The sequence below is a fragment of the Nitrospirillum guanabarense genome, from assembly GCF_034653355.1.
Lineage (GTDB): Bacteria > Pseudomonadota > Alphaproteobacteria > Azospirillales > Azospirillaceae > Nitrospirillum.
This window is the reverse complement of the sequence record NZ_JAYEER010000003.1, coordinates 733,235-790,905: the sequence shown is the minus strand read 5'-3', so window position 1 is coordinate 790,905 and position 57,671 is coordinate 733,235. Positions and strand designations below refer to the sequence as shown.

Below are 57,671 nucleotides of genomic sequence, written 5' to 3'. Positions count from 1 at the left end.
AGGGCGGCGCGGAACGCGGCCTCCGCCGCGGACGTCCGGCCCAGCGCCGCCCGCAGGCGTCCCAGGTTGGTGAGGATTTCCGCATCCGGTCGCAGGGCGGCGGCACGCGCCACCAATCCCTCACCCGCCGCCGGATCCCCTTGCTGGCCGCGCAGCACGCCCAGCAGGTGCAGGGCATCGGCCTGATGCGGTTCCGCCGCCAGCACCTGGGCGTAAAGATCCGCCGCCTCGTCCAAGGCGCCCGCCTGATGGCGGGCCACCGCCTGATGCAACGGCGTCATGGTGGCGGGGTGGCCAGCCAGGCGCCCAGCCGGGCGGTCAGGCGGGACAGCGGCGCGCGCCAATCCCCCATCTCTTCCTGCCGCAGCTGTACCAGGCTGGGATACCAGGGGCTGTCCACCCGCCCCTTCTGCCAGCGCCAGCAACCATCATAACGGTTCAGCAGCCAGACGGGGCGGCCCAGCGCCCCGGCCAGATGGGTGATGGAGGTGTCGACGGTGACGACCAGGTCCAGGTTCGCCGCCAGGGCGGCGGTGTCGGCGTAGTCCGCCAGCTCCGCCGTCCAGTCGATAAGTCCCAAGGCCGCGGGTGCGGCGGGGCCGCCCTTCTGCAGGCTGACGAAGGCCGCCTGGTCATGGAAGCGCGCCAACGGGCCCAGCAGCGCCGGATCCAGGCTGCGCCTGGGGTCGACCGGGTTGCCCGGCGCGCCCGCCCAGCACAGGCCGACGGTCCGCCGCCCAGCCGCGATGTTGTTCAAGCGCGCACGAAACGTCGCCACCTGGGCAGGATCCGGCGTGAGGTAGGGCCCGGCCGGCGCCAATTCCGCGGCGCTGGTCAAACCCAGGCGGCCTGGCAGGCTGAGCAAAGGGCAGTAAAAGTCATAGGTGGGCAGCGAGGGAGCCGCCGTCGACACCGCCTGAGCCACGCCCGGGGCCGTGGCCAGCAGGCGCACCAGTTCCGGCTGGCAGGCCAGCACAACCCTGGCGCCCCGGGCCGCCAGGGGGGCGATGAAACGGGCGAACTGCAGGCTGTCGCCCCGGCCCTGTTCGCTGTGCACCAGGATGGTGCGGCCGGCGGGATCGGAACCGTTCCACTCGGCGCCGGGCGGGCGGGCCAGGACGTGGCCGGCACGGTCCCGGCGCGCCTCGAACTGGGGCCAGCCGGCGGCATAATCGCCAGCCATCAGCAGGGCGACCGCCAGATCCCAGCGCGCCTCGCCCCCCCGTTCGCCCAAGGGCTGGCCGGGAGCGGGCGCGGTCACCTCCACCGCGCGGCGCAGCAGGCTGAGGGCGCGGGGCAGCTGGCCCCGGTCGGTCAGGGCCACGCCCAGGTTGATCAGGGTGACGGCATGGTCGGGCGCCAGGGGCAGCGCCCGTTCCAGGCAGGCGATGGCGGCGGCCAACCGGCCGGTGGCGTGCAGCACCCCGCCCAGGTTGGCCATGGCGTCGACATGACCAGGATCAATGGCAAGCGCCTGGCGATAGGCTTCTTCTGCCAGATCGAATCGGCCCTGCGCCTTCAGCGCCGTGCCCAAATTGCTGCGGTAGGTGGGATTGTCCGGAACGATGGCCGCCGCCAGGGTCATGCTTTCGGTGGCGCCGTCCAGGTCGCCCTGCTGGATGCGGGCGAGGCCCAACAGGTGCAGGGCCGCGTGGTTGCGGGGTTCGGCGTCGAGAATGCGGCCATAGAGCGTCACCGCCGCGTCCAGCCGGCCGGCGACGTGATGCTCATAGGCAGCGGAGAGGGCTTCGGTCACACTGGCCATGGCGGCAGAATGGGGTTTCCCGGGCGCCGGGACAAGGCCGGTTTGGCGTGGATGTTCAAGGTGGTGGCGGCATGACGGACAGGTTGGACGCGATGCGTGCGGCGGTGGGGCCGCAAGACTACGGCGCCACCAGCGCGGCGGCGGAGACACAGGCGCTGTTCGCCCGCCTGTGGCACTTCGTCGGTTTCAGGGATGAGCTGGCCGCGCCCGATGGCTATCTGGTGCGCACCATCGCGGGCGTGCCGGTGGTGGTGCAGCGCTTCGACGACGACATCCGCGCCTTCCGCGACGTCTGTTCCCACCGCCATGCCCGCCTGCACAGGGCGGAGTGCGGCCATGGCCCCCTGCGCTGCCCCTATCACGGCTGGACCTACAATCGCGAGGGTGTGCCGGTGGGCATTCCCGGCAACGACCCCTGCTTCCAGCTGGACAGGACGGACAAGACCGCCCTGGCGCTGACCGGGTACGAGGTGGCGTCGCGGGGCCGTTTCGTTTTCGTCCGTCTCACCCCCGGCGGCCCTGGTCTCGACACCTGGCTGGGCCCGCTGGGTAAGTGGCTGGACGCCGTGTCCGACGGCTTCGCCGCCCCCTTCGACCAGGCGCCGCTGGACTGGCGGGCGGACTGGAAGGTGGGCATGGAAAACGTGCTGGAGGTCTATCACGTCGATGCCGTGCACCCCGAAACCTTCCGCACGGTGACGGAAGGGGCGTGGGTCTGCGCCGAGCACGGCCGCCACAGCACCGGCACCATCGGCCTGACGGCCGAAACCCGCCGCTGGTGGGAGGGCGTGGCCAAGCGGCTGAAGCTGACGCCGCTGACCGCCTTCACCGACTATGACCACGCCATCATCTTCCCCAACCTGGCCATCGGCCTGACCGCCGGCCTGATGGCCAGCGTACAGACGTACGAGCCGGTGTATGCGCCGGATGGCGCGGTGCAGCCCGGCCGCTGCCGTCTGCGCTATCGCCTGTCGCTGGCCCGGCGGCAACCGGGCGCCAGCGCCGCCGCGCGCCAGGGCGTGGAAGGGCACCTGGCCGATTTCAACCGCCGCCTGCTGGCGGAGGACCAGTCGGTGGCGGAGGCCGCTTGGGCCGGCGGCCAGCAGGCCGACCGACCCGCCCTGCTGGGTCATAACGAGGGGCGCATCCGCGCCTTTCACGCCGCCTGGCTAAAGGAGATGGGGCGTTAGTCCCTAACGCCGCTGCGCCGCGATCCAGTCGGTCACCTGGTCCTCCAGCAGATCCAGGGGCAGGGAGCCTGAGAGCAGCACGGCGTCGTGGAAGGCGCGCTCGTTGAAGCGCCCGCCCAGCGTGTCCTGCGCCCGCTGGCGCAGCTCCAGCAGCTTCAGTTCGCCGATCTTGTAGGCCAGCGCCTGGCCTGGCCAGCCGATGTAGCGCCGCAACTCCGTCTCTATATTATGCGGCGCCAGGGCCGTGTTGTCGGCGAAGCAGGCGCGGGCCTGATCCAGGGTCCAGCGCTTCCAATGGATGCCGGTGTCGGCCACCAGGCGGCAGGCCCGCCACATGTCGAAGGACAGGCGCCCGAACCGTTCATAATCATCGCGGTAGATGCCCATCTCCTCCCCCAACTGTTCGGAGTAGAGTCCCCAGCCCTCGCCATAGGCGTTGAAATAGGCGCGGCGGCGGAAGGGCGGCAAATCCTCCAGCTCGCCGGCCAGAGAGGTCTGCAGGTGATGGCCCGGCACCGCCTCATGCAGGGCCAGGGCCGGCAACTCATAGAGGGGGCGCTGGTCCAGTTTGCCGGTGTTGACCATGAAACCGCCGGCGATGCCCTTGGCGGCGTCACCGGGGAAATAACGGCCGGTGGTGTACGTGTCCTCGATATCGCGCGGCACCTCGCGTACACCATAGGTCAGGCGTGGCAGGCGGCCGAAATGGGCCGGCAACTGGTCATCGATGCGCTTCACGATCTCCGACGCCTTTTCCAGCAAGGCCTGGCGCGTGGTGACATAGAAGCGCGGGTCGGTACGCAGGAAGGCGAGGAAGCCCTTGAAGTCACCGCTGAAGCCGGTGCGGCGGATCAGTGCCTCCATCTCACCCTTGATGCGTGCCACCTCCTTCAGGCCGATGTCGTGCACGGCATCGGGCGTCAGGGGGGTGGTGGTATGGTGGCGCACGGCCCAGGTGTAATAAGCCTCCCCATTCGGTAGATCACGCGCCGCCAGGCTTTCGGGCGCCGCCGGACGGTATTCCCGTTCCAGGAAGGCGACGAAGGCGTGTTGGGCCGGGCGCACCTTGTCGGCCAGCAACTGGCGCGCCCGCGCCCGCCAGGCCGGGGCTTGGTCGCCGGCACCGGCGAAGAGCGACAGCAGACCATCCTCGTCCAGGGGCATGTCCGCCTGCTTGCGCGCGATCTCCAGCACGGCGTCCACGATCAGGCGCGGCTGGACAAAACCGGTGGCGATGCCGCGCCGGGCGTTGGCGATGTTGGCGGCGTAATAGTCGGGGGCGGCGTCCAGGCAGGCCAGCCAGGCCTCGGCCTCCGCTTGGGTGTGGACGTGGGTGCGGTTGGCGGCATAGGTCAGGGTGGCGTAGAAGCCGCTGTCGCTGTTGAAGGGCATGCGGTCCTGGTCGAAGGCCATGCCCGCCAGCCGGTCCTCCGCATCCCAGCGCATGAAGCGATAGGTCAAGCGGTCGGCTGGCGCCAAGCCGGCGGGATCGACCGCGCCCAGTCGCTGGACGAAAGCCGCCATGCGCCGGCGCCTTTCCTCCGCCGCCTCAGGCCTGACGTCGGGCAGGCAGCGCCCATCCTCTTTCCGGCCCTGGAGCAGCGCGTCATAATCGGCGACCAAGGGCCCCAAGGGGGCTGAACGCGCCTGGGCCGTCAGCGGCGCCAGCACCGCCATCGATATCAGAAGAAAAACCGCCGCCTTGCCCATGCACCATCCCCTCCCGCCTTCCCATCAGCAAAGGCGAAGCGGTCGCGTCGGGCAAGCCTGACGATGGGCACGTGGGCCGGAGCTAAACGGCCACAGGCGCCTGGGCGCCGGTCAGCTGGGCGTACAGCGCCCCCACCTTGGCCATCTGCACCTCGGGCCGGAAGCGGGTGAGGTCCACGGCCGGGGCGATGACCCGGCCGTTCAGCGCCGCCAGCAGCGTCTCGGCCATGGCGGGCGCATCCTCGGGCGGGCACAGGAAGGGATAGTCGGCACCCAGGATTTCCAGCGGCCCGCCAGTGCGGGTGGCCACCAGGGTCACGCCGGCGTCCGCGTATTCCAGCAACGTCAGGCCGAAAGGTTCGTGACGGGAAGCGACGACGCCCAGATCGAGGGCGGAGAGATAGCGCCGCACATCGGGGCGGAAACCCGCGAACACCACATGATCGCCCAGGGCCAGCCGCGCCACCTGCTCACGCAGGGCCGCCATCTCCGTCCCCTGGCCGAACAACACCAGGCGGGCATCGGGCCGGTGGGTGCGCAGGCGGGCGTAGGCCGCCACCAGCACGTCGAACCCCTTGCCCAGTTCCAGCCGGCCCATGCCGCCGATGACCGGCACGTCCTGCGGCAGGCCCAGGGCCCGGCGCGCCGCCGCCCGGCTCAGCGCCCCGCTTTGCGGCAGCACCCAGTTATGCACGGTGACGGAGCGGTCGCGCGCCCCCGCCGGCATCATGTGGCCCTGGTAATCGGCGATGCGGATGATGCCGTCGAAGCGATCGTGCAGGCCGGCGCGGAAACCGTTGTGCAGGGTGACGACACGGGGGCAGCCCGGCCGGCACCGCAGCACCCGGCGGGCCGCGGTGTTGAGGTGGGCATGGACGATATCGGGGCACAGGGCCAGCAGTTTCCAGAACAGCGCGGCGGTGCGCATGCGCGCCGGCAGCCATACGACCGATACGCGCGGATCCAGCGACTCCGCCAAATGGCGGGCGCCGACCCCGCCATCCTCACCCGGTCCCAGGATGACCATCACCTGATGGTCGTCCGCCTGGAACTCCGCCAGCTCCATCACATGCTTTTCCGCCCCGCCGAACCCGTGGGGGATGATGACATGGGCGATGCTGGTCACAGCCGCCGCCAGGGGCGGGATCAGGCGCCGGGCCGCGCCACGACCGGCGGGAGCATCTGACAGGGCGATGGAGGACATGCCGGCGCACTTCTCCCCTACGGGTTGGAAAAGTTCTGCGGCTGGCGGGACAGGCGATCGAAGCGGCGGTGCCGGTCTGCCCCCGGGTACCGCCAAGATGCTTGTTTGTTGCTTCGGCGCGCCCCACCCGTCGCCCACAGAACGGCAACTGTTCCGTTATACGCCGGGGAAGGTGCTAACCTGTCGCAGGGCTGTAATATAGAGGCCCAGAAGGGGTATGCGACGAGAACCCCCCTTCGCGCCGCTGCTCATGGCCGATCAGTTGTCCGCGACAACATGCCAGGCGCCGTCCGGCTGCTGGCACGCGGTGCCGTAAGCCTGCTGCGTCTGGCCGCCTATGGTCACGTTCTGCTGGAACTCCCGGCAGTACTGGCCCTCGGCGGTGTGGCCGTCACGCAGCGTCGTGACACTGCCGCTGGCGGGGCCGTCGTTCCACATGATGGGCTGGCCCACCGGCGCCATGGTGGCGCGAATCTGGGCGTCCTCCAACGCCCGTTGCTGCTGTTCCGCCAGGCTGTCCAGCAGCGTCAGGGTGATGGCGGTCAGGCCCAGCCAGCGGTAGGCCTCTTCATCCCGGTAATAATGACCATAGCCGGCGTAATAGACGCCGAAAGGCCGCAGCACGACCACGTCGCGATACACGTGGCGGCGGTATTCCGGAACGATGACCGGCCCCCGGCCATAGATGAAGACGTCATGCTCCCGGAAGTGGCCGTAGTGCGGCGCCCAGGGGCCACCGCGATGGCCGTCCCCCCGATGGTCGTCCCAACGGTGATGGTCATCCCAGCGCTCCTGGCCCAGGGCGGGGATGGCGGCGGTGAAAGCTATGGTGGCCGCCAAGGCCAGGGAACCGAGGGCGTGGAACGGAAGACGTCGCATATGGGAATTCCTGTTCATCGAAAACAGCATGGCCCCTGCGGGGGCCGTCACAGCCAAACGGCCAGGCGGGTTGATAGAAGACTGCCACTGCGTCCGATTTATGGCCGGTCGCGGGCGGGATCAAGCGGCAAGCCGTTGTGTGGGGTGAGTGTAAACGTCGCGTGCGGCGCCGGTTCAATCGCTTCCAATAGTGTTCCAATTATGGAACGCGGAATGCCGACAAGCCCAACTACCGCCAAAATCGTTCCAGAAATATAGTTCAGACATCAAGCACGACAGGAACCCGGCCCCGAGCCCCCGCAGCCCCGCCGCTAGGACCCGACGCCAGGAAAGGAGACCGATGATGACCACGCTTTGCCTCGATTGCGCCACCCGTCCGGTTCCGGCCCTGCCCAGCCGCGCCGCCATGGTCGATACCCTCGGCCGCCGCGCCCGTACCCTGCTGCCCGCCCTGCTGGCCCTGACCGGGTTGTCCTTCGACCAGATGGTCGTGCTGCGCGCCGGCCTGGACATGGTGCTGCAAACCACCCGCAACGGCCGCTTCCACTGAACCCTGCGCGACCGGGCATCTTTCCCCGAGTTGCGACTTCGGCGTCGCACCGGCGAAGCGGCTTGATCGTTTATCCAATATCCATCGCCATTCCCAGGCGATCCGCGGCTTTCAGCCCACCCCTTCCCGCAAATCCTGCCTAAAGAATCCGCTGTCTGCCGCCGTGATGGGCGCTAGCCGGAAGGACAGGGCATGACCTGACCATATGGTCAGTTTTTTTCTTTGTCCGTCCCCCGGACTGTCACACAGTGATCATCAAGATTTCCTATGACCGCACGAATATCCAACCGGCCTGATGGGGGCTTGGGAGGGCGGTGTCTGCGGTCAGGGGAACGGGACGGGGACGAACCCCGCCCGGTGTATGGGGGAATGACGCGCCCAGGCCTCTACCAACCGCATCTGGAAGGGACGGAGCCATGGTCGCCGTGACGACAATGCCTACAATCATGCGGAATACCGGCATGCGGAACACTGGCATGCGAAACGCCGGCCACACCCGGCGGAGCAAGCGGCGGCTGGGCTTGGCCGCGCGCCTGGGCTTGGCCTTTGGCGCCATCATCCTGGCCATGCTGGTCATCACCGGCCAAAGCTGGCTGACCTATGCCCGCGTGGACAGCACGCTGAACGGCATCGTGGACGTCACCCTGCCCCGGCTGGACACGCTGGACGCCCTGACCCGCGCGGCCGAGGGACTGGCCGGCACCTCCATGGACGCCTCCATCGCCACCACGCATGAGGAAGCGCAGGCCACCCGCAAGGCGCTGACCGTCGCGGAAAAGGCTTTCAACGACGCCCTGCGCCAAGCCAACGCCCAGCTGGGCCAGACGCCGCAGCTGGATCAGCTGCGCGTGCTGGGTGGTCGCTTTTCCGCCCTGCTGCAGGTGCTGAACGGCGCGGAAGACGCCCGCTGGCGCCTGCGCCAGGCCGTGGCCGATCAGGAAAAGACGGCGGCCGAGGCCGATGCCCAGGCGCAAGGCGCGCTGATGACGTCCTTGGGCCGCGGCCCCAGCCCGGCGGTCCTATCCGCCCTGGCCGAAGTGCGGGCCTTCGGTGGCCTGCTGGCGGCGCCGGCCACGGCGGGTGAAGACCCGGCGGCGGCCAAGGCGGCCCTCGCCGCCGCCCTGCGGCACTTGCGTGCCACCGTGGCCGGCCTGCCGGCGGACACGCGCGCCATCGTGACCGCCAGCCTGGACGTGCTGACGCGCGCGGCCTTGGGCGACCCCGCGCCCGCCATCCCGGGTTTCGGTGAGGTCACCGCCGGCGGTCTGGCCGTGACGAAAAGCCGCCTGGCCGACGCGCAGGACCAGAGCACCAGCCTGCTGCACCAGAGTGCCGCCATCGCCGCGCAGGTGCAGAAGCTGGGCGCGGAACTGGGCGCCCAGACCCAGGCCGAGGTGCGCACCAAGGCCAAGGCGCTGGAGGATGTGGTGTCCCTCGCCCGCGGCCTGCTGGTGGCCTCGGGCCTGGCCGGCGTCGCCATCGCCGTGGGCGTGGCCGTGTTCTATGTCGGCCGCAGCATCGCTGTCCGCGTCGCCAACCTGTCGCGCAGCATGCTGGCGTTGGCCGGAGGCGACCTGGATGTGGAAATCGATACCCGCGGCAGCGATGAGATCGCGGAGATGGCGCGCACCGTCACCGTCTTCCGCGCCAACGCCGTGCAGGTACGCGAGCATGAGGCCCAGCTGGCCGCCGAGCGACGGGAGGCGGCGGAGAAGCGCCAGGCCGCCATGTCGGCCATGGCCGACGGTTTCGAACAGTCGGTCGGCGGCATCATCGCCGCCCTGGTGGACGCGGCGGCGCAGATGACCGCCCTGTCGCAGAGCATGGGCCAGTCGGCCGACGCCACCGCCGAGCAAGCCAACACCGTGGCCATGTCCAGCGAGGCGGCGTCACGCAACACCCAGACCGTGGCCGGCGCCACCGAGCAGCTGTCCCTGTCGGTGCAGGAAATCAGCGGCCAGTTGCAACAGGCCATCAGCATCTCGCAACGCGCCAATGAGGAGGCCGGCGGCGCCGCCGACATGGTGGAGCGCCTGACCGGTGCCGCCGAGCGCATCGGCAGCGTCACCCGTCTGATCGACGACATCGCCGGCCAGACCAACCTGCTGGCGCTGAACGCCACCATCGAAGCCGCCCGGGCCGCCGCCGCCGGCAAGGGTTTCGCCGTCGTGGCCAGCGAGGTGAAGAGCCTGGCGGGGCAGACATCCAAAGCCACGGGCGACATCGCCGGCGAAGTCGCCGCCGTGCGCAGCGCCGTGGGGGCCGTGGTCGACTCCATCCGGCAGATCGGCGGCACCATCGTGCAGCTGAGCCAGGTGTCCAGCACCATCGCCGCGGCGGTGGAGGAGCAGAACGCCGCCACCGCCGAGATCAGCCGTTCCATCAGCGAGGCGGCCCTGGGCGTGGAAGAGGTCAACAGCACCATCGGCCGGGTGCACACCGCCGCCCTGTCCACCGGCGAATCGGCCGGCCAGGTGCGTGCCAGCGCGCAGGGGCTGGCCGACCAGGCGGCCCGCCTGGATGAGGCCGTGCGCCGCTTCCTGGGGCAGGTCCGCGCCACCGAAGCCGCCGCGTGAGGAGAGACACCATGGTTCGTATCGCCCTTGCGGCCGCCCTGTTCGCCAGCACCGCCAGCATCGCTGGCGCCGCCCCCTTCAAACCCTGCGTGATTTATACCGAGGCCGGAAAGTTCGATAAGAGTTTCAACGAGATGGCCTATGACGGTAGCCAGACCTTCGCTCAGAAGACTGGTGTGGCTGTCGCCGAGTTCGAGCCATCGGGCGAGGATGCCTACCCTGGCGCCCTGCAATCCGCCGTCACCGCCGGCTGCACCGACGTGGCGCTGATCGGCTTCCGTTTCCAGACGGCGCTGACCGCCTTCGCACCCCAGCATACGGACGTACGCTTCACCCTGTTCGACGGCGTGGTGCCAGGCGCGAACGTGTCATCGGTCCTGTTCGCGGAGAATGAGGGCTCCTATCTCGTCGGCGTGGCGGCGGCCCTGGCCAGCAGGAGCGGCACGGTGGGTTTCATCGGCGGCATGCCTGCGGCCGTGATCGAACGTTTCGAAAAAGGCTATGCCCAGGGCGTTAAGGATACCCGGCCCGATGCCACGGTGATGACCGGCCTGGTGGCGGCCGACCCCAAGGGCTTCTCCGACCCCTTCGCCGCGTCGGAGATCGCGCGCGACATGCTGCGCCATGGCGCGGACGTTCTGTTCCCCGCCGCCGGCGTTTCAGGCCTGGGCGCCTTGGACATCGGCCACGCCAAGGGCGCCTTGGGCGTCGGTGTCGACAGCAACCAGAACTATCTCTACCCCGGCCACATGCTGACCTCGATGGTCAAGCGCCTGGACGTGGCCATCGCCCGCGCCTTCGAGGACGGCCGCAACCAGACCTTCAAGTCCGGCATCACCCGCCTGGGCCTGAAGGAGGGCGGGGTGGACGTGGTGGTGGACGCCGACAATCGCGCCGTCTGGACCCCGGCCATCGTCGAGGCCGTGGCCCGCGCGCGCCAGGCCATCGTCAGCGGCCAGGTGAAGGTGGCGAGTCCCAGTTAGGTTGCCCTGCGGGCGCGGGCACCCACCCCTTGCCATCCTCGATTTCCAGTCCGCCAACGCTCCCCAGAAATCCCCGGGGCCGGCGGTCGCCGGCCTGGGCGCCCTATATTATAGGACGCGACCGCGTCCGCCGGATGCCGAGCCCCGCAGGGCACGGCGAGGATAGCCAAGGCTGCGGATGCAACCGCCGGCGCCTGAGGAAACATCAAACGGCATCATGGAAGATGATGCCCAGGGTGTGGCGCTGGCCGGTACGCAGGCGGCTGACGCCGTGGCGCAGGTTGACGCGATAGGTGCCCCGCGTCCCCGAGACCGGCCGGTGGTGGACGGCGAAGACGACGCCGTCGCCCTGGCGCAGGGACACCACTTCAGCCCGCGACTGCATGCGCGGCCGCTGCTCCGTGATCACGAACTCCCCGCCCGTGAAGTCCCGGCCCGGCTCCGACAGCAGGACGGCGACCTGCAGGGGGAACACCCGGTCGCCATACAGATCCTGGTGCAGGCAATTGTAGTCACCGGGGCCGTACTGCAACAGCAGGGGCGTGGGCCGCACCTGGCCCGCCTGGTGGCATAGCGCCAGGAACTCGGCATGGGTGTCGGGATATCGCGCGCCTTCCCCCAGCCGCTGGTTCCACCGGTTGGCCAAGGGCGCCAGCCGGGGATAGAGCCCGGTGCGCAAAGCCTGTACTGGGGTCGGCAAGGGGTAGGCCCAATACTTGTACTCCCCCATGCCGAAGCCGTGCCGCCCCATGACCACCCGGCTGCGGAAACCCTGCTCTCTCGCGTATAGCGAAGAGAGATCCCGGCACGCCTCGGGCGTCAGCAGGCCGGGCAGTACGGCGCACCCGTACGCGTCCAGTTCCTTGGAAACCGTCGCCCAGTCATAGCCATCGATGCTGGCGATGCGGTCAACGCCAGCATCGTCAAGTCCCACGCCGACCATCACGCCCGCTCCCGCGCCAACAGGGCGCGCTTGCGCTCCACCCCCCAGCGGTAGCCGGATAGGCCGCCGTCGGTCCGCACCACGCGGTGGCAGGGAATGGCGATGGCGATCGCGTTGGTGGCGCAGGCCTGGGCCACCGCCCGCACCGCCTTGGGCGCGCCAATGCCGGCCGCCACTTGCGCGTAGCTGGCCGTCTCCCCCGGCGGAATGGCACGCAAGGCCTGCCACACCCGCTGCTGGAAGGCGGTGCCGCGCACGTCCAGCGGCAGGTCCAGCCCCAGGCGCGGCGCCTCGACGAAGCCCACCACCCGGGCGACCAGGGCATCGAAATCCGGATCGTCACCCATCAGGCGGGCCTTGGGGAAACGGTCCTGCAGCTCACGCACCAGCGCGTCCGGGTCATCGCCCAGGGTGATGGCGCAGATGCCGCGCCCGCTGCGGGCCACCAGGATGGCGCCCAGACTGCACTGGGCCACGGCGAAACGAATGTCGGAATTGGCGCCGCCGTCGCGGTAGTCGCCAGGCCGCATGCCCAGCATCCCGTCCGCCGCCTCATAGAAGCGGCTGCTGGCGTTGAAGCCGGCGTCGTAAAGGGCGGTGGTGACGGTGGCGCCAGGGCGGGTCAGCTCATCCCGCACCCGGCGGGCGCGGTGGGCCGTGGCGTACGCCTTGGGCGTCAGGCCGGTGATGGCCTTGAACACGCGGTGGAAATGGTAGGGACTGAGACCGGCCTGCGCCGCCAACTCCTCCAGGCCCGGCGCCTCTTCCGCCGTCTCGATGGCGCGGCAGGCTTCCGCCACCAGCCGGGCCTGGCGCTGGGCCGTCCCCTGCTGGTCGGGCTTGCAGCGTTTGCAGGCGCGGAACCCCTCGCGCTCCGCCGCCGCACAGCTGTCGTGGAAGGCCACGTTCCGAGGCTTGGCCAAGCGGGAGGGGCAGGAGGGCCGGCAATAGACGCCGGTGGTCTTCACCGAGTAGACGAAGCGTCCATCCTGGCTGGCATCCCGATCCAAAAGCGCCTGCCAGCGGGGGTCGGCGTCGGCGGCAAGGGAGGCGATGGTCGAGGTGGATGTCATCGGGAGGGGACGCGATGGGGAAGCGGACATGGTCGTTATCCTGATATGGGGTCGTTCCTGCCCCTGATGTACCCCGCGGCCCTCACCCCAACATCCCGGCTCTTGCGGTCAAATCCGCCTACCGGTCCCTGTCGTCCGCGGCTGTGGCCGGCCGCTCCACAGCGCCTCACGGGTGATTTGACTTGACCCCCCTGGGGGAATAGGAGTCAAGGCATGACCCACGCGACCACACCCGACATCCTGAACCGCCTGAAACGGGCGCAAGGCCATTTCGCCAAGATCGTGCAGATGGTGGAGGAGGGACGCGACGCCCTGACCATCGCCCAACAGCTTCAGGCCGTGGTCAAGGCCGTGGACAAGGCGAAGATCGCTCTGGTGCTGCACCATATCGAGCATCATCTGGAAGAGGCTACCGGCCCGCTGCCCACCCAGACCCGGGCCCGTCTGTCCGAGATGGCGGAAATCACCAAATATCTGTAGAGCCAAGCCGCCCGGCGGGGCGGTTCGGGATGAGGAAAGTTAAAGCCTTAATAGCTTGCTTTCCGCCCCGTACGTATCCAATGTTTCCGCACATTGCGGACGGGGGAATATCATGAGTGAAGACTGGTGGGATGTGCCGGGAAACCCCTATGCCCCGGCAAAAACCCCGTCTCCAGCTTCCCTTGAGCCCGCTTCTCCCCCTCCCCTGCCTCCGCAGGAGGACGACCTTTGCCGGTCCTACGCCACAGCCGAACTGATGGCGTCGGAGGCCGCCACCGCGGCCCTGGTGCGATTGGATTGCGGCTTGGCTGGCAGCAGCCCCGCCGTGGCCGCCGGCTGGGTGAATCGCATGGCCATTGAGGAAGCCGCGGCCTCGGCCCGGCTGAACGGTGTCCTGGTCGATACGGCCGACCTGCGCCTGCTGGCTTGGGATAGTCTTGACCGAGCCCCTGACCCCGACCTGGCCCAGGCCCTGCCCCTGTATGATCTGGTGCGCCGCATCGCCGCCCGCCATCCCCGACATCTCTATACCCCCCGCCGCCTGGCAGCGCTGGACCGCACCCGCCACACCCGGGCCACCGGCTTCTCTCTGTGGAACGGGGCGGTGGAGGATGTGGACGCGGAGGAGCGGTGGGGGGTGTTGCAGGCCGCCCTCGCACCCGACGCCCTGGCCCACTTTCGGGCGGCTCCCGCCCTCATCGGCGCCGCCGCCTTCTTGGCTCACTGGCATCAGGTGCGCGCCGACCGTAGCGCCGGGGCAGCCCTGGGCCGTTTGCTGGCGGCATGGTGGCCTGCCCGTCAGGGACTGGTGCTGGCCCGTCACGGCGGTTTGCATAATCCAGCATTCGAGGGTTTGGATACCTTCGCCAGTCCCACGCATCCCGCCTTCGCCGGCGGCCCGGTGCTGATGCCATCCATCGGTTTTCTGGGCTACGCCATGGAGTATCGGCCGAACCGGCGCGAGGGCTGGCTGCTGGCTTTTCTTGAGGCTGCCGCCCGCGGTCTGGCGCGGGGGAACATGTTGCTGCGCCGCCTGCGGCTGGCTAAGTCCCGGTTGGCGGAGGCCTTGCGGCCCAAGCGGTCCACCTCCCGCGGCCCCCAGATGGCCGCCTTTCTGTTGGCGCAGCCAGTGGTCACCTCTGGTCGCCTGGCCCATGCCCTGGATATGAGCGGCACCGCCGCCCGTGCCCTGCTGGACGGCCTGCACCGCGACCGGCTGGTACTGGAGATTTCCGGCCGTGACGCCTACCGTGCCTACGTGGTGGAGTGAAGCCCGCCCATCCCACCCTGGCCCCCGGGCGTCGGTTTTTCTGAAAAAACCGCGGTAACTGTTTCCTTGAGGCGGTAGCCGCCTCACCTTCAGGCAAAGAAAAAGCCCCGCCACAGGGACGGGGCCGTTTCCGAGGTTTTTTCAGAAAAACCTGCTGCCGAGCCGGTACCTTTATCGGTCAGTCCGGCACATCCAGGCCGCAGCGCCGCAACGTCTCTGGCAACTGGGCGAATAGGGCGTCCAGCGCCTGCGGCGGTAAACCAGCCGCCAGGCGCAGGATGGGCCGGCCTTCATGCAGCGACAGGCGCACCAGCACCTGGCCGGTGCGGGACCGGATGACCCGCTCCCCCGTCGTCTCCGGCTGCGCCACCTTCTCGCCCTGGGCTGCCGCCATCAGGGCGCGGAGCCGGGTGGTGAAGCTCAGCCCGTCGTCGGCGCCCTTGGCCCGCAGTTCAGTGGCCGCCGCTTCAACCCGGGTGGAAGCCTCCTCATTCTCGGCCATCAGGCGGGCCAGCTTGGCACCGTCGCTGATCTTCAGGGGACGCGGGTCATCCAGGGCGGCGACCACCGTGGCCGGCAGCTCCGCGAACTTCAGCAGGTTGGACAGGTGCCCCTTGCTGAAGTCCAAGCGTTCCATCAACTCGGCCCGGCTCATCAGCCCGGTGTCCAGCACGGTCTTAAGCTGCACCGCCCGCTCATAGGCGGAAATGTCGGCGCGGGCTTCGTTCTCCTGCACCATCTTGATCAGCAGGTCGCGGTCGTCCGCCTGCATCACCCGCGCCACCACCTTGCGGCCCAGCTGGCGGCAGGCGGCCGTGCGGCGATGGCCGGCGATCAGCTCATAGCCGTCGCCATCCGCCGCTGGTCGCACCAGCACCGGGGCCAGTTGGCCGTGGCGCAGGATGTCCTGCACCAGGGTGGCGAAGGCGGCGTCGGCGAAGGCGGCTGTGTGCCTGTCTTGATACTGGGTGCTGTGGATATCGGCCGGATCCAGTTCCAGCAACACGCGGCCGCTGTCACGCAATGTCTCCAGCTCTTTGGCGCTATCCTGGAAGACGCTCTCGATCTGGTTGACGATCGGGATGGCGGATCGGGGCGCGGCCGGCCGCGCCGCCCGCGTGGCGGTCAGGTCACCGATGGCATTGTCCAGTTCGGCCATTCTGTCCTTGCGGCTCATCGCGTCCCCTCCCGCGCCGGCGTGCGCTTCCAGATGTCCCAGACCACGCGTTCGATCTCGGCATTCACATTGTTCAGATATTCCAGACCGCGTTCATAGGTTCGGCGGTTCACGTCGCTGGCTTCCAGCTCGTAATAGCTCTGCTTCAGGTTGCCGGCGCTATCCAGGCCCGTGGTCAGCGCCATGCGGTTCTCCAGCAGTGTGTCGGCGAAGATGCTGCCCATCCACTTCACCAGTTGGCTCTGGTTGCCGTCGGCCGTCTGGTATTTGGAGACCAACAGGCGCACGGCGTCGAAGGTCTTCACCCGACCGCCCTCGGCTTGCGCCAAGGTGGACAGGGTCTCATAGACCATGCGGAAGAACCGGCCGGCGGAGCTGAAGTCCAGCATGCTGGGTGGGATGGGGATCAGCAGGAAGTTCGCGGCCATGACGGCGTTGATCGACAGATAGCTCAACGACGGCGGACAGTCGCAGACGATGATGTCGTAGTCCTGGTCGATACTGGGCAAGGCGTCCTGCAGGATGCGCCAGAAGCGCAGCTCCCGCTGGCGCATCTGCCGCACCGGCACCTCGAACTCCGTGGAGTACAGGCCCAGATTGGCGGGGATGACGTCCAGCCCATCCCAGTAGGTCTTCTGGATCAGCGGCCGCAGGTCGTTGATGCGCTGGCTGTCGTCCAGGGTGAACAGGCGGTACAGTGTGTCCAGCCGGTCGAACTGCTCATCCGGCACGAAGCCGAACAGCGAAGTGGCGCTGGCCTGGCTGTCGAGGTCGATCATCAGCACCCGGTAGCCCTGCAAGGCCAGGTACTGCGCCAGGTGGACGGAGTGGGTGGTCTTGGCTGCCCCGCCCTTGAAGTTGGCGACGGTGATAACGGACAGCTTCTCCCCGGCCTCACGATCGCGTCCCACGCGATAGCGTACGTCACCAGTCTGCTGGAACAGCTGGCGGCGAATCTGATTCACCTCCGCCAGGGTGAAGCCGCGGCGGTTGTTGCCGCCGATGACGGTGCCCTGGGGAAACTGCTCATTCTTCAGCAGGGCGCGCAGATGGCTTTCCGAGATGCGGATCAGCCGCGCCGCTTCCGACGTGGGGAACAGGCGCAGGCTCTTGGCGTGGCCGGGGTAGGCCTGCACCTCGATGATCTTGCGCTGGATGGCGTCACAGCCCTCCGAGTGGTCCAGGAAAATTTGCAGGGGGTCGTCGCCGGCCGGGATGGTGCTATCGGCGGGCGCGCTGACATCGGTGGTCATTGGTGTATCCGAAGGGCTGCCAGAGATGGGCGGATAATGCCCAACCGCGATCCGGGCGCCAACCGCGATCTTTGGCCAAATATGCGGATAACTGACTCACTGTCGATTTTTTTGCGATTAGGCGGAAAAATCCGCTGATGGGATTTGAACAACTGACTGAGTTGGCGCTGTCGGTAACTGTAACCTTGAAGGCGGGGCGATCGTGACTGGAAATCCTATCGATCTTCTTTTTGGCGGCATCCGATCTTCAAGGGAACGGATACCAATTCCCGCCGTGGCTTGCTGACCTCCGAAAAGGGCGGATTTCCTGGGGTTTTCCCCCTCACGAATGCGCTACGATCGGAGGATGAGCTTTAGGTGAAAGCTTGCTCTGGAACCCGCCAAGCTTGATCCCGGTCCCGCTCTCTCACCTGCGGAAAGCCTGGCCTGTGGATGGTTTCTTCAAAAGGATTCAGGGTTAAACGGATATAGGGTTTAACTGTTACGGCGCTGAAAAACGTCGCTTTTCCAGATAGTTAACGTGAGGTTTGGTAACCATTCCCCCGACTCTGGGTAACCGAACCCTGGAGTTCTGGACTCTGAACCCTGGGGCCTCGGGTCGCCGAACCCTTGGCGAAAGGTAACCGAACCCTGGTGCAGGAAAAGTCGGTATCCGAACCCTTGAATGGAAAAGAGACGAGTTGGCCGGAGTTGGTTGCCATAGCCTTGAACTTGGTTGCCGTTCCCTCAATTCTGGTTGCCGTTCCCTTGAGGTTGGGGGATCCGGTATGCCGGTTTCGGATTCTGATACCGCGATCCAACTCACCCTGGCCCCGAGTCCGCCTGATTCCGCGCGGCCGGGATGGGGGGAGTCCGAGTTGAACTCAAGGGATCGGTTACCCAAGGTCACGGGTTCGGATACCGGCGCCAGGGTCAACTCGAAGCCGACACTAGATTTTGGGGGTAGGCCCGCCAGAATCTCAAGGGATCGGCAACCAGGCGCGTTTTTGCCATTGGCGATGCCGATTGGCCGCGTTCATCATCCGGAGTCCGAATGCCCGGTCCATGGTGGATGGGCCTGCTGCGTGTGAAGGGTGGCGACAATGGCGGGGACGACGACACGGGCTGCGGATACGGTCTCCGCGCCGGCCATGGTGGAAGCCCCGATGGCTGGCGGCCAGCTGGCCCTGGCGCTGGACAGCCCCCTGATCGGCAAGGTGAAGAACGACCGCCTGGTCATGGTCTTCAACTTCTTCGCCCTCAGCAAGGAGACGGTGACGGAACTGCCGGTCTATGACGACGGCACTGGCCGCATCGAAGTCACCGGCACCAAGCATGGTGTGGCCAACATCTGGGACAAGGAGGTGCTGATCTACCTCGTGTCCCTGATCCAGGACAAACTGAACCGGGGGGAGCCGGTCAGCCCGCGCCTGACCTTCACCGGTCACGACTTCTTCCGCGTGGTCGGCATCCACGCCACCAACACCGCCTACCAGCGGCTGGAGGACGCGCTGAAGCGCCTGCAGTCCACCCAGGTGCTGACCAACCTGGAGACGGGGGGCGAGGGTGAGACGGGCGCCTTCTCCTGGGTGCTGGACTACCGCATCAACTATCGGCGGGACAAGGACGGCGGCAAGACCATGAAGTCGCTGACCGTGCAGCTCTGCGACTGGCTGTATCGCGCGGTGGTCAAGGACCGCAAAATCCTCACCTACCATCCCGACTACTTCAAGCTGTCGCCCACGGAAAAGCGGCTATACGAGATCGCCCGCGCCCATTGCGGCAACCAGGGCGCCTTCAAGATGAACATCGAGAAGCTGCGCCTGCGCGTGGGCGCCGAAAGCGACCTCAAGGTGTTCAAGGCGCGCCTGGTGGCGCTGGCCAAGAAGCGTCAGGCCCTGCCGGAATACGGCCTGACGGTGGTGGACCCGCGCCGCTGGGGCCGCGACCGCAACGCCCCACCGCCGCCCGGCCGCACGCCGCTGAAAAGCCATATGGTCTATTTCTTCCGCACCGACAGCCTGTCGGCCATGGCGCCCTTCGACCAGGCGCCGGAGTTCCCGGACGCGCTGCCCGACATGATGATGGGCGACATGGCGGCCTGAGGCCGGGCAGTAGCAGGCGGCGTCAGTCTTGCGATCCAAAGGCAAGGATCGGGGGGGACCCAATAACGCCCCCGGCTGGTGGCCTGGATGGCCTGTGGGCCTTCCCCTATGCGTGGATGTCCCGGCTGGGTACACCAAATGCCGCATCCGAACGGCCGTCAGGTAAAGGCCACAATCCCGTATTATAGGTGAAGGATGGTTCGGCGCGCTTCCGGCAGCGGTAGGCCCGCCCGTGTGAAAGAGGATGATCATGCAGCGCGTGTTCAAGGCTCCGTTCCTGGTGATGATGTCGCTGGTGGTGGCCTTGCTGGCGTTGGCTGGCAGCGCCCCGGCAAGCGCCCGCACCTTCGTCAGCGTGGGCATTGGCGTCGGTCCCTATTGGCGACCGGCTGGATATTATGGCCCCTACTGGCACGATCCCTATTGGCGCTGGCGCAGCCCTTACTGGGCGCCCTATCCCGTGGTTTACGCGCCCTATTACGCCCCGCCCGCCTATGTTGAGGCGCCGCCTGCCTACGTGGCTCCGGCTCCGGCCCCGGCCGTGGTGCAGGCGCCGCCCCCGCCCGTCCAGGCCGGGGCGGCGAAGCCAGCCTATGACCAGGCCAACTGCCGCGAATACACGTCCACCATCACCGTGGCGGGGCGCCCCAGCCAGCAAGTGGGCACCGCCTGCCAGCAGCCGGACGGATCCTGGCGCATCGTCAACTGAGCGCCTGATCCCGGCTCTATTCGTCGGAATAGGCTTCACGCGGGCCCCAGGGATTTCCCTGGGGTTTTCGCGTTCTGGGCCTGCGACATTTGCACTTCCGTTACAAAATCCCGTCCCGCGCCGGTTCGGCTTGGGGGTATGCTCCTGGACTGTATCGCCCGGCGGGGAGGCCGGGGGCGAGAGGTACAGACGGGCATTCAAGGGACGGGGACTATGCGTACGGGGCTTATGGCGGCTGCGGTGGGCGGCTGCTTGTCTATGCTTTTCGCCTCTATGCCGTTCACCGGGGCCCGCGCGGATGAAGGACTGTGGACCTTCAACCACTTTCCCAGCGCCAAAGTCCAGGAGACCTATGGGTTCGAACCCAGCGCCCAATGGCTGGACCATCTCCGCATGGCGTCCCTGCGCCTGCCCCGGGGGTGCTCCGCTTCCTTTGTATCCCCCACCGGCCTGGTGCAGACCAACCATCACTGCGCGCGCGATTGCCTGCAGCAACTGTCCTCCTCCACCCGCAACCTGGTTGAAGAAGGCTTCTATGCCACCAGGCTGGAGGACGAGGTGAAATGCCCGGATGTGGAGGCCAACCAGCTGGTCGGCATCACCGACGTCACCCCCCAGGTCAGGGAGGCGGTGGCGGGTCGCGAAGGGCAGGACTATGGCCGGGCCCTGCGGGAGGCGCTGGCCAAGCTGCAGCGCGACTGCGCCGGCGGGGATGAGGCCATCCGCTGCGACGTGGTGGAGCTGTACCGGGGCAGCGTCTACGACGTGTATAAATACCGCCGCTACCAGGACGTCCGCCTGGTATTCTCCCCCGAGGAGGACATCGCCTTCTTCGGTGGCGATCCGGACAATTTCGAATTCCCCCGCTACGACCTGGATGTGACCTTCCTGCGTGTTTATGACGAGCACGGCGCGCCGCTGAACACCCAGGCCAGCTATTTCGCCTACGCCCCCAGCGACGCGCAGGAGGGCGACCTGGTCTTCACCTCCGGCAACCCCGGCACGACCGAGCGCCTGGACACGGTGGCGGAGCTGGAATACGACCGCGACGTCGTCCTGCCGGAATGCCTGGTCTATCTGGCCGAGCTGCGTGGCCTGCTGCTGCAATTCTCCGCCGAGGGGACGGAGCACGCGCGCGTGGCCTTCGCCAAGCTGTTTGCGGTGGAGAACGCCTACAAGGCGCGTCTGGGCCAGTTCCGCGCCCTGGTCAATCCCGGCCTGATCGAGAGCCGGCGGCGGGCGGAGAATGAGCTGCGGACCAAGGTGGCCGCCGACCCGCAGTTCCAGCAGCGCTTTGGCGATCCCTGGGCCGCCATCGCCCAGGCCGTGACCCATTACCGCGCCGTCGCCGACCGCATGGAAGTGGTGGAGGAGGGGCGCGGGCCCCAGTCCGATCTGTTCGCCTATGCCCGCCTGCTGGTGCGCGCGGCGGAACAGCGCCAGCTGCCTGACATCCGGCGCTTCCAGGAATTCACGGAGGCCGGCTTCCCCTTCACCCGCCAGCGCCTGCTGGCCAACGCCCCCATTTCCACCGACCTGGAAAAACTGCTGCTGCGCGCCTGGCTGGTGCAGCTGCGCCGGGTGCTGGGGCCGGAGGATCCCCTGGTGCGCAACGTGCTGGGCGCGCAAACGGCGGACAAGATGGCCAACGACCTGGTGGATGGCACCCGCCTGGCCGATCCCAACGAACGCAGGCGCCTGCTGACGGGCGGCATCGAGGCCATCAAGAACAGCCACGACCCCCTGATCCGCTTCGCGCAGGAAGTGGACAAGCAGGCACTGGCCATCCGCCGCGACGTGGAGGTCAATGTCGAGGCGGTGGAGCGGCGCAACGCCGGCGTCATCGCCCAGGTCATTTTCGCCGCCAAGGGCACCGGCGCCTACCCGGACGCCACCTTCAGCCCCCGCGTGTCCTATGGCACGGTGAAGGGCTATGACGAAAATGGGCGCCACGTGCGCTACTACACCACCATGGGCGAGGCCTACGGCCGCGCCACGGGGGCGGAACCGCTGGCCCTGCCGCGCTCCTGGTTGCGCGCCCGTGGCGACGTGGACTTCAGCCGCAAGCTGAACATCGTCAGCACCAACGACATCGTGCGCGGCAATTCCGGCTCGCCCGTGGTCAACACCGACGGTCAGGTGGTGGGCATGATCTTCGACGGCAACAGCCAGTCGCTGGGTGGCGACTTCGGTTTCGACGACAGCTCCAACCGCGCCGTCTGGGTGTCGGTGGGCGCGGTGAAGGAAGCGCTGACCAAGATCTACGGCACCACCCGCCTGAACCGCGAGCTGGGCATTTAGGACCTTCGTTGGCGGTCTGTGATCCGCGCGGCAGACAGTGACGCCTGGCTGCGGCCCACACCGGGTCGCCATCGCATGAAGCGGCATGAATCCCGAGGTTTTGGACCGAAGCGCGCAGTGCACGCGCAAGCCGGCATTTTTGCCGCTTGCCGCATTTCAGATCTGCGCCATCCTCATTAGGTGCGTTTCAGGACAATAAGCAATAACTTGCTTGCAAGCAGTTTCCGCGCCGCAGCATCTGGCGGCACCTTCCATACATCCGCTTTCCTTGGAACCGGCCGGGCCGGGCCCAAGGCGTTCGTGCCCTCCGGGGAATCAAGCCCAATTCGGCCTTCAACGATCAGGGACCAAAGGACCATCATGACCAGCGCGCCCACCACCCTCCCGCCCAAGCGTTCCCCCCTGCCGCGCATCATCGGTTTCGGCGTGCTGGCCGTCGTCGTGGTGGGCGGCGTCGTCCTCTGGCTCAGTGGCCGGGGCAAGGAATCCACCGACGACGCCTTCACCGAGGGCCGGGTGGTGACGGTGGCGCCCAAGGTTTCAGGCCTGGTGGTGGAACTGGCGGTGCAGGATAACCAGAAGGTGAAGGCCGGCGACCTGCTGTTCCGCATCGATCCCCGCGACTATCAGAACACCCGCGATCGCGATGCCGCCCAGCTGCAGCTGGCGCAGGCGCAGCTGGCGCAGGCCCAGACCAACCTGGACATCGCCCAGGTCACCTACCCGGCGCAGCTGGACCAGGCCCGCGCCGCCCGCGCCCAGGCGGAGGCCACGCTGGTCCGGGCCAAGGCCGACCTGGCGCGCCAGACCGAGATCGACGTCCGCGCCACCACCAAGTCGCAGATCGACGCCGCCCAGGCCAGTTTCCGCACCGCCCAGGCCCAGCTGGCCGACACCGACGCCAAGCTGCGCACGGCGGAACAGGCGCCGCGCAACATCGAGGTCGCCGCGTCCCAGGTGAAACAGCTGGAGGCCCAGGTGGCCGCGGCCCAGGCCGAACTGGCCCAGGCGGAACTGAACCTGTCCTACACCACCGTGGTGGCGCCGCAGGACGGCTGGGTCACCAAGCGCGCCGTGGAAAAGGGCAACTACCTGCAGGTGTCGCAGTCGGCGATGACGCTGGTGACGCCCGAGGTGTGGGTGGTGGCCAACTTCAAGGAAAACCAGCTGAAGCGCATGCGCGTGGGCCAGCCGGTGGACATCGAGGTCGACGCCTTCCCCGACCTGAAGCTGACCGGCGCCGTCGACAGCTTCCAGATGGGCACGGGCTCGCGCTTCACCGCTTTTCCGGCGGAAAACGCCACCGGCAACTTCGTGAAGATCGTTCAGCGCCTGCCGGTCAAGATCAAGGTGACGGGCGGCCTGCCCGCCGACCATCCCCTGCCCCTGGGCCTGTCGGTCGAACCCACTGTCAACCTGAATTGAGGGGACGGCGGTGAGCGAAGGACTTCCCCCACCCGAGGCCGATCACGGGGCGTCGACCTGGCGTCCCAAGCACAACCCCTACCTTGTCGCCATGGTGGTGACCGTCGCCACTTTCATGGAGGTGCTGGACACCACCATCATCAACGTGGCCCTGCCGCACATCGCCGGCAGCCTGTCGGTGGGCACGGACGAAAGCACCTGGACGCTGACCTCCTACCTGGTGGCCAACGGCATCGTGCTGCCCGTGTCCGGCTGGCTGGGCCGCATGATGGGGCGCAAGAACTACTTCCTGCTGTCCATCATCATGTTCACGGTGTCGTCGCTGCTGTGCGGCCTGTCGACCTCGCTGCCGGAACTGATCATCTTCCGCCTGATGCAGGGCTTCTTCGGCGGCGGCCTGCAGCCCAACCAGCAGTCCATCCTGCTGGACACGTTCGAGCCGGCCAAGCGCGCCACCGCCTTCGGCGTCACCGCCGTCGCCATCATCGCCGCCCCCATCATGGGGCCGACGCTGGGCGGCTGGATCACGGACAATTTCAGCTGGCGCTGGGTGTTCCTGATCAACGTGCCGGTGGGCATCATCGCCACCTTCGCCATCTCGGCGGTGGTGGAGGATCCGCCCTGGGCCAAGGCCGGCGCCGGCAAGGGCAAGCGCAACATCGACGTGGTCGGCCTGTCGCTGATCGCCGCCGGCTTCGCGTGCCTGCAGATCGTGCTGGACCGGGGCGAGCAGGAGGACTGGTTCTCCAGCGGCTTCATCCAGGCCTTCGGCGTGGGCGCCGTGCTGGGCCTGGTGGGCGCCGTCGTCTGGCTGCTGGACCGGCCCGATCCCATCGTCAACCTACGGGTCTGGAAGAACAAGGACTTCGCCATCGGCACCCTGTTCATCAGCATCATGGCCGCCACCCTGTACGGCAGCGCCGTGCTGATCCCGCAGTTGGCGCAGTCGCAGCTGGGCTACACCGCCACCTGGTCAGGCATGATCCTGTCGCCTGGCGGCTTCATGATCCTGTTCATGATCCCCATCATCACCCGTGTGCTGCTGAAGAAGTTCCAGGCCCAATTCATCGTGGCCACCGGCTTCTTCCTGCTGGGCGTCGCCATGTTCTACACGGGCACCATCACGCCCCAGGTCAGCTTCCTGAACCTGATGAGCATGCGCCTGGCCCAGACCTTCGGCACGGCGCTGCTGATGATCCCTATCAGCACGGTGGCCTTCGCCTCCGTCCCGCGGGAGATGAACGGCGACGCCGCCGCCTTGTACGCCATGTCGCGCAACCTGGGCGGCAGTATCGGCATCGCGCTGGTCACGGCCTACCTGACGCAACGGTCGCAGGTGCACCAGGCCTACCTGGTCGAACATCTGTCGGACCTGAACATGGGCTATCAGATGACCAAGCAGGCCTGGATGAACGGCCTGGCCGGCCACGGGCTGACGCCGTCGCAGATGGACTCCTCGGCCCTGGGCGGCATCTACCGCACCCTGGTGCGCCAAGCGGCCATCCTGGGCTACGTCGATGTCTTCCGCATAACCGGCGTGATCGCCTTCTGCGTCGTGCCCCTGGCCTTTTTCATGAAATCCACCAAGGCGGCGCCCAAGCCCGCCGCCGCGGAGTGACCCTGATGTCCGCTTCCTCGCCCTTTTCCCCGCTTCCGCGCCGGGCCCGACTGTTGGCCGCCACGGCGGCCCTGGCCTTGACGGCCGCCTGCACCCTGGGTCCTGACTACCAGCCGCCGGCGGCCGACGCGCCCGCGGCGTGGAGCGCCACGACGACCCAGGCGACCGTGAAGACCCAGGTCAGCACCGACGCCACCGTGCTGGCCCACTGGTGGACGGAATTCCGCGACCCCACCCTGGACAAGCTGGTGGCCGACGTGGTCGCCGGCAACCTGGACCTGAAGGTGGCGGAGCAGCGCATCCTGTCCGCCCGCGCCCAGCGCCAGCAGGCGGCCGCCGCCCAGTATCCCAGCGTGAAGGGGGAGGGCGCGGCCATGCGCAACCGCCTGCCCCCGGGGGCGACGGGCTCGCTGGGCGGCACCAGCAACATCTTCCTGGCGGGCTTCGACGCCTCCTGGGAACTGGATCTGTTCGGCGGCACCCGCCGCAGCATCGAGGCCGCCGACGCCAACGTCGAGGCCGGCATTGAGAACCGCCGCTCGCTGGTCATGTCCATGCTGGCGGAACTGGGCACCGACTACGCCGCCCTGCGCTCCATCCAGGCGCGCATCGTCATCGCCGACGAGAATGTGCGCCTGTCGCAGGAAACCCGCGACCTGACGGCCGCCAAGTACAAGGTGGGCCTGGCGACCGAACTGCAGCTGGCGGAGGCTGACGGCCAGCTGGAACAGCAGAAGGCGGTGCTGCCCTCACTGGCGACCCAGGCAGCCCAGCGGGCCCACGCCATCGCCACCCTGACCGGCCGCACCCCCGCCGACGTGGACAGCCTGCTGACCACCGCCGGGCCGGAGGTTCCCTTGCCGCCGGCCCTGCCGGCCAGCCTGCCGTCCGAGGTGGTGCGGGCCCGCCCCGACATCCGGGCCGCCGAGCGCACCATGGCCGCCACCAATGCCCAGATCGGTGTCAAGGAGGCGGCGCGCTTTCCCAAGCTGTCGCTGGGCCTCATCGGCGGCTTTCTCAACCCGGACATCGGCAAGCTGCTGCAGGGCGACAGCTTCGGCTGGAGCGTGGGGCCCACCCTCAGTGGCCCCATCTACGACGGCGGCCGCCTGAAGGCCGGCGTGAAGGATGCCGAGGCCCAGGCCGAAGAGGCCCGCCTGACCTACCGCAAGACGGTGCTGACCGCCTTCCAGGAGGTGGAGGACGCGCTGGTGGCCTACGCGAACGAACGCCAGAGGAACGAGACGCTGCACCGCGCGCTGGATGCAGCCCAGCGGGCGCAGGACCGCGCCCGGTCGCAGTACCGCGCCGGCCTGGCCGACTTCCTGACCGTGCTGGACGCCGACCGCACGCTGGCCACGTCCAAGGACGCCGTCGCGCAGAGCGACTACGCCCTGGTGCAGCAGACCATCGCCCTCTACAAGGCGCTGGGCGGCGGCTGGCAGGCGGGGGAGACCACCACGGCCGCCGGCGTCGCCGGCGCGCCGCCAGCGTGACCTGGGGGCGGTGATGGGCCAGGGTGAGACAGCGGTGATGGAAGGTGACACCTCCGACGGGCGCCCCGATGGACGGCCCGGTGGGCGCCAACGCAAGGCGGGTGACACCCGCCGGGCGGAGATCATCGCCGCCGCCCTGGAATTGTTGCATGAGGTGGGGCCCGGCGGCACCACGACCACGGCCATCGCCCGCCGCATCGGCATGGCCCAGGGCTCGCTGTTCCGCCATTTCCCCACCAAGCGGGCCATGTGGGAGGCGCTGCTGGACAGCCTGTCCCACCGCATCGCCCCGCCGATCCAGGAGGCGCTGAACGGTGCCGGTAGTCCCATGGCCCGCCTGCGGCAGGTCATGCACACCTGGCTGGGGCTGGCTGAAAGCATTCCGGCGCTGTCGTCGCTGGTGTTCTCGCGCGAGGTGCTGGCCGACAGCCCCGATATGCGCAGCCTGCTGGCGGAACGCCTGCAGCGGCCCCACCGCATCTATTGCGCCCTGATCCATGAAGGTATCGCGGCGGGCGAGGTCTCGCCCGACACCGATGTGGAACGCGTGGGCTGGATACTTTCGGGCATGAAGCACAGCCTGGTCATGCGCTGGACCCTGCTGGACCGCACCCTGGACATGCACGCCGACCTGGATGTGATGCTGGATACGATTATCGCCGGCATAAGCCGGCGATAATCGTATCCGTGCGTTAGCCTCAGGCACGCCGAATAATGGTGGTGGGGCGGCAAATGGCCGGCCCCCCCTGTGTCATTTTTCCCGACAGGTTGGCGGCTTTTGCTCCGTACCATCGGGCGGTCACGGAGGTGGGCGTTCCACTTTGCCCGCTGGTGGCTGGGCCAATTGGGCGCAGGCCCAGTTCGTCCGTGACAGGGGGCCTCCCGTGTGAAAAGAAGGGCGCCGGGTCCATCCCCATCTCGCGTTTCCATCTGGCCTCCCTTCCTGGATCACGCCCCGCGATGCTGCGCCACCGGTCGTCCCGTTCCCCGCTTTCGTCCGTCGCCAAGCGGCCCCTGCTGATCTTCCTCATGGCGGGTGCGCTGACGGGCTGCACCGTGGGGCCGGACTATGAACGGCCGGAAACGCCGCAGCCGGCGGCCTATCGTGAAACGGTGACGGGCGACGCCGCCAAGGACGCGACCCTGCGCACGGAAATCGCCGCCGACTGGTGGCGGCAATTCAAGTCGCCGGAACTGGACGGCCTGATCGCCCGCGTGGCGTCGAATAACTTCGACGTGCGCGCCGCGGTGGCCCGCATCCGCCAGGCCGAGGGGACGGTGGACGAACAACGCTCCACCCTGTTCCCCACGGTGACGGCGAATGCGGGGCGCACCCGCAGCCAGACGGGCGGCGGCACCACCACCGTCAGCAACGGCAACTTCATCACCCGCAACAACATCAGCAGCAACTATTCGGCCAAGCTGTCGGCCAGTTACGAGCTGGATTTCTGGGGCAAGAACCGGTCTGCCTTCGAATTGGCCAAGGCCAGCCTGAACTACAGCCGCTACGACAAGCAGACGGTGCTGATGACGGCCATCGCCACGGTGGCCACCGACTACTTCCAGGCGCTGGCCTACAAGGACCGCCTAGCCCTTGCCCGCCAATCGCTGCGCGACGCCGAGGATGTGCTGCGCGGCATCCAGGCCCGCGCCCGCGCCGGCACCGCCACCGATGTCGACGTGGCCAACCAGGTGAACGTGGTGGAAGGCGAGCGCGCCGCCATTCCGCAGTATGAGCAAAGCCTGGCGCAGCAGATCGACGCGCTGGCGGTGCTGGTCGGCGTCCTGCCGGAACAGCTGAAGATCGAGGGCACCACCCTCAGCGGCCTGGCGGAGCCCGAGGTGGCGCCCAACCTGCCGTCCACCCTGCTGACCCGTCGGCCGGACGTGGCCTCGGCCGAGGCGCAGCTGATCGCCGCCAACGCCACCCTGCGCAGCGTCATCGCCCAGCAATACCCCAGCCTCAGCCTGACCGGTAGCTACGGCTACCAGAATGAGTCGCTGGGCGACCTGTTCAACCCGGCCAGCAAGCTATGGTCGCTGGGCACCTCGCTCAGCCAGACGGTGTTCGACGCCGGCAACCTGCAGGCACAGTCCGACGTGCAGCGCGCCCGGGTGGAGGAGCTGGCGGCGGATTACCAGAAGGCGGTCGTCACCGCCTTCTCCGATGTCGAGGACGCGCTGGCCGGGGTGCGCTACACCCGCGACATCCGCGGCGCCCAGGAAAAGGCCACGGCCTCGGCCGATGTGGCCCTGCGCGGCACCACCGGGCAGTTCCAGCGCGGCACCGCCGACATGGTCAGCGTGCTGACGGCCCAGCGCACGCTGTTCAGCGCCCAGGACAGCCTGGTGCAAAGCCGCCTGAACTACCTCACCTCCATCGTCACGCTGTATCGCGTGCTGGGCGGTGGGTGGTCGGTGGAACAGACCGAGGCCCAGGCCGACACCGCCCCGGCCAAGGCTGGCGGCTGACCGCCGTCAGCAAAGCCAGGGGCGCCTTCGTCATTTCCGGCAAAATGCCGACCTTGGGGCTAGCCGCGCGGGACGCGTGCTGGCACACCTGATCGCATCCTCGCGCCGTTCCCTGGTTGAAAGGCCCGCCTGTTTCCCATGTCCGCGCCCGCCTTGGACCGCCCTTCCGTGGAATCCTCCCCGGCCGCCAAGCCTGAACGCCTGCTCTCGCTGGACGTCTTCCGGGGGCTGACCGTGGCCCTGATGCTGCTGGTCAACGATCCCGGCACCTGGTCCGACATCTATTGGCCGCTGCGCCACGCCAAATGGCACGGCTGGACGCCCACCGACCTGGTTTTCCCCTTCTTCCTGTTCATGGTGGGCATCACCACCCATCTGTCGCTGACCCAGCGGCGGGCCCGGGGGGATGGCGACGGCGCCTTGGCTCGCCAAGTCCTGCGGCGCGCGCTCATCCTGTTCGGCCTCGGCCTGTTCATCGCGTGGTTCCCGGGCTACGCGCTGGCGGATCACGGCACGCTGGCCGACCGCGCTTTGGCGCAGGTGCTGTCCTGGCGCGTTCCCGGTGTCCTGCAGCGTATCGCCCTGTGCTATGCCGCCGCCGGCCTGGTGTCGCTGCGGCTCGGCATCCGGGGGCAGGGCGCGTTGATCGTCCTGCTGCTGCTGGGCTACTGGGCGGTGATGACGCTGGTCCCGGTGCCCGGCACGGGTGCCACCGGCCTGTCGGCGCTGGCCCGTCCCGGCGCCACCGTGGCGGCGGCGGTCGATCGCGCGCTGTTCGACTGGGGCCCGCTAGGCAACCATCTATGGGCCGCCGCCAAGACCTGGGATCCCGAAGGCGCGTTGTCGACCCTGCCTGCCGTCGCCACGGCGCTGCTGGGTGTCCAGGCCGGTCGCTGGCTGGCCCGGCCCCTGCCGCTGCCGGCCCGCATCCGGGGCCTGATCGTGGCCGGGGTCGTGGGTGTCCTGCTGGGCGAAGTCTGGGACTTGGCCTTCCCCATCAACAAGAACCTGTGGACCAGCTCCTTCGTGGCCCTGACCGCCGGCATGGCCTGCCTGTGCCTGGGCGCCCTGCTGTGGGTGGTGGAGGTGCGCGGCTGGCGCCGCTGGACCCGGCCGGCCCTGGTCTTCGGCGTCAACCCCATCCTGGCCTATGTCGGGTCGGAACTGATGGCCATTATCATCGGCGGCGTCATCACCCTGCCCTGGGACCACCGCATCGCCCCCCTGCAGGACGTGATCTACGAGGCGGTGTTCTATCCCCTGCTGCCGGAAAAGGCGGCCTCGCTGGCCTTCGCCCTCCTGTTCGTCGCCCTGTGGTGGGCGATCCTCGAGGTGCTGTACCGCCGGCGGATCTTCCTGAAGGTGTGAGGGAATGCGCAAGGTGACCTGGTGGTCAGCGCCGAACCGGGTGTCGTGGACTGCGCCATTTCCTTGGGCATGGCGCAGTTCCGGTAGCGGAAAGTGCGCTGAGGGGTCCTCTTAGGCGGCGTTGTCCTCGAAGCACAGGCTGAACAGCGCCCCGCCGCCGTGGCGGTCGCGGGCGACCAGGCGGCCGCCGTGCTGGCGCATGATCTCCATGGCGATGGCCAGGCCCAGGCCCGATCCGGTGATGCCGGCGCCGGCGGCCCCGCGCACGAAGGGTTCCGCCAGGGTCAGAGGGTCCTCACCCTGCAACCCCGGGCCGCGGTCGGCCACGGACAGGATGGGGCCGGGGCCCACCCGCACCTCCACCGTGCCGCCCACGGGGCCATAGGCGACGGCGTTTTCCACCAGGTTGCGCAGGGCCTCGGCCACGGCGCCGGTGTTGCACACCAGGGGGAAGTCCTCCACCACCTCCAGCTCGATGGATTTGCCCAGGGACCGGATGAAGGGCGCCAGGGTCACCAGCTCCCCGGCCGTCAGCTCCCCCGCCATGACTCGATCCGTGCGGGGCAGGGGGGTGCCGGACAGGCGCGACAGCGACAAGAGTTGCGCCACCAGGCGTGACAGGCGGCGCACGTCGGCGCGCACGGCCGCCATGTCGGCTTCCCCGCTTTCCAGGCGGGCCTGCACCACGGCCAGGGGGGTGCGCAGCTGGTGGGCGGCGTCGGCGATGAAGCGGCGGTGGTGGCGGAAGCTGCCTTCCAGCCGGGCCAGCGCCGTGTTGAAGGCGTCGACCAGGGGCAGGACTTCGCTGGGCAGGTTCTTGCCGTCCAGCCGGTGGTCCAGCCGGTCCAAGCCGATGGCCGCCGCCTCCTCCGACATCTCCTGGATGGGGGTCAGGCTGCTGCGGATGGTCCAGACGCCGATGGCGGCGGCGATCAGGGCCACGGGGATGCCGAACAGCAGGATGTCGCGGACGAATTCATCCAGCAGGCCGTTGATGATCTTCTGGTCGGCGGTGGGCGATTGCGCCACCGCCAGCGTCAGGGTGCGGTCGCCCAGCTTGATGGGCGTGGCAAGGCCATAGCGCTCCGGCTCGCCCGGCGGGCGGAAGAAATATTCCATGTCCGGCTGGTTCAGCGCCTCGCGCAGGGTGTTGGCGGCGCGGGGCAGGGATTGGGTCAGCAGCCGGCCGTGCTGGTCCCACACGGCATAGATGACGCCGTCCTCCTCCAGGGCGTAGCGGTTGGCCAGATCCGGCGGCAGGCGGTCCAGCGACAGGCCGCCATGGTTGAACACGGCCATCAGCTCATTGGCCTGGCCGCGCAGCACCTTGCGCTGCACGACGCCGCCCGCTTCCTCCAGCCGCACCACCAGGGGCAGGATGCCCACGGCGACGGATACCAGGAACAGCAGGCCCAGGCGCCAGGCCAGGCGACCCTGAAGCGACCGGTGCCGCCAGATCTGCGCCAGGGTGGCCAGCATCAGAAAGGAATCCGAGGAGAGAGGGGGCTCACGATGCGCTCATCATATAGCCCAGGCCGCGCATGGTGATAATGCCGGCCGTGGCCTCGGCGGCCGCCAGCTTGCGGCGCAGGCGGGACACCAGCGCCTCCACCGCGTTGTCGGTGGCTTCGTTGCCGAAGCCGTAGAGCGCGCTGTCGATGTGCGCCTTGGTCACCACCTGGTCCAGCTTGCGCAGCAGGACTTCCAGCAAGGCGAGTTCGCGCGCCGTCAGGGCCAGGGGGGCGCCGGCCACGGCCACACTGCGGGCGGCGCTGTCGAAGGACAGGTTGCCGCATTCCAGCACCACGCCGATGACGCCGCCCGGCCGGCGCAGCAGGGCGCGCAGGCGGGCCGCCAGCTCCCCCATGTCGAAGGGCTTCACCAGGTAATCGTCGGCGCCGGCGTCCAGCCCCTCGATACGGTCATCCAGCGTGGACCGGGCCGTCAGCATCAGGATGGGCACCTTGCGGCGGCAGCCGCGCAGGCGGCGCACCAAGCTGACGCCGTCGCCGTCGGGCAGGCGCCGGTCCAGCACCAGGGCGTCGTAATCGGCGGTGGAGATATAATCGTCAGCCTCGGCCAAGCTGCCGCAGGAATTGACGGTGAAGCCAATTCGCGACAGATGATCGGCGGTCAAGGTCCGCAGATCCCGTTCATCCTCAACCAAGAGAAGCCGCATCGGCCAAGTTCCCGCCCATGTCTCCGACGCACCCACCATGGGCGGCAAAGGTATCTATACGCGCGAGCCGCCGCGGCCTGTCGCCACCCTGGCCGATTTCCAGGGGCGGGGCCGGGTTGTGGGGCGCGCGGCCGCGTCAGCAAGGCGTCAGCTTGACTGTGCCATCGTTGCCACGCGCTGATCAACCAAGGGTGCTGACCATCATGACCGTCCTCACCGCCGCCCTGCGGCCGGACTCGTCTTCCGAACCCTGGGGCTCCCTGTCCGCTCCGCCGGTCGGGGCCGCGCCCGCCATCGACTACCGTCCACCGGTGGCGCCGGTGGACGATGGCTTCGGACGGCACCGTCCCGCCGGGCTGCCGGGCCTGCTGCTGGCGCTGGGCGCCGCCCTGCCGGCCAGTCGCTGGGGCGTGGCCGTTGGCGGTGTGCTGGGCCCGATGGTGCGCGTCGTGGTCCCCTGGTTGTACGGGTCGGTCATAGACGTGTCCGTCGATGGACTGCGCCGCCGCCTGCATGTCCGCGACCATGCCGACGACCGCCGTTTCCTGGCGCTGCCCCGCCAGGCGGCGGCCAAGGCCCGCGCCCGCATCGCCGCGGCCCTGCCGGCGGACGGCGTCTTCGTCGATGTCGGTGCCGGCACCGGCCTGCACACCCTGGCCGCCGCCCGCCATCTGGGCGCCGAGGGTCGCGTGCTGGCGGTGGAACCCAACGCCGCCACCCGTGACCAGCTGGCCGTCAACCTTTCCCTGAACCCCATCGCCGCCGCCGTGATCTTGGTGGACGAGGCGGTGGGGCCCATCTGCGACGGTTTGATCCTGGCGACCGGCAAGCGCAAGGCGGCCGCTGCGCCGGCGTGGGACGCGCCGCCGCCGGCCCTGGTGCGCACCCGTCCGCTGCTTGATTTGGCGCGGGCCGCCGGCCTGCACCGTGTCGACGTGTTGCGCCTGGGCTACAAGGCCGGCGCCGACCTGGCGCTGATCCCCTTCCTGCAGGCGGCACCCCAGGCCCTGCGGCCCCGACTGATCGTCATCGACCGGCGCGGCGCCAAGGGCTGGGGCGTGGATCTGCCAGCCACCCTGGCCTTGTTCGGTTATCACGCCTGTGGCGGCACGCCGGACGCCCTGCTGTTCCAGGGCGAGGCTACTGAGGACAGCGGCGCCCTGTGGGAACCGGCCGACTGGTCGCTGGTCGCCTCCTGATCCCGCCCGTCTGATCCGCGCGAAAATGGAAAAGGGCTCGCCGGGATGATCCGGCGGGCCCTTTCCCTTGGTCCTGTAGGATGGCCTCAGCTTCGCTTCACCCCCGCCATGGCGGCGTGCAGGCGGGACAGCTTCACCTTCCGGGGCCGCAGGGCCAGGTAGATCACCGGCGTGGTGTAGAGGGTGATGAACTGGGACACCAGCAGCCCGCCCACCAGGGCGATGCCCAGGGGTTGGCGCAGCTCGGCCCCCGTGCCGCCGCCGATGGCCAGCGGCACGGCGCCCAGCAGGGCGGTCAGCGTGGTCATGGTGATGGGGCGGAACCGTTCGCGGCACGCCTCGGTGATGGCGTCCACCGGGGATAGGCCCTGGATGCGCTCCGCCGCCAGGGCGAAGTCCACCAGCATGATGGCGTTCTTCTTCACGATGCCCATCAGCAGGATGATGCCGATGAAGGAGATCATCGACAGCTCGAACCCTGTGGCCATCAGCGCCAGGATGGCGCCGATGCCGGCCGACGGCAGGGTGGACAGGATGGTGATGGGCTGGGCCCAGCTTTCGTACAGCATGCCCAGCACGATGTAGATGGTCACCAGCGCCGCCACGATCAGCAGGGGCTGGCCCTGGTTCTGCTGCTGGAAGATGCGGGCGATGCCGCCCACCTCCACCCGCATCGAGGCTGGCATGGCCAGTTCCGTCACGGCCTGCTGCGCCCGGGCCAGGGCGTCCACCTGGGCGACGCCGTCGGCCAGGTTGAAGCTGAGGGTGGAAGAGGGGTACTGCCCCTCATGGTTCACCGACAGGGGGGATTCCTCGACCTTCACCTTGGCGAAGGTGGACAGCGGCACCATGCCCGCCACCGACTTCACATAGATGCGCACCAGGTCGTCTGGGCCCTTCTGCTCGTTGGGCGTCGCCTCCAGCACCACGTGGTACTGGTTGCGGGCGCCGTACAGGGTACTGACCTGTTTCTGGCTGAAGGCGTTGCCCAGCGCCGCGTCCACGTCCGACGGCGTCAGGTTCATGCGCGAGGCCAGGTTGCGGTCGATGACAACCTTGGCGTCCAGGCCCGCCTTGTCCTGGTCGGAACTAACGTCCTGGAAATAGTCGGGCAGTTCCTTCAGCTTGGCCACCAGCTTCGGACCCCATTCGTAGAGGTCGTCCAGGTTGTCGCTCAGCAGTGAAACCTGGAACTGCGAGTCGCTGCTGCGGCCGCCGAAGCGCAGGTCCTGCTCCGCCTGCAGGAAGACCTGCAGGGCCTCCATCCTGGCGAACTTGGGCCGCAGGCGGGCGATGACCTGGTCGGCCGTGGCGTCGCGCTGGTTCCGCGGCTTCAGCGAGATGGTCATGCTGCCGGTGTTGGCGCTGCTGCTGCCGGGGCCGCCACCACCGCCGCCGGTGGTGCCGCCGATGGCCGCCACCGCCGGATCGTCGGCGATGATCTTCACCACCTCCTGCATGCGGCGCTGCATGGTCTGGAACGAGGTGTCGGCCGAGGCGCGGACGCTGCCGCGTAGCAATCCGGTGTCCTGCTGAGGGAAGCCGCCCTTGGGCACCACGCCATAGAGGTAGAAGGTACCGAAGATGGTGCCCACCGCCACGCACAGCATGAGGATGCGGTGGCGCATCACCCAGCCCAGACCCTTCATGTACAGGTTGGTGGCGCCGTCCAGCGGCCGGCCCACCCAGCGGTCGGCCCAGTTGGCCTTGCGCTCCCGGGCATGGTCGACGAAGCGGGCGCACATCATGGGCGTCAGGGTCACCGACACGATGCCCGACACCAGGATGGCCGCCGTCAGGGTCATGGCGAATTCATGGAACAGCCGGCCCGCCAGCCCGCCCATGAAGATGATGGGCACGAACACCGCCACCAGCGACAGGGTCATGGACACGATGGTGAAGCCGATCTCACGCGCGCCGTCCAGGGCCGCCTGCAAGGGTGGCTTGCCCATCTCGCGATGGCGGACGGCGTTCTCGATCATGACGATGGCGTCGTCGACCACGAAGCCCACGCTGATGGTCAGGGCCATCAGCGACAGGTTGTCCATGCTGTAATCCAGCATCCACATGACGGCGAAGGTGCCGGCCAGCGACAGCGGCACGGCGGTGGCGGCGGCCAGGGTGGGCGCCAGGCGGCGCAGGAACAGGCCCACCACCAGGATGACCAGGCCGATGGAGATCAGCATGGTGATCTGCACGTCGTCCACGCTGGCGCGGATGGTGCCGGTCTGGTCGTTGACCACGTTGATGTCGATGCCGGGCGGCAACCACTTCTGGATCTGGCCCAGGTTGGCCTTGATCAGGTCCACCGTCTTGATGACGTTGGCGCCCGGCTGCTTCAGGACCGAGACCAGCACGGCCGGCTGCGTGCCGAACCAGCCCGCCTGCCGGATGTTTTCCGAGCTGTTCAGCACCGTGGCCACGTCGCCCAGGCGGAAGACGGTGCCGCTGGCGGTGCGCACCACCAGGTCGCGGTAGTCCTGCGCCTTCAGCATGGTGTCGTTGGTGGTGACCGTCATCAGCGTGTCTTCGCCGTCCATGGTGCCCACGGGCTGGCTGACGTTGGCGTTGGTGATGGCGGTGCTGATGTCGGCCAGGCTGATCTTGCGGGCGGCCAGGGCGTTCACGTCCACCTGGACGCGGATGGCGGACTTCTCGCCACCGGCGGCCGAGGCCTGGGCCACGCCCTCGATCTGCGACAGGCGCTGGGCCAGGATGCCGTCGGCGGCGTCGAAGATGGCCTGGTTGGTCAGGGTCTTGGACGTCAGGGCCAGCGTCATGATGGGCCGGCCGTTGGGATTGGCCTTGCGGAAGGTCGGCTGGCTGGTAAGCCCCGAGGGCAGGTCGGTGGCGGCGGCGCTGATGGCCGCCTGCACGTCGCGCGCCGCGTCCGTCACCGGCCGGCTGACGTCGAACTGCAGGATGATGGTGCTGACGCCCAGCGACGTGGACGAGGTCATCTCGTTCACGCCGGCGATCTCACCCAGGTGTCGCTCCAGGGGGGCGGTCACCGTCGCGGCCATGGTCACGGGGTCGGCCCCCGATTCCCTGGCCTGGATGAAGATGATGGGCAGGTCGGTGTTGGGCAGGGATGCCACCGGCAGGAAGGCGTACGCCACCGCTCCCACCAGCGCGAGGCCCAGGGCCAGCAGGGCCGTGCCGATGGGCCGGCGGATGAAGGGTTCGGAGATGCTCATGGGATGGCTGCCTTCACTCCGCCAGGCCCGTCAGGGACGGCGGGGCGTTGGGCGGCGGCACGTCCTCCATCCGCTCGCCGCCCGTGCGGCGGGCCACCCAGGCGCGCAGCCGCTCCATGTACAGATAGATCACCGGGGTGGTGTACAGGGTCAGCAACTGCGACAGGATCAGGCCGCCGACGATGGTGATGCCCAGCGGCCGGCGCAGTTCCGACCCCGTGCCATGCTCCAGCGCCAGGGGCAGGGCGCCCAGCAGGGCCGCCATGGTGGTCATCATGATGGGGCGGAAGCGCAGCAGGCAGGCCTCCACGATCGAGTCGTGGGGTGATTTGCCCTCCACCCGCTCCGCCTCGATGGCGAAGTCGATCATCATGATGGCGTTCTTCTTCACGATACCCATCAGCAGCACGATGCCGATCAGGGCCACCAGCGACAGGTCGTTGCCGGTCAGCCACAGGGCCAGCAGGGCGCCGATGCCGGCCGACGGCAGGGTCGACAGGATGGTCACCGGGTGGATGATGCTCTCATACAGCACGCCCAGGACGATGTAGATGGTGACCACGGCGGCGGCGATCAGCCAGGGCTCGCTGGCGATGGAGGTCTGGAACTCCGCCGCCTCGCCGGCGAAGGAGCCGGTCACCGTGTCCGGCATGCCGATGTCCTTCTCCGCCTTGGTCACGGCGTCCACCGCGTCGCCCAGCGACTGGCCCTCGGCCAGGTTGAAGGTGACGGTCAGGGCCGGGAACTGGGCCTGGTGGTTCACGGTCAGGGGCGCGCTGGTGGTCTCGATCTGCACCAGGGAACTCAGCGGCACCTGGGTGTTGGTGGTGACCTGGGTGCTCTGCGCCACCGTGTTCACCGCCACCGGCCCGCCCGTGCTGGGCACGTACAGGCGGCCCAGCGCCTCGGGGCTGGACTGCAGCTTCTCCGGCACCTCCAGCACCACGCGGTACTGGTTCATCTGGGCGTAGATGGTGGAGATCTGGCGCTGGCCGAAGGCGTCGTACAGCACGTCGTCGATGCTCTGGATGCTGACGCCCAGGCGGGCGGCCAGGGCGCGGTCGACGTTCAGCACCACCTGGCGGCCGTTGGTCTGCTGGTCGCTGGCGACGTCGCGGAACTGGGGCAGGCTGCGCAGCTTGGCCACCAGCTTGGGTGCCCATTCCGCCAGTTCCACGCCGTCGGCGTCGGCCAGGGTGTACTGGTACTGCGTGCGGCTGGCGCGGGCGCCGATCTGGATGTCCTGCACCGACTGGACGTAGACCTCGCCCTGCACACCCGACAGCATGTGGCTGAGACGCACGGCGACCGCGTCGGCATTGGCCGATCGTTTGTCCCGCGGCTTCAGGCCCACGGACAGGTGGGCGGTGTTGGGGGTGGGGTTAACGGTGCTGGCGCCGGCGAAGCTGGTCACCGACACCACGTCGGGGTCCTGGGCGACGATATCGGCCACCTGCTGCTGCAGGCGGCGCATCGAGGAGAAGGAGCTGTCCTGGTCGCCGTCCACGGTGATGGCCAGGATGCCGGTGTCCTGGCTGGGCAGGAAGCCCTTGGGCATCCACATGTAGAGGACGATGGTCAGCACCAGGGTGCCGATGGCCACCAGCAGGGTCAGGAACTGGAAGCGCATGACCACGGACAGGGTCCGCTCATAGCCCTTCAGCATCCAGTTGAAGCCGGCTTCCGTCCATTCCAGGGGGGAATATTTGGCCCAGCGCGCGCGGCGCCGGTGGGCGGCCTGTTCCTCGGCATGGCTGCGCAGCAGGCGGCCGCACATCATGGGCGTGACGGTCAGCGACACGACGGCCGAGGCGACGACGGCGATGGTCAGGGTCAGCGAGAATTCGCGGAACAGGCGGCCGATGATGCCGCTCATGAACAGCAGGGGGATGAACACCGCCACCAAGGACACCGTCAGCGAGATGACGGTGAAGCCGATCTGCTTGGCGCCCTTGTAGGCGGCGGGCAGGGGCGCCTCGCCCGCCTCGATGTAGCGGATGACGTTCTCGATCATGACGATGGCGTCGTCGACGACGAAGCCGGTGCCGATGGTCAGCGCCATCAGCGACAGGTTGTCCAGGCTGAAGCCGCACAGGGCCATGACGCCGAAAGTGACGATCAGCGACAGGGGCAGGGCCACGGCCGGGATGACGGTGGCACGGCCGGATCGCAGGAAGGCCAGGATGACCAGCACCACCAGCACGGTGGTCAGCACCAGGGTCTGCTGCACATCGCGGACGGAGGCGCGGATGGTCTCCGTCCGGTCAGCGACGATGGTCAGCTTGATGCCGGCCGGCAGGGCGGCCTGCAGCTCATGCAGCTTGGACTTCAGGCGGTCGGCCGTTTCCACGATGTTGGCGCCGGGCTGGCGCTGGATGTCCAGCAGCACGCCCTGCTTGCCGTTGAACCAGGCGCCCACGCGGGAATTCTCCAGCCCGCGGGTCACCACGCCCACGTCCTTCAGGTGGACGGGGGCGCCGTTCTTGTAGGTGACGATGACGTCGGAATAGGCCTCGGCCTTTTCGATCTGGTCATTGGCGGTGATGGTATAGGCCTGGGCGACGCCGTCGAAGCTGCCCTTGGCCTGGTTGACGTTGGCCTTGCCCAGGGCGGTGCGGATGTCCTCCATGCTCAGGCTGTAGGCGGCCAGACGCTCCGGCTGGATCTGGATGCGCACGGCGGGGCGCTGGTTGCCCTGCACGGTGACGCGGCCCACGCCCGACACCTGGCTCAGCTTCTGCGCCAGCAGGCTGTCGGCGGTGTCCGACAGGGTGGAGATGGGCAGGGTTTCCGAGGTCAGGGCCAGCGACAGGATGGGCGGGTCCGCCGGGTTGACCTTGGCGTATGTGGGCGGATAGGGCAGCGTCTTGGGCAGGGTGCTGCCGGCGGCGTTGATGGCCGCCTGCACGTCCTGCGCTGCGTCGTCGATGTTGTGGCCCAGGCCGAACTGCAGCGTGATGTTGGACACGCCGAAGCTGGAGATGGACGTCATGACGTCCAGGCCGGGAATCTGCCCTAGCTGGCGTTCCAGCGAGGCGGTGATCAGCGTGGCGGTGGTGTCGGCGCTGGCGCCGGGCAGCTGGGTGGTGACCTGGATGACGGGGAAGTCCACTTCCGGCAGCGACGACACCGGCAGCGCCCGATACCCCAGGAAGCCCACCAGCACGATGCCGATCGCCAGCAGGGTGGTGGCGATCGGCCGGGCGATGAAGGGGGCGGAAACGTTCATCGCGGCTGGCCGCCCTGACCGCTCTGGTTATTGGCCGGCGCGGGCTGGCCGTTCGCGGGCTGGTTGGGGTTGGGCGCACCCTGCGGCGTCGGGCCTTGGGCCGGGTCGCCGCCCGGCTGGCCGCCCTGGTTGCGGCGGCGGTGGTGCTCGCCCTCGGGACCGGCCTGGCCGTCGCCCCCCTGGCCGCGGTGGTGCTCGCCGCCGGCACCCGCGGGTGCGCCCGCGGGTGGCGTGGCGCTGGCGATGTTGATCTTGGCGCCGTCCTGCAGGCGGTCCTGGCCGTTGACCACCACGCGCTCGCCCACCTGCACGCCGTCGGACAGGGCGGACTTGTCGCCTTCGTTCAGGATGACGGTCACGGGGCGGGGGGTGACGGTGTTGTCCTCGTTGACGATGTAGACGAAGGTGCCGTTGGGGCCATGCTGGATGCTTGAGGCCGGCACCACGGCCAGCTTGGGCTTCACCTCCAGCAGCAGGCGCATGTTGACGAAGCCGCCCGGCCACAGGCGGTTGTCCTTGTTGGGGAAGGACGCCTTCAGCTTGATGGTGCCGGTCGTGGTGTCCACCTGGTTGTCCAGGGTGGTCAGCGTGCCCTTGTCCAGTTGCCTGCCGTCGGAATTGACGGCCAGCACGGTCAGGGTCTCGCCCTTGGCCAGGTGGGTGTTGATGACGTCCAGCTGCTGTTGCGGCAGGGTGAAGGTGCCCGAGATGGGCTGCATCTGGGTGATGACCACCAGGCCGGTGCTGTCGCTGGAACTGACGATGTTGCCCACGTCCACCAGGCGCAGGCCGGTACGGCCGTCGATCGGGGCCTTGGTCACGGTCCAGTCCAGGTTGGTACGGGCGGTTTCCACCGCCGCCTGGTCGTATTTCAACGTCGCCTCATACTGCGCGACGGTCGCCTTCTGCGTGTCATAGGTCTGCTGCGTGCCGTACTTCTCGGCCGCCAGGGCGCGATAGCGCTCCAGATCCAGCCGGGCGTTGGCCAGCTGCGCCTGGTCCTGCGCCACCTTGGCCACGGCCTGGTCGTAGGCCGCCTGGTACAGGCGCGGGTCGACGATGGCCAGCGTGTCGCCGGCCTTAACAGTCTGCCCTTCGGTAAAGGCGACCTTGGTCAGCTGGCCGCCGATGCGGGTCTTGACCGTGACGGTGTTCAGCGCCTGCACCGTGCCCAGACCGTCCAGATAGACCGGCATGTCGGCCAGCACCACGGGGGTCACCGCCACGGTGGGGATGGAGAAACCGCCGCCGCGACGTCCACCGCCACCCCCTGGGCCTCCCGGGCCACCGGGGGGCGGGCCGCCCGCGCCAGGCCGCCCGCCCGGCGCGCCTGGTCCGCCCATCGGGGAGCCGCCCGCGTCCTGGCTGCCCGGCTTCTTGTGCATGACCCACCACGCGCCACCACCCAGCAGCACCACGACCAGGGCAGACACCCAAACACTGCGTCGCATCGAAATTCCAACCTTCCCGACGATCTCTGGAACCGGGGTTTATACGCCGCCCGTCCGAAGATCCTGTTGCCTCGTCAAATCGCATGGATGGGGGTGTGGCCGGTAAGCTCTGGAAAGGCCCGTACCCGACTGCCCTGCTTAGTATTTCGCGCCTTCTCTTACCCCGAAAACCGCCAGGCGTCAGCACCGCTTGCACCTGTCCGCCTGGGGCCGCTTCGCCGTCTATCCCTGGGGCCATCCCGCCCGCGCCGGCCGGCAGGCTACAGCGGTGCCGGGTGACGGTTTTATGTCATCCCATACCGGACACCACCCGCGCCAATTGGCGCATGGCGGGGTGTAGCCGGCCCTGGCGGCGTGATCGGGACCGGATGATTTTGCATTGCGGCAAATCGCGCTCTGGTTTGGGGTTGACGCGGGTCCCCCAGCCGGTTTATTGGCGGGCCGTCGGCTGCCCACCGCCGTCTGGGACCCCGGTTCCGCGCGACGGGCGGCACGCCGTCAACCCCAAGAGAACAGTCACCCTGAGAATGAACCCTCGACCTAGTGAGAGCGGCGCGGACCCGTTTGGCCGGACCCATCCGGCGCGACTGGTCGCTTTTGACCGCCAGCCGGGACAGGGGTGTGGGTGGGATCGTCGGACCCCTCGCTGAGACGGGGGCGTTCACGCCCCCATCCCCGCCTTCGTCCCCGCCGGGCACCGGCCGCGTGACGGAGGCAGCAATGGCCCTCAATAAGACCCGTTTTCCCGCCGGGACCGATCCCGTGTCCGCCGTCATGGCGGCGGCGGCGCGTGCCGCTCAGGCGCAGCGCGCGGCCCTTTCTGGCCATGGCCTCACCCTGGTGTGGCGGCAGGACGCCACCGGCCGCCCTGTGATGGGCTGGATGCTGATGCGCCGACCGGTGGCCGCCAACGACATCGCCGCCAACGACGCGCCGTCGGAGGGCCGAACGCGGCGCGCCCTCTGATCGGTACCTGATTCCCCTGACGCTGTTCGGGCCCGAAACCCCCTCTGAAACCTTTGGCGGCGAGGGGAACGGCCAATGACCATGCACGTCCTTCACGGCGGCCGCGACGGGCTGGGATCACCCAGCCCGCTGGCGCGCCTGGCGCCGTCCCGCTGGGATGTGGTGGCGCTGCCGCTGGTCCTGGGCCTGCTGGCCCTGCTGGTGTTCGGCGGGCACGAGGTGGCGCAGCCGCTGTCACAGCTGGAACGCACGCCCATCACGCTCGATCCCTGGACCCTGCCCTACTACGCCCTGCGCACGACACTGCGCATGATGGCGGCTCTGGGCGCGTCCCTGCTGTTCACTTTGGTCTACGCGCCGCTGGCGGTGAAAAGCCAGCGCGCGGGGCAGATCCTCATCCCGGCGCTGGACATCCTGCAGTCCGTGCCGGTGCTGACCTATCTGTCCTTCACCGTGACCTTCTTCTTAGGCTTGTTCCCCGGCCAGGTGGTGGGGGCGGAGCTGGCGTCCATCTTCGCCATCTTCACCAGCCAAGCCTGGAACATGACCTTCAGCTTCTACCAGTCGCTGCGGACGGTGCCGTCTGACCTGGAAGAGGTGTGCACGGGCTATCACCTGTCCACCTGGCAGCGCTTCTGGCGGCTGGAGGTGCCCTTCGCCGTGCCTGGCCTGGTCTGGAACATGATGATGAGCATGTCCGGCGGCTGGTTCTTCGTCGTGGCCGCCGAGGCGGTGACGGTGGGCAGCACCACCATCACCCTGCCGGGCGTGGGGGCCTATCTGGCGCTGGCCATCGAACACCGCGACCTGGGCGCCATCGGCTGGGTCATCCTGACCATGCTGGGCGTCATCATCCTGTATGACCAGCTGCTGTTCCGGCCGCTGGTGGCCTGGGCCGACCGTTTCCGCGCCGACACGGTGCAGGCGGAAGAACGGCCGACCTCCTGGGTGCTGACCATGGTGGAACGCTCCACCCTGTTCCGCACACTGGGCCGTCCGGCCGGCGGCGCCGCCCGCGCCACCCTGCGCTGGCGCCTGCCGGTGTTGCCCAAGCTGCCGGCCCCCAAGCTCAGTCCCCGGGCCATCCGCATGGGGGATTATGTGTGGCAGGGCGCCCTGGCCGTCATGGCGCTGTACGTGGCGGTGCATGGCATCCAGTTCATGGCCACCGGCGTCACCTGGGGCGATGTCGGCCATGTCGTGCTGCTGGGGCTGGCCACCATGGTGCGGGTGGTCGTGCTGATCGCGCTGGCCGCCGTGATCTGGGTGCCCATCGGGGTGATGGTGGGCATGCGCCCGCGTCTGGCCGCCATCGTGCAGCCGCTGGCCCAGTTCCTGGCCGCCTTCCCATCCAACCTGTTCTTCCCCGTGGCGGTGGCCGCCATCGTGCACTGGACCCTGAATCCGGACATCTGGCTGTCGCCGCTGATGATCCTGGGCACACAGTGGTACATCCTGTTCAACGTGGTGGCCGGATCCCAGGCCTATCCCGTGGATCTGCGCGACGTCATCGCCAACCTGCGCCTGCGCGGCTGGAAGAAGTGGCGGGACGCCCTGCTGCCCGGTGTCTTCCCCCATCTGGTGACGGGGGCCATCACCGCCAGCGGCGGCGCCTGGAACGCCAGCATCGTGGCCGAGGCCGTGTCCTGGGGCGATACCCACGTCCAGGCGCGTGGACTTGGCGCCTACATCGCCCAGATGACGACGGACGCCGACTTCCCCCGCCTGGTGCTGGGCAACGTCGTCATGGTCTGCTTCGTCGTGCTGTTCAACCGCTTGGTCTGGCGTCCGCTCTACGGCTATGCCGAACGCCGCCTGCGCGTGTCCTGAAGGAACGGAGGTCCCCATCATGAACCCGACCCCGAAATCCCTGCGCGCGGTCCTGGGCGCGCATGCCCCGGCCGATCTGGCCACCGCCGGAGCCGCCCCCCACGGGACGCCCTCCGGCCCCCGTCCGCTGCCCAGCGGCGCGCCCATCCTGACGGTGAAGGCCGTCAGCAAGCGTTACGACGCCGATCCCGACAGCCCCCTGGTGCTGGACCAGGTGAACATGACCGTTGACCGGCGCGAGATCGTGGCCTTGCTGGGGCGATCCGGCTCCGGCAAGTCCACCCTGCTGCGCATCATCGCCGGCCTGTTGTCGGCCACCTCGGGGCAGGTGTCCGTGGCGGGAAAGCCGGTGTCCGGCCCGGCCAACGACGTGGCCATGGTCTTCCAGTCCTTCGCCCTGTTCCCCTGGCTGACGGTGCTGGAGAATGTGCAGGTGGGGCTGGAGGCGCGCGGCGTGCCGGCGGCGGAAATGCGCAAGCGCGCCCTGGCCGCCATCGATCTCATCGGCCTGGACGGGTTCGAGAACGCCTATCCGCGCGAGCTGTCGGGCGGCATGCGCCAGCGCGTGGGCTTCGCCCGCGCCCTGGTGCTGGACCCCGGCATCCTGCTGCTGGACGAGCCGTTCTCGGCCCTGGACGTGCTGACGGCTGAAACGGTGCGCACCGACTTCCTGGACCTGTGGAGCGACGGCCACCTGGCCATCGGCGCCGTGCTGCTGGTGACCCACAACATCGAGGAGGCGGTGCAGATGTGCGACCGCATCCTGGTGATGTCGTCCAACCCCGGCCGCGTGGCGGCGGAGATCGAGGTGACGCTGCCTCATCCGCGCGTCCGCACCGATCCGGCTTTCCGCCAGCTGGTGGACCACATCTACGGCCTGATGACGCGGCGTCGCAAGGCGGCCCCGGGCATCGCCGAGACGCTGGCCGCCGGCCTCAGCCTGCAGCTGCCGCACGTGTCGACCAATGTGCTGGCCGGCCTGATGGAACTGGTGGACGGTGCGCCGCACAACGGCGTGGCCGACCTGCCCGTCATCTCGTCGGCCCTGCAGATGTCCACCGACGACCTGCTGAAGGTGGCGGAAACCTTGCAGATGCTCGGCTTCGCCGAGGTGGTGGAGGGCGACATCCGCCTGCTGCCCCCGGCGCGGCAGTTCGCCCAGGCCGAGCTGGACGTGCGTAAGCGTCTGTTCGCCGACCACCTGCTGCAACGCATCCCGCTGGCCAGCCACATCCGCCGCGTCTTGCAGGAACGCCCCAACCACCGCGCCCCCCGGCCCCGCTTCGAGACGGAGCTGGAGGACCACATGTCCGAGACCGCGGCGGATGAGACGCTGAAGGCCATGATCAGCTGGGCGCGCTACGCCGAGGTCTTCGCCTATGACGGCGACACGGCGCAGTTCCACCTGGACGCGGAGGAAGAGGCTTAAGTTTAAGTTCCTCAGACGCCGGAGCCGCGTCCGCGGCTTTGGCTATCCTCGCTGCGCGCCCCTTTTTCCCGTATATAGCGGTGCTCGCTCCGGCGGACACGGTCGTGTCCTAGGGATCATGACGCCGATTTTGGGGCGGGTGGGTTGAAGAGACTTGGCAGAACGGGCCGCCGGTGGTGCACTGCGCGGCCCGTTCCCTTTTTCTGGACACCGCCCATGGCCCGCCTGGCTACCCCCCGCCTCATCGCCCTGTCCTTGGCCGGAGTGGCCTGGTTTGGCGGCGGCGCCGGGGCGGTGGGTCTGCCGTCCACACCGGCCAAGCCGGTGACGGACAGCTTCTTCGGCCAGGCGGTCGCGGATCCCTATCGCTGGCTGGAGGACTGGTCCGACCCTGTGGTGAAGCGCTGGTCGGCCGATGAAAACGCCTACAGCCGCGTCTACCTGGACGCCGTTCCCCAGCGCGCCACCATCAAGGCCCGCTTGGAGTCGCTGATCGCCGCCACGCCCAGCCGCTATTCCGGCGTGCGCGCCGCCGGCGGCCATCTGTTCGCCCGCTACACCGACCCCCGCCTGCAACAGCCGCAGGTGGTCATGATCGATGATGGGATGACCACGGCGCCGTCGCGCGAGCTAGCGGTGAAGGTGGTCATCGACCCCAACAAGATCGATCCGCACGGCCTGACGGCGGTGGACTGGTTCGTGCCCTCCCCCGACGGCCGCCTGGTGGCCGCCAGCCTGTCCGCAGGCGGCAGCGAGAACGGCAGCGTCCATGTCTTCGACACCGCCACCGGGACGGAGGTGGGGGAGGTCATCCCCCGCGTGCAGTACCCCACCGGCGGCGGCGACCTGGCCTGGGCCGCCGACGGCACGGGCTTCTGGTACACCCGCTATCCGGGGGAGGAGCGGCCGGAGGCTGATCGCCACTTCTTCATGCAGGTCTACTGGCACCCGCTGGGCGGCGACCCGCGCAACGACACCTATGTGCTGGGCCGCGACTTCCCCCGCATCGCGGAAGTGGAGCTGGACAACCGGGGGGGCACGGCACCCCTGGTCATCTCCGTCGCCAACGGCGATGGCGGGGAATTCGAACACTTCCTGCTGCCCCAGGCGGCCGGGCCCACCGGCGTCCCCCGGCGCTTGACCCAGTTCAAGGACAAGGTGGTGGCGGTGACGCCCGGGCCGGACGGCGCGGTCTACCTCATCTCCCGCCTCAACGCCCCGGCGGGCCGCCTGCTCCGCCTGGCGGCGGGCGACACGGACCTGGCCCACGCCAAGGTGTTGGTGCCGGAGGGCAGGGCGGCGCTGCTGTCCGACCGGGGCTCCCGTTCCCTGGCGGTGACGGACGCCCGCCTCTATCTGCGCCGGATCGAGGGCGGCCCCATCACCGTGGCCATGGTGGCGCCGGCCACAGGCCAGCCGCTGGGCCCGCTGCCCCTGCCACCGGTTTCGGCCAACCATGAGCTGGTACCCCTGGCGGGCGGCCGCGTGCTGTATGACATGACGACGTACCTGAAGGCGCCGCTCTACGCCGTGTATGACGAGCGCCGGCAAAGCATGGATGAGACCAAGCTGTCGGCCACGGGCGGGCTGGACTTCAGCGATGCCGAGGTGGTGCGCGACGCCGCCACTTCCGCCGACGGGACCCAGGTGCCAATCACCATCATCATCCCCCGTGGCGCCCGTCGGAATGGCAAGGCGCCGGCGCTGCTGACCGGTTACGGCGGCTTCGGCGTCAGCCTGACGCCCAGCCAGCTGACGGCGGAACAGCGGCTGTGGTTGGACGCCGGCGGTATCTACGCCATCGCCAATCTGCGCGGCGGGGCGGAGTTCGGCGAGGCCTGGCACGATGCCGGACGCCTGATCAACAAGCAGCATGTCTTCGACGATTTCACCGCCGCGGCCCGCCTGCTGGTCCAGCGCGGTTACACCGATGCCGACCATCTGGGCCTGATGGGCGGCAGCAACGGCGGCCTGCTGATGGGCGGCACCCTGACCCAGCATCCGGAACTGGCCCGCGCCGTGGTGGGCAACGTCGGCATCTACGACATGGTGCGCACGGAACTGGACCCCAACGGCGCCTTCAACATCACCGAATACGGCACGGTCAAGGACCCGGCGCAATTCCAGGCGCTGTACGCCTATTCCCCCTATCATCATGTGAAGGACGGCGTCCGCTATCCCGCCGTGCTGCTGGCGACGGGCGAGAATGACGGCCGGGTGAACCCCATGCATTCACGCAAGATGGTGGCGCGGCTGCAGGCGGCGGATCCCGCCGGCCTGCCCATCCTGTTGCGCACCACCGCCAATGCCGGTCACGGACATGGCAGTTCCCTGGCCGAGCGTGTGGCGCTGTCGACCGACATTTACGGCTTCCTGTTCGACCAGCTGACCATGACTCTGCCGGCGGCTCCGGACAAGTGATGCTTTAAGGCTGTCGCGGACGGGGCGGCTGGCCCATAGTAGGGGCCTGTTTTTCCTCAAGCTTGGGTCCGCCTGGTGCCATGACGTCCCCGCCCGCCGCCCTGCCGCCATCCGCCCCCGCTGGGGATGGGCTGGACTGGCTGGACCCCGCCTGCCGGCTGGTCCAGGACGGCCAGGTTCATGAACGGTCGGCGCTGGTGGGGCGGGCACGGGATCTGGCGGAGCGGCTGGGGCCGGTCGGACGGATGGCGGCGATGGCGGCCACGCCCCTGGCGGTGGCGACGGCCCTGCTGGCCGCCCGTTTCCGCAACGCCGAACTCTTCCTGCTGCGGGGAAGTGATGTGCCGGCAGGGGTGGATGCCCTGGTGGATGCCGATGGCAGGGTGATCCGCCTGAGCGATGGGGCGCCAGGGACCGCGTCCAATTTCACCCTGGTGCTGGAAAGCTCCGGCACCACCGGCACACCCAAGCGTCTGTGCCATGATTTCGATCGGCTGGCGGCCCGTGTCCAGGCGGGGCGGGGGCGGGGCGGCGTCTGGCTGGCCACCTTCGACCCCGGTGGCTACGCCGGCCTGCAGGTGCTGCTGACCGTGCTGCGCGGCGGCGGCGCCTTGGTGGCGGGTGACGCCCACGATGTGCCGGCGCTGGCGGACCTCGCCCAGCGCCACGCGGTCACCCATATCAGCGCCACGCCCAGCTTCTGGCGCGCTTTCCTGCTGACGGGCAAAAGCCCGCCGCTGAAGGCCCTGACCCTGGGCGGGGAGCCGGCGGACCAGCCGGTGCTGGACCGCTTGGCGGCCGCCTTTCCTGGCGGCACCATCCGCCACATCTACGCCAGCACCGAGGCCGGCGCCCTGTTCGCCGTGGCCGACGGGCGCGCCGGCTTCCCCGCCGCCTGGCTGGAAACGGGGGTGGAGGGCACGGATTTGGCGGTCCGCGACGGCGTGCTGTTCGTGCGCGGTCCCCGACTGGCCACCGCCCTGGCCGACGGCCGGCGGCTTATCGATGCCGACGGCTGGTACGCCACCGGCGATCGGGTCGAGGTGGTGGGCGACCGGGTATTGTTCCGGGGGCGTGAGGACGGCGTGGTCAATGTCGGCGGGGTGAAGGTCATGCCGGACGCGGTGGAAGCCCTGATCCAGGCGGTGCCCGGCATCGTGGACGCCGCCGTGCGGGTGCGGCCCAGTCCCATCACCGGGCATCTGCTGACGGCACAGCTGGTGGCGGCCCCGGGGCAGGACCCGGCGGCCCTGCGATCGCAGGTGGCGGCGGCCCTGGCCGACTTGCCGCCGGCGGCGCGCCCCCGGCGCCTGGATTTCGTTACGGAGCTGGAATTATCCCCGTCTGGAAAGAAGAAGCGGGTGCATGAATGACGGATCATATCATCGTCACCGGCGGCAGCCGGGGCCTGGGCTTGGCGTTGGCGCGCGCCCTGCTGGTGGATGGCTGGCGCGTCTCCACCTGTGCCCGCAGCCCCACGGCGGAGGTTGAGGAACTGGCGGCCCAGCATGGTGATCGCTTCCTGTTCCAGGCGGCGCGGGTGGGTGACGCCGCCCAGGTGACCGCCTTCGTCGATGCCGCCGCGGCCTGGGCCGGCGGCCTTTACGGTCTGGTCAACAACGCCGGTATCGCGCGTGAGGGCATCCTGGCCACCCTGCCGCAGGTGGAGATCGACGCCCTGATTCAGACCAACCTGAACGGTGCCATCCAGGCGGCGCGGGCGGCCCTGCGCCACCTGCTGCGCCGATCGGCCACAGCCAGCCCGGCCGGCGGGCGCATCATCAACATCTCTTCCATCATCGGGCAGCGCGGCTATACCGGCCTTGCCGCCTATGCCGCCACCAAGGCGGGGATGGACGGCATGACCCGTGCCCTGGCGCGCGAGGTGGGACGGCGGGGCATCACCGTGAATTCGGTGGCGCCCGGCTATCTGGAGACGGAAATGTCGTCCACCCTCAGCGCCGGCCAGCGCGACCAGATCATCCGGCGCACGCCGCTGGGCCGCCTGGGCACGGCCGATGACGTGGTGCCGGTGGTGCGCTTTCTGCTGGGCCCGTCCGCCGCCTATATTACCGGGCAGACCCTGGTGGTCGACGGCGGCATCAGTTGCTGATGGGAGGACATTGATGGCCTTGGCCCGGTTGAACGGCGTGGCGGTGCGGGGCATCGTCTCGGCACTGCCGGCCCGGGTGGAAGACACCACGGACCTGGCCGCCCGCTTCGGGGAAGAGGCGGCGCGGCGCCTGGCCACGGCCACCGGCATCCATGCCCGTCATCTGGCGGCCCCGGACCAATGCACCTCCGACCTGGCGGTGCCGGCGGCCCAAGTCCTGCTGGATGGCCTGGGCTGGTCCCCCGACAGCATCGACCTGCTGGTCTTCGTCAGCCAGACCCATGACCAGGTGCTGCCGGCCACGGCTTGCCTGGTGCAGCGGCGGCTGGGCCTGGCCAAGAGCGCCGCGGCCTTCGATCTGACGCTGGGCTGCTCCGGCTACGTCTACGGCCTGTGGGCGGCGGGTTCTGCGCTCGCCTCGCTGCTGCCCCGGACGGATGGCCGGCCGGCGCGGGCCCTGTTGCTGGCGGGCGACACCACCAGCCATATCCTCGATCCCGATGACCGGGCGGTGGCCCCCCTGTTTGGCGACGCCGCCGCCGCCACGGCGCTGGAGATCGACGCGGATGCCCCGGCCATGATCGTGGATCTGGGCACGGATGGCGCTGGTGCCCCCTATCTCATGGCGGCGGGCGGCGCCATGCGCGCGCCGGACCAGCCGGCCCGCCTGTTCATGGACGGCACGCAGGTCTTCGCCTTCACCCTGCGCGAGGTGCCGGGCGCCATCGCCGCCACCCTGGCCGCGGCGGGTTGGACAGCCAAGGATGTGGACCGCTTCGTCCTGCACCAGGCCAATGAGATGATGATCCGCCGCCTGGGCCAGAAGATCGGCGCCACGGATGAACAGCTGGTGTTGGCCCTGGCCCGCCATGGCAACACCAGTTCGGCCAGCGTGCCGCTGGCCCTGACCGACGCCGCGGCGGCCAGCCTCAAGGCCGGGTCCTTGCGGGTCCTGCTGTCCGGATTCGGGGTGGGATGGTCCTGGGCCACGGCGGCGGCCACCTTGGGGCCGATGGCCGTGTGCGAGACCATTGTGCTGCCGGCCTGAGGAAGGCCGGGCCCTATTCCTCGATGGCCGGGGCGGCCACCTTGCGGCGGCGGCGCACCACCTCCACCGGCGGCTTGGGCGCCGGCGCGGTCTCGGCCGTTTCCTTGATGTCGAATAGTTTACGGCACAACTTCAAGGCACGGTAATTGTTGCCCTCCCGCACCAGTGTCTGGACCTCGTCGAACAGGTCGGCCTTGTCGGGATGCTGGACCCGCGCCTCTTCCAGGATGGCGGCGAAGTGCACCATGTTGGTGCTGGCGTCCTCGGGGAAGATGTAGATCAGTTGGATGATGAAATAGAGCCGCTTCTCGATGGTGTCGCAGTTCTCTTCCTTCAGGATTTCCCGGCCACGCAGGAAATTCACCTTGTTGTAGAAGAACAGCGAAACGGGATGATCGCCGATGCCGATGACGGCGCCGTTGACGATCAGTTTCTCTCCCGGGCGTAGCACCAGTTTCAGCGGCAAGGGGGGAATCCTTCCTTCAGAACGCGGTCCCGGGGGCCAGAGCCCGCGGCGGGGACCCAGCCAAACAGGCCGGATCGGGCAAACCTTAAACGAATGAAACCGCCCGGACGGGCGGCGTATGCGCGCACCCCTAGGAATTACGGCAGCAGGCCCCGTCCGGTCACCAAAAAACCGCCGCCGGCCGGGATCGCATGGCAAAAAAAAGGTGGCGGACGTTGCCGTCCGCCACCCTTCGTACTTCCACGTTTGGGCTGATCTATTAGAACAGCTTGAGGATGGACTGCTGAGCCTGGTTGGCCAAGGACAGGGTGGTGACACCCAGGGACTGCTTGGTCTGCAGGGCCAGCAACTGGGCGCCGGCTTCGTTCTGGTCGACCTGCGTCAGGTTGTCGGCGCCATCCTGCAACACATTGTTGAACGCGTTCGTGAAGTCCGAACGGGTCTGGATGATGTTCAGGTTGGTGGCGAGCGTCTGAGAGGCGGAGCGCAGAACGTTGGTCGCGTTGGTCAACTGGGCCTGCGCCTTGTCGATGTCCGCCCGGTCCAGGAAGTTGTTCTGGGCGTAGTCGACGGCCAGGCCCTGGCCCGAGGTGGTGACGTTGGTCGCCGCCACGGTGATGCCGCTGCTGTTGTTCTCGTTGAACTGAACGCTCAGGTCGTTCGACGTCCCCGCCGCAGTGGTCTGCGACGTGGTGATGTTGGCGGCCCGGCTTGCGCTGGCAGCCTGCCGAACCGTGCTGGCGGCGACGTTCAGACGAACCGTGCCAGTGTCGAACGAGAAGGCGTTCTCACCATCGGACAGCTTGGAAGATCCGCGCTCGTTGGTGCCGGAACGGGTGACGGAGACGCCATTCAGGTCCGTGGCGGTCACGGAAATGTCCACGTTCTTTTCGATGGTGGAGGTGCCGTTACCGGCCGTGCCCAAAGCTTCCAGCGACGCGCGGTCGATGGTGAAGGACACCACCGTGCCCGACGAGAAGGACAGGGAAATGTCTTTCGTCAGGGCGTTGGACGCCGAGGTGCCCAGGGTGAAGGTGTTGGCCGTGCCCGTCGAGCCGGGAGCCGCCAGGGTGAAGCTGTTAACGCCGGTGCCGGGGGGCGTAACCGTGAAGCTGGACAGCGAGCCGCCGGCGGCGGTGGCGGCGGTGATCCTGCCGGCCAAGCCGGCGGCGATGTTGGCATCGCGGGTGGCCGCGTCCGCCGCCGCCACGTCACCGGCCGACGCGGTGTAGGTGAAGGAGGTGCCGTTGACCGTGGCGGTGAAGGTGTCGCCCTGGTCGACGTTGCCGGTGATGGTGATGGTCGACTTCTGGGGGGTGCCGGAGACGCCCGCGGTGGTCAGGGTGTTCGAGGCGGCCTGGCTGTTGTCGAAGAAGTTGATCGTCCGCGACTCGTCGCCTTCCGTCACCACCACGCTGCGGGTCTGGCCAACCGCGCCGCGAGTTTGGATGGAGATGTCCGAGAAGTTGCCGGTGGTGCTGCTCAGCTTACCGGAAACCTTCAGGCCAAACACGCCACGGGCGGTTTCGGCGTTGGCGATGTCGCCGGCGGCGCCGGAGATGGCACCGGTACCGGAGACCTTCACCGAGTAGGTATCGGCGCCGGTGATGTTGGTGACGCGGGCGTTCGAGATCGAGGTGATCGAATTCGCGGTCTCGATCGTGGTCGAGGTGGCGGCGAACGACTGGCCGTTGCCGGCGACCAGGTTCTTGCCCGAATAGCCGCTGTCACCCGCCAGCTTGTCGATCTGGTCCTTGATGCCGTTGAACTGGTCGGCCAGCGACTTGCGGGTCGCGATGGAGCCGGCGTCCGTGCCCAGGTTGGCATAGGCGGTCGTCAGCAGGCCCTGGGCCTGGGTCACGAGCGATTGAATGGAGGTGATGCCCTGGCTGCCCGCCTTGATGGTGCTGACGGCCTGCGTCATGCCATCCTTCAGGGTGGACAGGTCGCTCGCGCGCTGATTCAGGCTCTGCGCGGCGAAGAAAGCGGTCGGACCGTCAAGGGCGGAGTTGACCTTGTTACCGGTCGCCAGCTGGTTTTCCAGCTTGCTGGTCGCGGTGTTGGTCTGCTGCAGCAGCAGCAGGTTGGTCCGCATGCTGGACGAAAGCTGAACGGCGTCAGACATAAAAAGTCTCCTTTGGAGAGGGTGTGTGTCGCCCGAGTTTTTCGGACACGTTAAGAGATGACTGGTTTTAGCGGCGGAGTCAAGTCACGATTGATAAAATTTTAGACGTTTTGTCTATGTCCGAGGACTTACCCATCGAGCCGGCCTTCACCGCGATGCTTCAATACATCCCGGATCGTTGACGGATCCTTAACATGGATCAAGGCAACCCGATAGCGGTATCAGCGCCGCGCCAGGTCGGCGGCCATCTGGGCCATGATGGGCGCCCAGTCGCCGCGGGCCCCCTGCCGATAAAGGCGGGCGGTGGGGTACCAGTCGCTGTCCGTCCGGCCCAGCCCCCAGCGCCAGTCGGGTATCTGAGGCAGGACGACCCACACCGGCCGCCCCAAGGCGCCCGCCAAGTGCACCGGGGCGGTGCAGGAGCTGATCAGCAGATCCACCTCCGCCAGGATGGCGGCGGTGTCGGCGAAGTCCTTGATTTCCGGCGCCAGGTCGGTGAAGGCGGTGGGCAGATCCGCGTCCGCCAGGTCCCGCCGCCCGTCACCCATCTGGATGCTGAAGAAATGCGCGCCCGGTACCCGCAGCACGGGCGCGAAGGCCGGCAGGCGCGGGGAACGCCAGCGGTCGCCGGTGAAGTTGGGGTTGCCGGCCCATACCAGGGCCACCTTCAGGGCGGCGGTGTCGCCCACGGCTTCCCGCAGCCGGTCACGCCACCGCGCCCGGCGACGGTCCTCACCCGGAAGCCCGTCCAGGGAAAGATAAGGCACCTCGTTCGGGATGGGGGCCAATCCGGCCTGGAAAAGGCCGGGCAAACTCATGACCGGGCACTGCAGGTCGAAGAGCGGCAGCGGCCGATCCGTCAGCGCCAACTCCAGCCGGCCGGGTTGCACCAACCCCTGGAACAGAGCAGCCAGTTCCGGCGGCGTCTCCACCAGCACGCGGCCGCCCCGGGCGGCCACCAACGGCAGGTAACGCGCGGCCATCAGCATGTCACCCAGACCCTGCTCGATATGGATCAGCAGCGTGCGGCCGGGGAAGGGCGCGCCGTCCCAGCCCGGGCGGTCGAAGGTGCGCAAGGGATTGGCGCGGCTGTACCGCCGCCACTCATACAGCGGCCAGCCCGTGGCGTAGCGGCCCAGCAGCAGCGACACCAGCGCCAGGTTCCAGTTGGCCTCCACCGCGTCCGGCTTGAGGGCCAGAGCCTTCTCCGCCGCCGCGGCCGCATCCTCGAGCCGGCCCAGATCGTGCAGGGCGGCGCCCAGGGCCGTCCAGGCGCGGTGGAAGGCGGGATCCAAGGCCAACGCCCGATGATAGGCGTCGATCGCACCTTGCACGTCGTCCATGGCCCGCCGGCCCATGCCGACATTCAGCCAGCCGCCGACGAAGGCGGGGTTTAGGCGCACAGCCTCCTCATAGGCGGCCAGGGCCTCGGCCGGCCGGTTCAGCTCGGCCAGGACGGTGCCCAGGTTGGTGTGCAACTCGGGTATCAGGGGGAAGAGGGCCAGCGCCCGTCGGTAGCTGGCGGCCGCCTCGTCCAGCCGCTTGGCCGCCTTCAGCGCGCCGCCCAGGTTGGACAGGGCCTCGCCAAAGCGGGGGTCGGCCGCCACCGCCGCCTGCAGCGCCGGTATCGCCTCCGCCGTCCGCCCGGCCGCCAGCAGGCAGACGCCCAGGCCGTTCCACGTTTCGGCCCTTGGTGGCAGGTCGCCCGCCCTCCGCACGGCCACGGCCTGTTGGTACAGGGCCAGCGCGGCATCCGGGCGATCCTCCCGCAGGGCGGCGGCCCGACCCTCCAGCAGGGAGGCCAGGGCACCAGCCGCCTGCCCATGCCCGGGTTCGGCCGCCAGCACCCGGCGATACAGCGCCTCCGCCGCTTCCGCCTGCCCCAGGGCTTGACGCACCGCCGCCAGCAGCAGGCTGACGGTCGCCACCTCCGGCGCCAGGTAATGGGCGCGTTCCAGCCGCGTCAGGGCCGCCGGGTCGTCGCCGCGCTGATGGGCCGCCAAGCCCCAGAGATACAATGCCCGCGCGTGATCGGGCGCCACGGCCACCACCCGACCGTACAGTAGTTCCGCCTCCGCCAGGCGGCCGGCCTCATGGTGGTCCAGCGCCAGCTTCAGCCTGTCTTCAACGGTGGTCATGGTGATCGTGCCGCCCCGGCTGATGCCCCTGCGATGTGCCCGCAGCATGGCCGTGAGCGGTGTGCCGGTTCAAAACAAATCGCGGGGTCGGATCGGAAAAAACGGCAGGCTTCCGCCACCGGGCGGCGGCGAAAGGGGGCGGACTGTTGATGATCTGAAAGGACGGGGAAAGGAGTCAGGCGACCACGTTGACGGCGGCGGCGCCCAGGGTGACGGCCGCCACCGTGGGGCTGATCACGGCGCTGCCCGACCCGCCGCCGCCAGCACCGCTGGAGGATGCGCCCGTGGCGCCGGCCGCCGTGGCGGTGGCGTCGGATTTGGCCGCCGGCTGGTCGTTGGACGGGGCGGTCACCTCGGCCGGCAACAGCGGGTTGCCCCCTTTGTAGTGCGGGGCGCCGGTGGCGCGCAGGCGGTATTGCTCCACCACCTGACGGGAGGGAATCTGGTAGTCGACGGCACCGGTGGTGCTGTCGCGGAACTGGGTGATGGCGATGGCCGCCTGGCTGTCATAGGTGACGGCGGGGCTGATGTAAGCGGGCGCCGAGAGGCGGGACGTCGCTTCTTCGGCCGACGTGCTGGTCCCGGCCGCCTCGGTCGTGGTGTCGTTGGCGGCATGGCCTAGGGTCGCCAAGCTCCCGCCGGGAGTTTGGGCATAGGTGGAACCGGTGCTTAACACGCCATCCAGGGCCATGGACTTCGGTCCTTGGTTAGGAGACAATGGGAAATATTCGACATGCCCCCAGGCAAGGGACATGCGCAGGCCAGGAAGACATCGGTTCGGTTCCCCTTATTCCACCTTTGGTTCCGGAGACCTTCCCGGGGACGAATCCTGGGGGAAGGCCGACGGAGAGATGGTCGGGGGTGGCGGATTCACGCCACGGTAAACTTTTCAACAATAACTTTAACAAAATTGACGCGGCCGCACAAATTTTTTTCGCAACTCTACCGTTAGGATAGAGCGTGGCCTCGCCCCGCATGCGATCAAAGATTGCGACGCCAAGCGGCTTTGTAAAGGGTGGTCGCAGAAAACATAATTTTTTCAGTGGCTTGGATTCGCAACCAAGTCACTCGCCACCTGACGTGCCGTGGCTGTCCAATCGTCCCAGCTCTCTTGGCGATACAGGCGCAGAGTGGGGTACCACGGGCTGTCGGCACGGTCGCGCAGCCAGCGCCAGCAACCGTCGGCGCGGGACAGCAGCCACACCGGCCGGCCCAGCGCTCCCGCCAGATGGGCGACCGCGGTGTCCACGGTGATGACCAGATCCAGGCAAGCCACCAGCGCGGCGGTATCGGCGAAGTCGTGCAATTCCCCCGTCCAATCCACCAACGGGAAGGGTGCCGTGGCCGCCTGTGC

At 68.5% G+C, this 57,671-nt stretch carries 42 protein-coding genes (2 of these 42 running past the window's edge); 23 read left to right on the top strand and 19 right to left on the bottom strand.

Annotation, left to right across the window (positions count from 1 at the left end; all coding sequences use genetic code 11):
* Positions 1-281 carry the 5' end (the start) of an O-linked N-acetylglucosamine transferase, SPINDLY family protein gene (locus UAA55_RS12995; RefSeq protein ID WP_322953229.1) on the bottom strand. 1,801 nt of this gene lie to the left of the window's left edge, so only the first 281 of its 2,082 coding nucleotides appear in the window; the start codon lies at positions 279-281; its stop codon lies off the left edge, out of view.
* Positions 278-1,765, bottom strand: a complete 1,488-nt coding sequence (locus UAA55_RS12990; RefSeq protein ID WP_322953228.1) for a tetratricopeptide repeat protein — start codon at positions 1,763-1,765, stop codon at positions 278-280. The genes UAA55_RS12995 and UAA55_RS12990 overlap by 4 nt, the downstream gene beginning before the upstream one ends.
* 71 nt (positions 1,766-1,836) lie before the next feature.
* Here UAA55_RS12990 and UAA55_RS12985 point away from each other — a divergent pair, with 71 nt between their 5' ends.
* Entirely contained in the window at positions 1,837-2,955 is a 1,119-nt protein-coding gene (locus tag UAA55_RS12985) for an aromatic ring-hydroxylating oxygenase subunit alpha (RefSeq protein WP_322953226.1), read from the top strand.
* A 3-nt stretch (positions 2,956-2,958) separates the two neighbouring features.
* Here the strand turns inward: UAA55_RS12985 and UAA55_RS12980 are convergent, their stop codons facing one another.
* The 3 genes from UAA55_RS12980 to UAA55_RS12970 form a co-directional block, all read right to left on the bottom strand.
* Complete coding sequence (locus UAA55_RS12980) at positions 2,959-4,665, bottom strand: DUF885 domain-containing protein (protein WP_322953225.1); 1,707 nt, start codon at positions 4,663-4,665, stop codon at positions 2,959-2,961.
* 82 nt (positions 4,666-4,747) lie between these two features.
* A complete protein-coding gene (locus tag UAA55_RS12975) occupies positions 4,748-5,869 on the bottom strand; it encodes a glycosyltransferase (RefSeq protein WP_322953224.1) in 1,122 nt (373 codons plus the stop codon).
* Positions 5,870-6,127: 258 nt separating this feature from the next.
* A complete protein-coding gene (locus tag UAA55_RS12970; protein ID WP_322953222.1) occupies positions 6,128-6,748 on the bottom strand; it encodes an RT0821/Lpp0805 family surface protein in 621 nt (206 codons plus the stop codon).
* A 340-nt stretch (positions 6,749-7,088) separates the two neighbouring features.
* Here UAA55_RS12970 and UAA55_RS12965 point away from each other — a divergent pair, with 340 nt between their 5' ends.
* The 3 genes from UAA55_RS12965 (at position 7,089) to UAA55_RS12955 (ending at position 10,857) form a co-directional block, all read left to right on the top strand.
* Entirely contained in the window at positions 7,089-7,298 is a 210-nt protein-coding gene (locus UAA55_RS12965; protein ID WP_322953221.1) for a hypothetical protein, read from the top strand.
* A gap of 476 nt (positions 7,299-7,774) precedes the next feature.
* Positions 7,775-9,874, top strand: coding sequence for a methyl-accepting chemotaxis protein (locus UAA55_RS12960; protein ID WP_322953220.1), 2,100 nt, complete (start codon positions 7,775-7,777; stop codon positions 9,872-9,874).
* An 11-nt stretch (positions 9,875-9,885) separates the two neighbouring features.
* Positions 9,886-10,857 (top strand): BMP family lipoprotein, encoded by a 972-nt coding sequence (locus tag UAA55_RS12955; RefSeq protein ID WP_322953219.1) that lies wholly within the window; start codon positions 9,886-9,888, stop codon positions 10,855-10,857.
* 205 nt (positions 10,858-11,062) lie between these two features.
* Here UAA55_RS12955 and UAA55_RS12950 read toward each other — a convergent pair whose 3' ends face one another.
* Positions 11,063-11,800 carry a 2OG-Fe(II) oxygenase gene (locus UAA55_RS12950; protein WP_322953218.1) on the bottom strand — a complete coding sequence of 246 codons (738 nt, stop codon included), beginning with the start codon at positions 11,798-11,800 and terminating at the stop codon, positions 11,063-11,065.
* The gene (ada, locus tag UAA55_RS12945) at positions 11,800-12,903 is read right to left on the bottom strand and encodes a bifunctional DNA-binding transcriptional regulator/O6-methylguanine-DNA methyltransferase Ada (protein WP_416235189.1); all 1,104 of its coding nucleotides are present in this window, start codon (positions 12,901-12,903) and stop codon (positions 11,800-11,802) included. The genes UAA55_RS12950 and ada overlap by 1 nt, the downstream gene beginning before the upstream one ends.
* Positions 12,904-13,086: 183 nt before the next feature.
* Here ada and UAA55_RS12940 point away from each other — a divergent pair, with 183 nt between their 5' ends.
* On the top strand, positions 13,087-13,353 hold the full coding sequence (locus UAA55_RS12940; RefSeq protein ID WP_322918954.1) for a metal-sensing transcriptional repressor: 267 nt from the start codon (positions 13,087-13,089) through the stop codon (positions 13,351-13,353).
* Positions 13,354-13,465: 112 nt separating this feature from the next.
* Positions 13,466-14,623 carry a hypothetical protein gene (locus UAA55_RS12935; protein WP_322953217.1) on the top strand — a complete coding sequence of 386 codons (1,158 nt, stop codon included), beginning with the start codon at positions 13,466-13,468 and terminating at the stop codon, positions 14,621-14,623.
* A gap of 178 nt (positions 14,624-14,801) precedes the next feature.
* Here the strand turns inward: UAA55_RS12935 and UAA55_RS12930 are convergent, their stop codons facing one another.
* Both UAA55_RS12930 and repA read right to left on the bottom strand, forming a co-directional pair.
* On the bottom strand, positions 14,802-15,800 hold the full coding sequence (locus UAA55_RS12930; RefSeq protein WP_322953216.1) for a ParB/RepB/Spo0J family partition protein: 999 nt from the start codon (positions 15,798-15,800) through the stop codon (positions 14,802-14,804).
* The gene (gene repA / locus UAA55_RS12925; RefSeq protein WP_322953215.1) at positions 15,797-17,053 is read right to left on the bottom strand and encodes a plasmid partitioning protein RepA; all 1,257 of its coding nucleotides are present in this window, start codon (positions 17,051-17,053) and stop codon (positions 15,797-15,799) included. The genes UAA55_RS12930 and repA overlap by 4 nt, the downstream gene beginning before the upstream one ends.
* 1,145 nt (positions 17,054-18,198) lie before the next feature.
* Here repA and UAA55_RS12920 point away from each other — a divergent pair.
* The 9 genes from UAA55_RS12920 to UAA55_RS12880 all read left to right on the top strand — a co-directional run bounded on the left by UAA55_RS12920 (position 18,199) and on the right by UAA55_RS12880 (position 30,526).
* Positions 18,199-19,137, top strand: a complete 939-nt coding sequence (locus tag UAA55_RS12920) for a replication initiator protein A (RefSeq protein ID WP_322953214.1) — start codon at positions 18,199-18,201, stop codon at positions 19,135-19,137.
* A gap of 250 nt (positions 19,138-19,387) precedes the next feature.
* Complete coding sequence (locus UAA55_RS12915; protein ID WP_322953213.1) at positions 19,388-19,846, top strand: hypothetical protein; 459 nt, start codon at positions 19,388-19,390, stop codon at positions 19,844-19,846.
* Between the two features lie 258 nt (positions 19,847-20,104).
* Positions 20,105-22,147, top strand: coding sequence for a S46 family peptidase (locus UAA55_RS12910; protein WP_322953212.1), 2,043 nt, complete (start codon positions 20,105-20,107; stop codon positions 22,145-22,147).
* Between the two features lie 360 nt (positions 22,148-22,507).
* Positions 22,508-23,572, top strand: coding sequence for an HlyD family secretion protein (locus tag UAA55_RS12905; RefSeq protein ID WP_322953211.1), 1,065 nt, complete (start codon positions 22,508-22,510; stop codon positions 23,570-23,572).
* A gap of 10 nt (positions 23,573-23,582) precedes the next feature.
* The gene (locus tag UAA55_RS12900; RefSeq protein WP_416235188.1) at positions 23,583-25,190 is read left to right on the top strand and encodes a DHA2 family efflux MFS transporter permease subunit; all 1,608 of its coding nucleotides are present in this window, start codon (positions 23,583-23,585) and stop codon (positions 25,188-25,190) included.
* Positions 25,191-25,195: 5 nt separating this feature from the next.
* Entirely contained in the window at positions 25,196-26,686 is a 1,491-nt protein-coding gene (locus UAA55_RS12895; RefSeq protein WP_322953210.1) for an efflux transporter outer membrane subunit, read from the top strand.
* A 37-nt stretch (positions 26,687-26,723) separates the two neighbouring features.
* Positions 26,724-27,365, top strand: coding sequence for a TetR/AcrR family transcriptional regulator (locus UAA55_RS12890; protein WP_322953208.1), 642 nt, complete (start codon positions 26,724-26,726; stop codon positions 27,363-27,365).
* A 281-nt stretch (positions 27,366-27,646) separates the two neighbouring features.
* Positions 27,647-29,158: an efflux transporter outer membrane subunit gene (locus tag UAA55_RS12885; RefSeq protein WP_322953207.1), complete on the top strand. Its 1,512-nt coding sequence runs from the start codon at positions 27,647-27,649 to the stop codon at positions 29,156-29,158.
* 168 nt (positions 29,159-29,326) lie between these two features.
* Positions 29,327-30,526 carry an acyltransferase family protein gene (locus tag UAA55_RS12880; protein ID WP_322953206.1) on the top strand — a complete coding sequence of 400 codons (1,200 nt, stop codon included), beginning with the start codon at positions 29,327-29,329 and terminating at the stop codon, positions 30,524-30,526.
* Between the two features lie 111 nt (positions 30,527-30,637).
* On the opposite strand, the gene UAA55_RS12875 is transcribed toward UAA55_RS12880, so the two are convergent.
* A complete protein-coding gene (locus UAA55_RS12875) occupies positions 30,638-32,005 on the bottom strand; it encodes a sensor histidine kinase (protein ID WP_322953204.1) in 1,368 nt (455 codons plus the stop codon).
* Between the two features lie 28 nt (positions 32,006-32,033).
* The gene (locus tag UAA55_RS12870) at positions 32,034-32,705 is read right to left on the bottom strand and encodes a response regulator transcription factor (RefSeq protein ID WP_322953203.1); all 672 of its coding nucleotides are present in this window, start codon (positions 32,703-32,705) and stop codon (positions 32,034-32,036) included.
* Between the two features lie 203 nt (positions 32,706-32,908).
* Between UAA55_RS12870 and UAA55_RS12865 the strand changes: the two genes are divergently transcribed.
* Positions 32,909-33,904, top strand: coding sequence for an FkbM family methyltransferase (locus tag UAA55_RS12865; RefSeq protein WP_322953202.1), 996 nt, complete (start codon positions 32,909-32,911; stop codon positions 33,902-33,904).
* Between the two features lie 86 nt (positions 33,905-33,990).
* Here UAA55_RS12865 and UAA55_RS12860 read toward each other — a convergent pair whose 3' ends face one another.
* Genes UAA55_RS12860 through UAA55_RS12850 form a run of 3 tightly spaced genes read right to left on the bottom strand, consistent with a single transcriptional unit; the run spans position 33,991 to position 41,781 of the window.
* Positions 33,991-37,101, bottom strand: a complete 3,111-nt coding sequence (locus tag UAA55_RS12860; protein ID WP_322953201.1) for an efflux RND transporter permease subunit — start codon at positions 37,099-37,101, stop codon at positions 33,991-33,993.
* A gap of 13 nt (positions 37,102-37,114) precedes the next feature.
* Positions 37,115-40,330, bottom strand: a complete 3,216-nt coding sequence (locus UAA55_RS12855; protein ID WP_322953199.1) for an efflux RND transporter permease subunit — start codon at positions 40,328-40,330, stop codon at positions 37,115-37,117.
* Complete coding sequence (locus UAA55_RS12850; protein WP_322953198.1) at positions 40,327-41,781, bottom strand: efflux RND transporter periplasmic adaptor subunit; 1,455 nt, start codon at positions 41,779-41,781, stop codon at positions 40,327-40,329. The genes UAA55_RS12855 and UAA55_RS12850 overlap by 4 nt, the downstream gene beginning before the upstream one ends.
* A 720-nt stretch (positions 41,782-42,501) precedes the next feature.
* Between UAA55_RS12850 and UAA55_RS12845 the strand changes: the two genes are divergently transcribed.
* The 7 genes from UAA55_RS12845 (at position 42,502) to UAA55_RS12815 (ending at position 51,588) form a co-directional block, all read left to right on the top strand.
* Positions 42,502-42,747 (top strand): hypothetical protein, encoded by a 246-nt coding sequence (locus UAA55_RS12845; protein WP_322953196.1) that lies wholly within the window; start codon positions 42,502-42,504, stop codon positions 42,745-42,747.
* A gap of 75 nt (positions 42,748-42,822) precedes the next feature.
* Positions 42,823-44,577 carry an ABC transporter permease gene (locus UAA55_RS12840; RefSeq protein WP_322953193.1) on the top strand — a complete coding sequence of 585 codons (1,755 nt, stop codon included), beginning with the start codon at positions 42,823-42,825 and terminating at the stop codon, positions 44,575-44,577.
* Between the two features lie 19 nt (positions 44,578-44,596).
* Positions 44,597-46,006 carry an ABC transporter ATP-binding protein gene (locus UAA55_RS12835; RefSeq protein ID WP_322953192.1) on the top strand — a complete coding sequence of 470 codons (1,410 nt, stop codon included), beginning with the start codon at positions 44,597-44,599 and terminating at the stop codon, positions 46,004-46,006.
* Between the two features lie 216 nt (positions 46,007-46,222).
* A complete protein-coding gene (locus UAA55_RS12830) occupies positions 46,223-48,427 on the top strand; it encodes a prolyl oligopeptidase family serine peptidase (protein WP_322953191.1) in 2,205 nt (734 codons plus the stop codon).
* Between the two features lie 80 nt (positions 48,428-48,507).
* Positions 48,508-49,800 (top strand): AMP-binding protein, encoded by a 1,293-nt coding sequence (locus tag UAA55_RS12825; protein ID WP_322953189.1) that lies wholly within the window; start codon positions 48,508-48,510, stop codon positions 49,798-49,800.
* Positions 49,797-50,540, top strand: a complete 744-nt coding sequence (locus UAA55_RS12820; protein ID WP_322953188.1) for an SDR family NAD(P)-dependent oxidoreductase — start codon at positions 49,797-49,799, stop codon at positions 50,538-50,540. The genes UAA55_RS12825 and UAA55_RS12820 overlap by 4 nt, the downstream gene beginning before the upstream one ends.
* Positions 50,541-50,553: 13 nt before the next feature.
* Entirely contained in the window at positions 50,554-51,588 is a 1,035-nt protein-coding gene (locus tag UAA55_RS12815; RefSeq protein WP_322953187.1) for a ketoacyl-ACP synthase III, read from the top strand.
* Between the two features lie 13 nt (positions 51,589-51,601).
* Here UAA55_RS12815 and UAA55_RS12810 read toward each other — a convergent pair whose 3' ends face one another.
* The 5 genes from UAA55_RS12810 to UAA55_RS12790 form a co-directional block, all read right to left on the bottom strand.
* On the bottom strand, positions 51,602-52,054 hold the full coding sequence (locus UAA55_RS12810) for a flagellar biosynthesis repressor FlbT (RefSeq protein WP_322953186.1): 453 nt from the start codon (positions 52,052-52,054) through the stop codon (positions 51,602-51,604).
* 259 nt (positions 52,055-52,313) lie between these two features.
* The gene (locus UAA55_RS12805; RefSeq protein ID WP_322953184.1) at positions 52,314-54,179 is read right to left on the bottom strand and encodes a flagellin N-terminal helical domain-containing protein; all 1,866 of its coding nucleotides are present in this window, start codon (positions 54,177-54,179) and stop codon (positions 52,314-52,316) included.
* 221 nt (positions 54,180-54,400) lie between these two features.
* The gene (locus UAA55_RS12800) at positions 54,401-56,317 is read right to left on the bottom strand and encodes a tetratricopeptide repeat protein (RefSeq protein ID WP_322953183.1); all 1,917 of its coding nucleotides are present in this window, start codon (positions 56,315-56,317) and stop codon (positions 54,401-54,403) included.
* 175 nt (positions 56,318-56,492) lie between these two features.
* Positions 56,493-57,008, bottom strand: coding sequence for a hypothetical protein (locus UAA55_RS12795; RefSeq protein ID WP_322953182.1), 516 nt, complete (start codon positions 57,006-57,008; stop codon positions 56,493-56,495).
* A 348-nt stretch (positions 57,009-57,356) separates the two neighbouring features.
* Positions 57,357-57,671: the end of a tetratricopeptide repeat protein gene (locus UAA55_RS12790; RefSeq protein ID WP_322953181.1), read on the bottom strand. 1,761 nt of this gene lie beyond the right edge of the window; the window shows 315 of its 2,076 coding nt (coding positions 1,762-2,076); its start codon lies beyond the right edge, outside the window; it ends in the stop codon at positions 57,357-57,359.

Coding starts and splice junctions, on each gene's coding strand:
- ada (WP_416235189.1), bottom strand. CDS start 12,903: ATGTCCGCTTCCCCATCGCGTCCCCTCCCGATGACATCCACCTCGACC.
- UAA55_RS12920 (WP_322953214.1), top strand. CDS start 18,199: ATGGCTGGCGGCCAGCTGGCCCTGGCGCTGGACAGCCCCCTGATCGGC.
- UAA55_RS12910 (WP_322953212.1), top strand. CDS start 20,105: ATGCTTTTCGCCTCTATGCCGTTCACCGGGGCCCGCGCGGATGAAGGA.
- UAA55_RS12815 (WP_322953187.1), top strand. CDS start 50,554: ATGGCCTTGGCCCGGTTGAACGGCGTGGCGGTGCGGGGCATCGTCTCG.
- UAA55_RS12975 (WP_322953224.1), bottom strand. CDS start 5,869: ATGTCCTCCATCGCCCTGTCAGATGCTCCCGCCGGTCGTGGCGCGGCC.
- UAA55_RS12820 (WP_322953188.1), top strand. CDS start 49,797: ATGACGGATCATATCATCGTCACCGGCGGCAGCCGGGGCCTGGGCTTG.
- UAA55_RS12885 (WP_322953207.1), top strand. CDS start 27,647: ATGCTGCGCCACCGGTCGTCCCGTTCCCCGCTTTCGTCCGTCGCCAAG.
- UAA55_RS12985 (WP_322953226.1), top strand. CDS start 1,837: ATGACGGACAGGTTGGACGCGATGCGTGCGGCGGTGGGGCCGCAAGAC.
- UAA55_RS12965 (WP_322953221.1), top strand. CDS start 7,089: ATGATGACCACGCTTTGCCTCGATTGCGCCACCCGTCCGGTTCCGGCC.
- repA (WP_322953215.1), bottom strand. CDS start 17,053: ATGACCACCGATGTCAGCGCGCCCGCCGATAGCACCATCCCGGCCGGC.
- UAA55_RS12935 (WP_322953217.1), top strand. CDS start 13,466: ATGAGTGAAGACTGGTGGGATGTGCCGGGAAACCCCTATGCCCCGGCA.
- UAA55_RS12800 (WP_322953183.1), bottom strand. CDS start 56,317: ATGACCACCGTTGAAGACAGGCTGAAGCTGGCGCTGGACCACCATGAG.
- UAA55_RS12840 (WP_322953193.1), top strand. CDS start 42,823: ATGACCATGCACGTCCTTCACGGCGGCCGCGACGGGCTGGGATCACCC.
- UAA55_RS12855 (WP_322953199.1), bottom strand. CDS start 40,330: ATGAACGTTTCCGCCCCCTTCATCGCCCGGCCGATCGCCACCACCCTG.
- UAA55_RS12850 (WP_322953198.1), bottom strand. CDS start 41,781: ATGCGACGCAGTGTTTGGGTGTCTGCCCTGGTCGTGGTGCTGCTGGGT.
- UAA55_RS12990 (WP_322953228.1), bottom strand. CDS start 1,765: ATGGCCAGTGTGACCGAAGCCCTCTCCGCTGCCTATGAGCATCACGTC.
- UAA55_RS12830 (WP_322953191.1), top strand. CDS start 46,223: ATGGCCCGCCTGGCTACCCCCCGCCTCATCGCCCTGTCCTTGGCCGGA.
- UAA55_RS12895 (WP_322953210.1), top strand. CDS start 25,196: ATGTCCGCTTCCTCGCCCTTTTCCCCGCTTCCGCGCCGGGCCCGACTG.
- UAA55_RS12890 (WP_322953208.1), top strand. CDS start 26,724: ATGGAAGGTGACACCTCCGACGGGCGCCCCGATGGACGGCCCGGTGGG.
- UAA55_RS12865 (WP_322953202.1), top strand. CDS start 32,909: ATGACCGTCCTCACCGCCGCCCTGCGGCCGGACTCGTCTTCCGAACCC.
- UAA55_RS12960 (WP_322953220.1), top strand. CDS start 7,775: ATGCGAAACGCCGGCCACACCCGGCGGAGCAAGCGGCGGCTGGGCTTG.
- UAA55_RS12980 (WP_322953225.1), bottom strand. CDS start 4,665: ATGGGCAAGGCGGCGGTTTTTCTTCTGATATCGATGGCGGTGCTGGCG.
- UAA55_RS12930 (WP_322953216.1), bottom strand. CDS start 15,800: ATGAGCCGCAAGGACAGAATGGCCGAACTGGACAATGCCATCGGTGAC.
- UAA55_RS12825 (WP_322953189.1), top strand. CDS start 48,508: ATGACGTCCCCGCCCGCCGCCCTGCCGCCATCCGCCCCCGCTGGGGAT.
- UAA55_RS12795 (WP_322953182.1), bottom strand. CDS start 57,008: ATGGCCCTGGATGGCGTGTTAAGCACCGGTTCCACCTATGCCCAAACT.
- UAA55_RS12805 (WP_322953184.1), bottom strand. CDS start 54,179: ATGTCTGACGCCGTTCAGCTTTCGTCCAGCATGCGGACCAACCTGCTG.
- UAA55_RS12955 (WP_322953219.1), top strand. CDS start 9,886: ATGGTTCGTATCGCCCTTGCGGCCGCCCTGTTCGCCAGCACCGCCAGC.
- UAA55_RS12835 (WP_322953192.1), top strand. CDS start 44,597: ATGAACCCGACCCCGAAATCCCTGCGCGCGGTCCTGGGCGCGCATGCC.
- UAA55_RS12845 (WP_322953196.1), top strand. CDS start 42,502: ATGGCCCTCAATAAGACCCGTTTTCCCGCCGGGACCGATCCCGTGTCC.
- UAA55_RS12940 (WP_322918954.1), top strand. CDS start 13,087: ATGACCCACGCGACCACACCCGACATCCTGAACCGCCTGAAACGGGCG.
- UAA55_RS12870 (WP_322953203.1), bottom strand. CDS start 32,705: ATGCGGCTTCTCTTGGTTGAGGATGAACGGGATCTGCGGACCTTGACC.
- UAA55_RS12905 (WP_322953211.1), top strand. CDS start 22,508: ATGACCAGCGCGCCCACCACCCTCCCGCCCAAGCGTTCCCCCCTGCCG.
- UAA55_RS12970 (WP_322953222.1), bottom strand. CDS start 6,748: ATGCGACGTCTTCCGTTCCACGCCCTCGGTTCCCTGGCCTTGGCGGCC.
- UAA55_RS12860 (WP_322953201.1), bottom strand. CDS start 37,101: ATGAGCATCTCCGAACCCTTCATCCGCCGGCCCATCGGCACGGCCCTG.
- UAA55_RS12915 (WP_322953213.1), top strand. CDS start 19,388: ATGCAGCGCGTGTTCAAGGCTCCGTTCCTGGTGATGATGTCGCTGGTG.
- UAA55_RS12875 (WP_322953204.1), bottom strand. CDS start 32,005: ATGCTGGCCACCCTGGCGCAGATCTGGCGGCACCGGTCGCTTCAGGGT.
- UAA55_RS12950 (WP_322953218.1), bottom strand. CDS start 11,800: ATGGTCGGCGTGGGACTTGACGATGCTGGCGTTGACCGCATCGCCAGC.